The 40,487-nt window shown below is 59.6% G+C and carries 39 protein-coding genes, 4 tRNA genes and 1 pseudogene; 14 read left to right on the forward strand and 30 right to left on the reverse strand.

Annotated elements, in window-relative coordinates:
- Positions 1–68 precede the first annotated feature (68 nt).
- The 4 genes from PMI21_RS13540 to PMI21_RS13525 form a co-directional block, all read right to left on the reverse strand.
- Positions 69–848: an ABC transporter permease gene (locus tag PMI21_RS13540; RefSeq protein WP_007938676.1), complete on the reverse strand. Its 780-nt coding sequence runs from the start codon at positions 846–848 to the stop codon at positions 69–71.
- On the reverse strand, positions 845–1,777 hold the full coding sequence (locus PMI21_RS13535; protein ID WP_007938677.1) for an ABC transporter ATP-binding protein: 933 nt from the start codon (positions 1,775–1,777) through the stop codon (positions 845–847). The genes PMI21_RS13540 and PMI21_RS13535 overlap by 4 nt, the downstream gene beginning before the upstream one ends.
- 133 nt (positions 1,778–1,910) lie before the next feature.
- A complete protein-coding gene (locus PMI21_RS13530) occupies positions 1,911–2,534 on the reverse strand; it encodes a glutathione S-transferase family protein (RefSeq protein ID WP_007938680.1) in 624 nt (207 codons plus the stop codon).
- Positions 2,535–2,578: 44 nt separating this feature from the next.
- Positions 2,579–3,238, reverse strand: coding sequence for a transglutaminase-like domain-containing protein (locus tag PMI21_RS13525; protein ID WP_007938682.1), 660 nt, complete (start codon positions 3,236–3,238; stop codon positions 2,579–2,581).
- A 249-nt stretch (positions 3,239–3,487) separates the two neighbouring features.
- Between PMI21_RS13525 and PMI21_RS13520 the strand changes: the two genes are divergently transcribed.
- Both PMI21_RS13520 and PMI21_RS13515 read left to right on the forward strand, forming a co-directional pair.
- Positions 3,488–5,944, forward strand: coding sequence for an acyl-CoA dehydrogenase (locus PMI21_RS13520; protein WP_007938684.1), 2,457 nt, complete (start codon positions 3,488–3,490; stop codon positions 5,942–5,944).
- A gap of 106 nt (positions 5,945–6,050) precedes the next feature.
- Positions 6,051–6,458, forward strand: a complete 408-nt coding sequence (locus PMI21_RS13515; protein ID WP_007938686.1) for a PA2817 family protein — start codon at positions 6,051–6,053, stop codon at positions 6,456–6,458.
- Positions 6,459–6,534: 76 nt separating this feature from the next.
- Here PMI21_RS13515 and PMI21_RS13510 read toward each other — a convergent pair whose 3' ends face one another.
- Positions 6,535–7,533 (reverse strand): LysR family transcriptional regulator, encoded by a 999-nt coding sequence (locus tag PMI21_RS13510; RefSeq protein WP_007938695.1) that lies wholly within the window; start codon positions 7,531–7,533, stop codon positions 6,535–6,537.
- A gap of 90 nt (positions 7,534–7,623) precedes the next feature.
- On the opposite strand from PMI21_RS13510, the gene PMI21_RS13505 reads away from it, so the two are divergent.
- The 6 genes from PMI21_RS13505 to PMI21_RS13480 all read left to right on the forward strand — a co-directional run bounded on the left by PMI21_RS13505 (position 7,624) and on the right by PMI21_RS13480 (position 12,683).
- Positions 7,624–8,250: a hypothetical protein gene (locus tag PMI21_RS13505; RefSeq protein ID WP_007938697.1), complete on the forward strand. Its 627-nt coding sequence runs from the start codon at positions 7,624–7,626 to the stop codon at positions 8,248–8,250.
- A 92-nt stretch (positions 8,251–8,342) separates the two neighbouring features.
- Positions 8,343–9,113, forward strand: coding sequence for a 2OG-Fe(II) oxygenase (locus PMI21_RS13500; protein WP_007938700.1), 771 nt, complete (start codon positions 8,343–8,345; stop codon positions 9,111–9,113).
- A 1-nt stretch (position 9,114) separates the two neighbouring features.
- Positions 9,115–9,753, forward strand: coding sequence for a LysE family translocator (locus PMI21_RS13495; protein WP_007938702.1), 639 nt, complete (start codon positions 9,115–9,117; stop codon positions 9,751–9,753).
- A 570-nt stretch (positions 9,754–10,323) separates the two neighbouring features.
- Complete coding sequence (locus PMI21_RS13490) at positions 10,324–11,553, forward strand: type II and III secretion system protein family protein (protein ID WP_007938704.1); 1,230 nt, start codon at positions 10,324–10,326, stop codon at positions 11,551–11,553.
- Positions 11,554–11,675: 122 nt separating this feature from the next.
- Positions 11,676–12,389: a tetratricopeptide repeat protein gene (locus tag PMI21_RS13485; protein WP_007938706.1), complete on the forward strand. Its 714-nt coding sequence runs from the start codon at positions 11,676–11,678 to the stop codon at positions 12,387–12,389.
- A gap of 18 nt (positions 12,390–12,407) precedes the next feature.
- A complete protein-coding gene (locus tag PMI21_RS13480; protein ID WP_007938709.1) occupies positions 12,408–12,683 on the forward strand; it encodes a DUF3613 domain-containing protein in 276 nt (91 codons plus the stop codon).
- A gap of 540 nt (positions 12,684–13,223) precedes the next feature.
- Here PMI21_RS13480 and PMI21_RS13475 read toward each other — a convergent pair.
- The 11 genes from PMI21_RS13475 to PMI21_RS13425 form a co-directional block, all read right to left on the reverse strand.
- Positions 13,224–14,189 carry a type II secretion system F family protein gene (locus PMI21_RS13475; protein ID WP_007938711.1) on the reverse strand — a complete coding sequence of 322 codons (966 nt, stop codon included), beginning with the start codon at positions 14,187–14,189 and terminating at the stop codon, positions 13,224–13,226.
- A 29-nt stretch (positions 14,190–14,218) separates the two neighbouring features.
- Positions 14,219–15,205, reverse strand: a complete 987-nt coding sequence (locus PMI21_RS13470) for a type II secretion system F family protein (RefSeq protein ID WP_007938713.1) — start codon at positions 15,203–15,205, stop codon at positions 14,219–14,221.
- Positions 15,202–16,644 carry a CpaF family protein gene (locus tag PMI21_RS13465; RefSeq protein ID WP_007938716.1) on the reverse strand — a complete coding sequence of 481 codons (1,443 nt, stop codon included), beginning with the start codon at positions 16,642–16,644 and terminating at the stop codon, positions 15,202–15,204. Before PMI21_RS13465 ends, PMI21_RS13470 begins: the two co-directional genes overlap by 4 nt.
- A 3-nt stretch (positions 16,645–16,647) precedes the next feature.
- The gene (locus tag PMI21_RS13460; protein ID WP_007938718.1) at positions 16,648–17,868 is read right to left on the reverse strand and encodes an AAA family ATPase; all 1,221 of its coding nucleotides are present in this window, start codon (positions 17,866–17,868) and stop codon (positions 16,648–16,650) included.
- Complete coding sequence (locus PMI21_RS13455; protein ID WP_007938720.1) at positions 17,862–18,356, reverse strand: TadE family protein; 495 nt, start codon at positions 18,354–18,356, stop codon at positions 17,862–17,864. The genes PMI21_RS13460 and PMI21_RS13455 overlap by 7 nt, the downstream gene beginning before the upstream one ends.
- Entirely contained in the window at positions 18,356–18,835 is a 480-nt protein-coding gene (locus PMI21_RS13450) for a TadE/TadG family type IV pilus assembly protein (protein ID WP_007938722.1), read from the reverse strand. The genes PMI21_RS13455 and PMI21_RS13450 overlap by 1 nt, the downstream gene beginning before the upstream one ends.
- Positions 18,836–18,843: 8 nt before the next feature.
- Complete coding sequence (locus PMI21_RS13445) at positions 18,844–20,175, reverse strand: TadE/TadG family type IV pilus assembly protein (RefSeq protein ID WP_007938724.1); 1,332 nt, start codon at positions 20,173–20,175, stop codon at positions 18,844–18,846.
- A 74-nt stretch (positions 20,176–20,249) separates the two neighbouring features.
- Positions 20,250–21,056 carry a Flp pilus assembly protein CpaB gene (gene cpaB, locus PMI21_RS13440; protein WP_007938726.1) on the reverse strand — a complete coding sequence of 269 codons (807 nt, stop codon included), beginning with the start codon at positions 21,054–21,056 and terminating at the stop codon, positions 20,250–20,252.
- Positions 21,057–21,071: 15 nt separating this feature from the next.
- Positions 21,072–22,400 (reverse strand): hypothetical protein, encoded by a 1,329-nt coding sequence (locus tag PMI21_RS13435; protein WP_007938729.1) that lies wholly within the window; start codon positions 22,398–22,400, stop codon positions 21,072–21,074.
- Between the two features lie 2 nt (positions 22,401–22,402).
- On the reverse strand, positions 22,403–22,933 hold the full coding sequence (locus PMI21_RS13430) for an A24 family peptidase (RefSeq protein WP_007938731.1): 531 nt from the start codon (positions 22,931–22,933) through the stop codon (positions 22,403–22,405).
- A gap of 28 nt (positions 22,934–22,961) precedes the next feature.
- Complete coding sequence (locus PMI21_RS13425; RefSeq protein WP_007938733.1) at positions 22,962–23,159, reverse strand: Flp family type IVb pilin; 198 nt, start codon at positions 23,157–23,159, stop codon at positions 22,962–22,964.
- A gap of 412 nt (positions 23,160–23,571) precedes the next feature.
- On the opposite strand from PMI21_RS13425, the gene PMI21_RS13420 reads away from it, so the two are divergent.
- Positions 23,572–24,435, forward strand: a complete 864-nt coding sequence (locus PMI21_RS13420) for a helix-turn-helix transcriptional regulator (RefSeq protein WP_007938735.1) — start codon at positions 23,572–23,574, stop codon at positions 24,433–24,435.
- Between the two features lie 57 nt (positions 24,436–24,492).
- On the opposite strand, the gene PMI21_RS13415 is transcribed toward PMI21_RS13420, so the two are convergent.
- The 4 genes from PMI21_RS13415 to PMI21_RS13400 all read right to left on the reverse strand — a co-directional run bounded on the left by PMI21_RS13415 (position 24,493) and on the right by PMI21_RS13400 (position 24,905).
- Positions 24,493–24,568, reverse strand: a tRNA-Gly gene (locus tag PMI21_RS13415).
- Between the two features lie 3 nt (positions 24,569–24,571).
- Positions 24,572–24,647: transfer RNA gene (locus PMI21_RS13410), tRNA-Glu, on the reverse strand.
- 104 nt (positions 24,648–24,751) lie between these two features.
- A tRNA-Gly gene (locus PMI21_RS13405) sits at positions 24,752–24,827 on the reverse strand.
- A 2-nt stretch (positions 24,828–24,829) separates the two neighbouring features.
- Positions 24,830–24,905: transfer RNA gene (locus PMI21_RS13400), tRNA-Glu, on the reverse strand.
- A gap of 393 nt (positions 24,906–25,298) precedes the next feature.
- Between PMI21_RS13400 and PMI21_RS13395 the strand changes: the two genes are divergently transcribed.
- Entirely contained in the window at positions 25,299–26,057 is a 759-nt protein-coding gene (locus PMI21_RS13395; protein ID WP_033064012.1) for a hypothetical protein, read from the forward strand.
- 110 nt (positions 26,058–26,167) lie between these two features.
- Here the strand turns inward: PMI21_RS13395 and PMI21_RS30190 are convergent, their stop codons facing one another.
- From PMI21_RS30190 to PMI21_RS13380, 4 genes and pseudogenes are all read right to left on the reverse strand, one after another.
- Positions 26,168–27,049 carry a methyl-accepting chemotaxis protein gene (locus PMI21_RS30190; RefSeq protein WP_443200766.1) on the reverse strand — a complete coding sequence of 294 codons (882 nt, stop codon included), beginning with the start codon at positions 27,047–27,049 and terminating at the stop codon, positions 26,168–26,170.
- Positions 27,029–28,132: pseudogene (locus tag PMI21_RS30195) on the reverse strand (HAMP domain-containing protein); the annotation flags it as partial. The gene PMI21_RS30190 and the pseudogene PMI21_RS30195, both read right to left, overlap by 21 nt.
- Before the next feature lie 108 nt (positions 28,133–28,240).
- The gene (locus tag PMI21_RS13385) at positions 28,241–29,632 is read right to left on the reverse strand and encodes an aminotransferase-like domain-containing protein (protein WP_007938738.1); all 1,392 of its coding nucleotides are present in this window, start codon (positions 29,630–29,632) and stop codon (positions 28,241–28,243) included.
- Between the two features lie 322 nt (positions 29,633–29,954).
- On the reverse strand, positions 29,955–30,716 hold the full coding sequence (locus tag PMI21_RS13380; RefSeq protein ID WP_007938739.1) for an SDR family oxidoreductase: 762 nt from the start codon (positions 30,714–30,716) through the stop codon (positions 29,955–29,957).
- 235 nt (positions 30,717–30,951) lie between these two features.
- Here PMI21_RS13380 and PMI21_RS13375 point away from each other — a divergent pair, with 235 nt between their 5' ends.
- Positions 30,952–31,956 carry an NADP-dependent oxidoreductase gene (locus PMI21_RS13375; RefSeq protein ID WP_007938740.1) on the forward strand — a complete coding sequence of 335 codons (1,005 nt, stop codon included), beginning with the start codon at positions 30,952–30,954 and terminating at the stop codon, positions 31,954–31,956.
- Between the two features lie 71 nt (positions 31,957–32,027).
- On the opposite strand, the gene pyrF is transcribed toward PMI21_RS13375, so the two are convergent.
- A complete protein-coding gene (gene pyrF, locus PMI21_RS13370; protein WP_007938741.1) occupies positions 32,028–32,726 on the reverse strand; it encodes an orotidine-5'-phosphate decarboxylase in 699 nt (232 codons plus the stop codon).
- A gap of 292 nt (positions 32,727–33,018) precedes the next feature.
- Between pyrF and PMI21_RS13365 the strand changes: the two genes are divergently transcribed.
- From PMI21_RS13365 to xopAW, 3 genes are all read left to right on the forward strand, one after another.
- Positions 33,019–33,777, forward strand: coding sequence for a response regulator (locus PMI21_RS13365; protein ID WP_008070269.1), 759 nt, complete (start codon positions 33,019–33,021; stop codon positions 33,775–33,777).
- Positions 33,777–34,826 (forward strand): sensor histidine kinase, encoded by a 1,050-nt coding sequence (locus tag PMI21_RS13360; RefSeq protein ID WP_007938744.1) that lies wholly within the window; start codon positions 33,777–33,779, stop codon positions 34,824–34,826. The genes PMI21_RS13365 and PMI21_RS13360 overlap by 1 nt, the downstream gene beginning before the upstream one ends.
- Before the next feature lie 153 nt (positions 34,827–34,979).
- Positions 34,980–35,831, forward strand: a complete 852-nt coding sequence (xopAW, locus tag PMI21_RS13355; protein WP_007938745.1) for a XopAW family type III secretion system calcium-binding effector — start codon at positions 34,980–34,982, stop codon at positions 35,829–35,831.
- 109 nt (positions 35,832–35,940) lie between these two features.
- Here the strand turns inward: xopAW and PMI21_RS13350 are convergent, their stop codons facing one another.
- The 5 genes from PMI21_RS13350 to PMI21_RS13330 all read right to left on the reverse strand — a co-directional run bounded on the left by PMI21_RS13350 (position 35,941) and on the right by PMI21_RS13330 (position 40,248).
- The gene (locus PMI21_RS13350; RefSeq protein WP_007938746.1) at positions 35,941–36,996 is read right to left on the reverse strand and encodes an AI-2E family transporter; all 1,056 of its coding nucleotides are present in this window, start codon (positions 36,994–36,996) and stop codon (positions 35,941–35,943) included.
- 69 nt (positions 36,997–37,065) lie between these two features.
- The gene (locus tag PMI21_RS13345; RefSeq protein ID WP_007938747.1) at positions 37,066–37,872 is read right to left on the reverse strand and encodes a DUF4892 domain-containing protein; all 807 of its coding nucleotides are present in this window, start codon (positions 37,870–37,872) and stop codon (positions 37,066–37,068) included.
- A gap of 8 nt (positions 37,873–37,880) precedes the next feature.
- Positions 37,881–38,540, reverse strand: coding sequence for a glutathione S-transferase family protein (locus PMI21_RS13340; protein ID WP_007938748.1), 660 nt, complete (start codon positions 38,538–38,540; stop codon positions 37,881–37,883).
- A gap of 50 nt (positions 38,541–38,590) precedes the next feature.
- On the reverse strand, positions 38,591–39,445 hold the full coding sequence (locus PMI21_RS13335) for an alpha/beta hydrolase (protein ID WP_007938749.1): 855 nt from the start codon (positions 39,443–39,445) through the stop codon (positions 38,591–38,593).
- A complete protein-coding gene (locus PMI21_RS13330) occupies positions 39,442–40,248 on the reverse strand; it encodes an alpha/beta fold hydrolase (protein ID WP_007938750.1) in 807 nt (268 codons plus the stop codon). Before PMI21_RS13330 ends, PMI21_RS13335 begins: the two co-directional genes overlap by 4 nt.
- Positions 40,249–40,487: the final 239 nt, after the last annotated feature.

Here is a 40,487-nt window from a genome sequence, read left to right on the forward strand (position 1 = left end):
GCTGTAAGAGCGGAACCCTAAGCCGCCGTTACCGCAGCAATGGATATGTACACCCCCGGTGACCAGCGTCAGGTACGCATCCCACGCCCACTCACCAGCAGCCGCGCACAACCGATGTACAGCACAACAGTCGCTACCAGCATGAAGGCGATCGCCACGCTGATCTTGATGTCCGATACGCCGAGGATGCCGTAACGGAAGGCGTTGACCATGTGCAGCACCGGGTTCGCCAGCGACACGGTCTGCCAGAATGGCGGCAGCAGGCTGATCGAGTAGAACACCCCGCCCAGGTACGTCAGTGGTGTCAGCACGAACGTCGGGATGATCGAGATGTCATCGAAGTTGCGCGCAAATACCGCGTTGATGAAGCCCAGCAGCGAGAAGATCGTCGCCGTCAGCAGCACCACCAGAACGGTCACGCCCAGGTGATGCACCTGTAGCGTGGTGAAGAACAGCGACAGCAACGTCACGATGATCCCGACCATCAACCCGCGCAGCACGCCGCCCAAGGTGTAGCCGATCAGAATCGTATGCGGTGACACCGGCGACACCATCAACTCTTCGATGGAGCGCTGGAACTTGCTGCCAAAGAAACTCGACACCACGTTGCCGTAGGAGTTGGTGATCACCGACATCATGATCAGCCCCGGCACGATGTACTCCATGTAGGTGAAGCCACCCATGCCGCCGATCTGCCGACCAATCAGATTGCCGAAGATCACGAAGTACAGAACCATGGTGATGGCCGGCGGCAGCAAGGTCTGCGGCCAGATCCGGGTGAAGCGCTTGACCTCACGGTAAACGATGGTATTGAGGGCGACGAGGTTGGGTTGCAGCTCGGAACTCATACCGCCACCTTCGACAGATTTTTCTCCACCAGGGACACGAACAACTCCTCGAGGCGATTGGTTTTGTTACGCAGGCTCAACACTTCGATGTTCTGCTGCGCCAATTGGGTGAACAGCGCGGTAATGCCCATGGCCTTGTCGACCTGGACTTCCAGGGTATGACTGTCGATCAGTTTGGCCGGGTAACCGAGCAGCTGCGGTGCCACTTGCAAGGTGTTCTTCAGATCCAGCAGGAACGTCTCGACATGCAGTTGGCTGAGCAGCTGCTTCATGCTGGTGTTCTCGACAATGGTGCCGTGGTCGATGATGCCGATGTTGCGGCACAACTGCTCAGCCTCTTCCAGGTAGTGGGTGGTGAGGATGATGGTGATGCCTTTCTTGTTCAGTTCGGTGAGGAAGGTCCACATCGAGCGACGCAATTCGATGTCCACCCCCGCCGTCGGTTCGTCGAGGATCAGCAGGCGTGGCTCGTGAACCAGCGCCCGGGCGATCATCAGTCGGCGCTTCATGCCGCCGGACAAGGAGCGTGACGGCACATCGCGCTTGTCCCACAAACCCAGTTGGGTCAGGTACTGCTCGGCGCGTTCCTTGGCGATTTTCGCCGGGATGCCGTAGTAACCGGCCTGGGTCACGACAATGTCGAACGTCTTTTCGAACTGGTTGAAGTTGAATTCCTGGGGCACCACGCCGATCGAGCGTTTGAGCGCCGCGGGATTTTTGTCCAGGTCGTGACCGAAGATATTCACCGTTCCGCTGGTCTTGTTCACCAGGGTCGAGAGAATGCCGATGGTCGTGGATTTGCCGGCGCCGTTCGGGCCGAGCAAGGCGAAAAAGTCACCTTCGGCGACGTCCAGATCGATACCACTCAAGGCCTGGAAACCGTTGCCGTAGGTTTTGGTTAGCTGCCGGATGGACAGAGCGGAACTCATATCGGATTTACGCACCAAGAAGGGAAGAAAGGAATAAATAAGGGCAGGCGGCGAGCAATGCAACCGCGGCGCACGAGCGCAATGGTGCTTGTCGCTGCCCCACAAGTACAGTCAAGTGTGTCGATAGTGAGTATTAAGTCAACGCGGTCATGACGGCCTTGCGATACGCCGGACGCTGTTTCAACCGTGCGTACCAGGCTTCGAGATGTGGCAGCGGCGCGCGCTCGACCGGCATCTCGAACCAGGCATAAATGAAGCTGCCCAAAGGAATGTCGCCCATGCCGATCTCATCGCCCGACAGGTAGGGTTTAGCCGCCAGCGCTTGATCGGCCATCGACAGCAGATCGTCGCACTCCTTGATCGCAGCCTTGATGGCCGACCAGTCCTGCTGTTCTTGCGGGGTGCGCAACACGCCCCAGAACACCGTGCGAAACGGCGCGGCAAAACTTGAGGTGGTCCAGTCCATCCACTTTTCCGCCGAGGCACGGGCTTGCAGGTCCGTCGGATACCAGGCAGTGCCGCTGGCATGGCGGGCCATCAGGTAACGCACGATGGTGTTGGATTCCCACAGCACGAAGCCGTCGTCTTCGATCACCGGCACGCGACCGTTGGGATTCATCGCCCGGTACTCAGGCGTGTCGACCACGCCAAAGGCACCGCCGGCATCAATGGCTTCATAGGCCAGGCCCAGCTCTTCGGCGGCCCACAACGGCTTTCTGACATTCGACGAATTTTTCCGACCCCAGATCTTCAGCATGACCGCTCCTTGTTGGATGAATGCGCAGGGCAGCATACGCCGGATCAGGCGCGACTCAAATCGCTCTGCATGTCACCCAGTTGCAGCGGCAGCCGCTCGCCGAACAGATGTGGATAGCACTTTTCCAGGTGTTGGAAAAAGAACGCTTCAGGCACATCGGTGAACTGGCCGTGATCGACCAGATATTCCATTAGTTGCTCGCCGTCACGGTTGAAGGGATGGAACACGCTGTCGTTGATCCCGTCGAACTCCAGCGGCGCGACATTGAACAGCTCGCACAGTTGTTGATTGAAAGCCGGTGTGGCTTTGACCCAACGCTCGTTCAAATAAAGCTCGGTGTAGCCGTGCATGGCGAACACATCGCTCTTGAGCAGTTCGAGCAGACGCGGCGTCGACAGGTGATTACGCACATCCGCCAGACCGATACGCGCCGGGATCCCGCAATGCCGGGCGCAACCTGCCAGCAGCGTGGCTTTGGGCACGCAATAACTCTCCCCCGCCGCCAGCGCATAGCTACCGCGCAAAGTCTGCGGATCACGGCTGAAGGTGTAGGGGTTGTAGCGCACGGCCTCGCGCACTGCGTAATAGAGATTGATCGCCTGATCCAGCGGATCGCGCCGGGCGCCCCGGTGTTTTTCGGCGAACGCCACCACCGAGGGATGGTCACTGTCGATGAAGCGGCCGGGGCTCAGATACGCGTGCATGGCAGCAATCTCCTGGGGGAAGCCACGAGTCTAGCGATACCTTCAGCACAGAGATAACGACGTTTCGGCCAAATATCAGCGCTTGCCCGCCCTGTTGACGAAAGCGTTCAACAACCCTCCATCGAAATTGCTTACGAAGTCCGGCCGCTGCTTCCTACGAACTCTACCCGATCGCTCCGACCACCCACTTTTATGGATGCCGTCTAAGCTCTGAGAGTGGTTTTGCCCCTGGCTTCAGGAGAATTAATTATGCTGCTGTTGTGGATACTGGTTCTGGTGGTCGGGATTGCCTGGCTGGCACATCGCCGCACCGCGCCTCTGCCCGCGTTGGGCATCATCGCTGTCTATCTGCTGGCGATGGGCATCTTCAGACATGCGAGCCATGCCCCCGTCTGGCTGCTGCTGATTTTCTGGGTGATGCTTGCGGCTGTGGCCGCCTTCCTGTTACTGCCGGACCTGCGCCGAAAACTGTTCACGGCGCCCATTTTCAACTGGTTTCAAAAAAACCTGCCGCCGATGTCGCAAACCGAGCGTGAAGCCATTGAAGCCGGCACGGTCTGGTGGGACGGCGAGCTGTTCAGCGGTCGTCCGGACTGGAACAAGCTGCTGGCCTATCCAAAAGCGCAGCTGAGCGAAGAGGAACAGGCGTTTATCGATGGCCCGACCGAAGAGCTCTGCGCGATGGTCACCGATTGGCAGATCAACCAGTTGATGGACCTGCCGCCAAAGGCCTGGGATCACATCAAGCAGCATGGCTTTTTTGCCCTCATCATCCCCAAGGAATACGGTGGTAAAGGCTTCTCGGCTTATGCGCACTCCCAGATCGCGATGAAACTGGCAACCCGCAGCGGTGACCTGGCCTCCACCGTCATGGTGCCCAACTCCCTTGGCCCGGCGGAACTGTTGCTGCATTACGGCACCGACGAACAACGCAATCATTACCTGCCACGGCTGGCCCGCGGCGACGATATCCCCTGCTTTGCCCTGACAGGCCCGATGGCGGGCTCCAACGTCGGGGGCATGACTGACACCGGAGTGATATGCAAAGGTGAATGGGAAGGCCAGGAAACCCTCGGCCTGCGCCTGAACTGGGAAAAACGCTACATCACCCTGGGCCCGGTGGCGACCTTGATCGGCCTGGCCTTCAAGGCCTATGACCCGGATCATCTACTGGGCGATAAAGTCGACCTGGGGATCAGTCTCGCATTGATTCCAACCCAGACCCCCGGTGTAGAAATCGGTCGCCGTCACCTGCCGCTGGGCGCCGCCTTCATGAACGGGCCGAACGCCGGCAAGGATGTGTTCATACCGCTGGAATTCATCATCGGCGGTCAGGAGATGCTCGGCGAAGGCTGGATGATGCTGATGAACTGCCTGTCGGTCGGGCGCTCCATTTCGTTGCCTGCCATCGGTACCGCCGCGGGCAAGTTCAGCAGCCTGGTAACGGGCCAATATGCGCAGGTTCGCGAGCAATTCAACGCACCGCTGTCAGCCTTCGAAGGGATTCAGGAAGCACTGGCGCGGATCGGCGGCAGTACCTGGCTGATGGACAGCGCGCGGATGCTCACCGCCAACGCGGTCGACCTCGGCGAAAAGCCGTCGGTGCCCTCCGCCATCATCAAATACCACCTCTCCGAGCGCGGTCGCGAGTGCGTCAGTCACGCCATGGATGTTCACGGCGGCAAAGCCATCATCATGGGCCCGAACAACTACCTGGCGCGTAGCTGGCAAGGTGCACCCATTTCCGTCACGGTCGAAGGTGCGAACATCCTGACACGCAACCTGATGATCTTCGGCCAGGGTGCTATTCGCTGCCATCCGTTCGTGCTCAAGGAAATGGCCCTTGTCCACCGCGAAGACAAACAACGGGCGCTGATCGAATTCGACGCCCTGCTGCTCAAACACATTGGTTTTGCCGTGAGCAACGCCGCCAGCGCCCTGGTGCTGAACCTTGGCTTCGGGCATTTCGAACACATGCCCGGGGACAAGCTCAGCCAAGGCTACGTGCGCGCCCTCAACCGTCAGGCCGCGGCTTTTGCCATGTTGGCAGACCAATGCATGATGCTGCTGGGCGGCGAACTGAAACGCCGCGAACGCTTGTCCGCACGTCTGGGCGATGTGCTCAGCTACCTGTACCTGGCCTCCGCTGCGCTCAAGCGTTATCACGATCTCGACTCGCCGGAGCATATGCGTCCGCTCTTCGCCTGGGCCATGGAAGAGAGCCTCGGCCAATCCGAACGTGCGCTGGACGAACTGCTGACCAATTTCCCGAACAAGGTACTCGGCTGCCTGCTGCGGGTGTTGGTGTTCCCGTTCGGTCGCCGGCACAGAGGCCCGTCGGACAGGCTGGCGGCCAAAGTCGCCGCAGTCCTCGGCCGGGCCAAGGGCGATCCAACCCTTGAGGAGTTACTGGCGGGCTGCTATCGCCCGCAATCGACAGAGGATCCGGTCGGCGCCCTGCAGCACGCCTGCGACTTGCTGAACGCCGCCAAACCGCTACAGAAAAAACTCAACACGGCGCTGAGAAGTCGCCAGGTCAAACCCACTGTCGGGGAGTCTGTCATCGATGCCGCACTGGAGGCTGGCGTCTTGCAACCGGCTGAAGCCGAGGCCTTGCGCGAGGTGGAAGTGGCGCGGCGCAAGGTGATCGACGTCGATGATTTCGACAAACAGGTGCTGGTGCTGGGCAAGGGCAAGGTCCGCTGATCCGGAGGAGCATGTGTCTCCACCAACGTGGGGCTCTTTACCCTGTGAAAAAGGAGCGCGGGAGCTTTATACTCCTGCGCCCGTTTTGCTCTTGAGGACTTATCTCGTGTCCAATGTCGTTGCCGATCATCTCGTCTTGCTCGACCACCTGCGCAGTATCCTGGTCGCCGTAGGTGAGGCCGAACAGGTTCCCGAAGAAAGCCATGCCTTGTTCCTGGAGCGCTTCGACGAACTGCGTGCGTTGCTGCCGGTCGATCCGATCGAAAGCCAATACCTGGGCCAGGACATCCTGTGCCAGATCATCACCCGCTATCCGCAAATCGCCCACCTGGTGCCGCGCGATCTGCTGTGGTACTTCGCCGGTGACTGCCTGCATTACATGCCCGATGATGAAATCGACCTGTACCAGGCGCTGGAAGAACGTCGCTTCGAAGCCGAACAGAACGATGAACCGTTCGACTGGAATCAGGAAAAACAGCTGCTGGCGATGTCGAACCAGGACAGCAAGCACTGATCTGCGATCAGTAACGCAAAAGGCCCGCATGGTTATTCATGCGGGCCTTTTTTGTTGGCCGGATCCGGATGAAAGATCAAAGCAACCCATCACTCTCCGGCAACTCATACGCCGCCGCACCCTTGCCCAACGCGCTTGGCTTACCCGGCTTGCTCAAGGTCGGCTCCTTCTCCAGGCATTCCACCAGATAGTCGATGAACACCCGTAACTTGGGCGGCAGATAGCGGGTGGGCGAATGCAGCAGCCAGGCGCCTCCGTGGTAGGACGCCAGAAAGGTCCAGTCCGGCAATACCTGCACAATCAGCCCCTGTTCCAGCGCATAACGGGCGGTGAAGTACGGCAGGCTACCGATCCCGATGTGTTGCAATACCGCGCCCAATCGCACGCCCGTGTGATTGGCGGCGTAACGTCCGCGCACGCCGACGGTCACGGCTTTACTGCCTTTCTTGAACTTCCAGCGCGCATCGCTCGGGGTTTCGCCCAGATAGATGCAGCTGTGATTGAGCAAGTCGTGGGGATGAGTCGGTGTGCCGCGCTCGGCCAGGTACTGCGGCGTGGCGCAGAGCAAATGGTCGATGGTCAGCAATTGGCGCCCCACCAGCCCCGCAGGGGGCCGATCGGTAATACGGATGGCCAGGTCGACGTTGTCATCGATCAAATCCACCTGACGGTCCTCGAGCAACAACTCCACATCCACTTTGGGATAACGCCGCAGAAATTCCGGCATATGCGGATGAATCACGAATCGCCCCACAGCCTTGGGCACGCTGACGCGCACCAGCCCTTCCGCTTCCTGGGTGAACTGACCGCTGATTTCCATCACCGACTTCGCCGCGCTGACCATCTCCTGGCAGCGCTTGAACACCTCTTCGCCTCCGTCGCTGAGGCGTAGCTTGCGCGTGGTTCGTTGCAGCAAACGCGTGGCGAGCGCCTTCTCCAGCCGCGAAATGCTGCGACTCACCGCCGAGGGTGAAGACCCCAACTGACGCGCCGCTTCGGAGAAACTGCCGGTCTCGACAACCTTGACGAAAATCGCCATTTCACCGAGCAGCGGCAGAGGAAGATTTATGCTCACAGCGCAACAGTCCTTTGATGGTTGAACGGATTATCACGCAATTCCACGGTTCATATAATAAAAATAGAAACTTTAATAAGGGCATGGAATATGACGCTTCGCCTCTTTTTCCATAGTGATGACCTCAAGGCTAATGTGGAAGTCCTGGATTGCACGCCCTATGAGAACGAGTTCGCCGTGGTGCTGCGCGCCACTCTGTTTCACCCCCAGGGCGGCGGGCAACCCTGTGATACCGGCTGGATCGGCGAAAGCCAGGTGCTGCGCGTGGTTCAGGAGCAGGACCGGATCATCCATTTCGTCGACCACCCGGTAAAACTCGGCATGACCCAGATTCGGGTCGACGAGCAACGTCGCCAGTTCAATACGCGCATGCATTCGGCGGGGCATCTGATTGGTCACTTCGTCCAGGCCTTGGGCTGGATGCCGATCAAGGCTCATCACTGGCCGGATGAAGGACGTGTGCAATTCAAACCGGGCGATGGCGCGCAGGAGGTTGACGCCCAGACGATTCAGTACGGCATCAAGCAATGGATCACCCACGATCTGCCGCGCTTGACGTCGTTGCGCGAAGGCGCCCGTGAGATCGGTTTCGGTGAGCTGCCCGCCTACGGCTGCGGCGGCACCCATGTACGTAGCCTGAAGGATTTGGGCAGGGTCACGATCGCTTCCCTTTCGCAGAAAAAGGGAACGTTGTCAGTCCACTACCACGTGGATTGAGCCTGTGGGCGATGTCGACCCCGTCATCGCCTGACGCCGGGGGAGCCTGCGTTCGCGGGCTCTGTTGACTATCTGATAGATGGACCTAAGACATGATGCTTGACGTCGAGCGTCTCGATGAGACGTGCATACAAAAACTGGCCAACGAAGAAGTCCTCGCCATCCGCGTCAGAGGCTTGTTGCCTCGGCCACTGGCGATCAAGATCGGCGACAAGATCCTCGCCCCCGGCTTCGAAGGCTATATCAACGCACCGAGCATCGGTCGCATTGGCATGGCGTTTTACGAAGCGGAAAACCAGCCACTGCTGATCGAAGACTATTTCGAGCGCGCCACCAGCAACATCGCCGAATTGCGCAGCCGTTGTGCGCCTTACTCCTCGCCTGTCGACACCCTGCGCTGCATGCTCGATGAGTCCTGGCCGGCGGGGGCGCACCTGGAGAATCTCTATGGCCGCAAGATGTATGTGGGGCTATCGCGCGTGGTCAAACCCGGGGTGTGCTTCCTCGCGCATCACGACATTTTCGCCAAGGACGCCCCGGACAGCTTCCAGGCCAGAAGCCTGGAAGCGCAGTTCGCCTGCAATGTTTACCTGAACATGCCGACCGAGGGCGGCGCCTTGCAGATGTGGGACCACGATATTTCCCCGGACCAGTTCGACGAGATGCGTGGCGACAGTTACGGCATCGATCCGGCCTTGCTCGGCCCTCCGACCCTGGAGATTCGCCCTGAGCCGGGTGATTTCATCATGTTCAATTCACGCCGCATGCACTCGGTGACGCCGGGTGTGGACGATCCGCGATTGAGCCTTTCTTTCTTTGTCGGCTACCGCGGCAATGCTTCCCCCCTGACTTTCTGGAGTTGAGATGTTTTCGAATTACCTGGGCGAGTTTCTGGCGCTGGCAACCATCCATTTTCTGGCCGTGGTCGCACCCGGGCCGGACTTCGCCGTAACCATCCGCCAAAGCGTGCGCTTCGGGCGTTTAGTAGGCATCTGCACGGCACTGGGCATCGGCGCGGGCATTTCCGTGCATGTGCTGTACACCTTGCTCGGCGTCGGCGCGTTGATGCACACCACGCCTTGGCTACTGACGGTGGCCAAGGTGATCGGGGGGGCCTACATTTTGTACCTCGGTGTGAGCCTGTTGCGCAGCAAACCCAAAGCAGCGATTGAAGGCGATAACGCGGCAGCAGGGTCAACTGAGCAGCAGACCCTGTTCAAGGCCTTCAGCACAGGGTTTCTGACCAATGCCACCAACCCCAAGGCAACGCTGTTCTTCCTGGCGATCTTCACCACCCTCATCAGCGCCACGACACCACTGCAGATTCAGGCGCTGTACGGGTTGTGGATGTGTTTCGTGAACGCCTTGTGGTTCGTGATCGTGGCCCTGTTCTTTTCCAGTGCCCGGGTGCGACTGCTGTTCATGCGCATGGGGCATTGGTTCGAAAGAACCATGGGGGTGATCCTCATTCTGTTCGCCGGACGCCTGATTCTGTCCATGTAAGTCATGCTGCCTTGGTCGCCTCGTCGAACCGCACTTTTTGCGGCTCCCACGCCAGCAACACGGCTATCTCCGCACTCTGCCCTGAAAGTTTTGTTTTAAATCATGGCGCTTTGCTTTGTTTGAACTACCTTCAAACAAGAAGAAGTCATAACGGTTTGAATTTTGACGTTAGGTTCAGAGATCAGATAGCGAATTGGCAAAAGGAGTTACCTCACTATGATCCTGACAGGCGTTTTCCGGCGCAGAGCTGTGGTTGCCGGTTGCTTTTTAGGGGAGTCAGGTTGGCGGGAAGTGCCGCCTATAACCGCGATGGTTGTCGAACCTGAGCCTTTCGCTCGGGTCGGCAGCCCAGGTATCTGGATCACTAAAAGCCGTTTTAGAAGGTTGCTCGCTGTTCATTCGGATCAGCGTATTGCACCTGCTTGCGTGTAGCACCAAGGAATATTGCCGGGGGCATTAATCGTTAGTGGTGAGTGCTCTGGCGAGGTTGAGGGTCGACTCAGGCCCCCTGTAGTGATCCGAGGCAACCCGTTTGCCTTGTAGATGGCCTATTCAGCGAGGATGCACTTAATGAGCTATCGTACCGTGCCCGCTTTCAAGCGAATTATCCATGGCCTGTTCTGGATGGGCCTCAGCGTGGACGCGGCTCAGGCCGCGGCGGCCAACTGTTCGCAAATGGACAGTATGCCGACAACGTTCGAGGTCGGTCAGGGGCTTCAGAGTGAACTGCGCACACCGGTTCCGGTGACGCAACTGGCCGTGGGTGACCCGAAAATTGCCGATGTGCAACCCAGCGGCAAAAACCCCAACGCCTTCCTGCTCACTGGTCTGACACCGGGAGCCACCAGCCTGATGGTCTGGACCTCCTGTTCGAAAGAACCGCGCCAAAGCATGGTGTTCGTCAAGGGCCGAGCCACCGCGGCGCTGACCAGCGTGTCGACCGGACCTACCGAAGACCCGCTGTTGCCGAGCCAGGTGCAAACCGATATTCGCTTCGTTGAAGTCAGCCGGACCAAACTCAAGGAAGCTTCAGCGTCTATTTTCGGCACCCGCGGCAACTTCCTGTTTGGCTCGCCGAGAACCTTGCCCACCATCGGCGGCATCGTTACGCCGTCATTGCCGGTGAACAACGATAATTTCAACCTCTCTTTTGCGACCGGCAATACCCTGGTGGCGATCAACGCGCTGGAAGGCAGCGGTTTCGCCTATACCCTGGCGCGGCCAAGCCTGGTGGCGCTCAGCGGGCAAAGTGCGAGCTTCCTGGCCGGCGGTGAAGTACCGATTCCGGTTCCCAGTTCGAGCAGCAATAACATCTCCATCGAGTACAAGGAGTTCGGTATCCGCCTGACCCTGACGCCAACCATCATCGAGAAAAACCGTATTGCCCTGAAGGTGGCGCCGGAAGTCAGTGAACTGGACTTCACCAACGCCGTGAGCATCGCCGGCACGGTAGTTCCGGCACTGACCATACGCCGTACCGACACCAGCATCTCCCTGGCCGACGGCGAAAGCTTCGTCATCAGCGGCCTGATCAGTACTCGCAACAATTCCCAAGTGAACAAATTCCCGGGGCTGGGCGATATCCCGATTCTGGGTGCGTTTTTTCGTGATAACACCATCAACCGTGAAGAGCGCGAACTGCTGATGATCGTCACCCCGCATCTGGTCCAGCCCCTGGCGGCCAATGCACAACTGCCGTCATTGCCTGGCGAACAGCTACGTAATTACGACCCGAACTTCTACCGCATGTTCTTCCTTGAAAATGGCGATTTCGACAGTCGTAGCGGGCTTTCGCAATGAGCCGGAGCCAGACGCTGAACCGGGCTTTCGCCCTCACTCTTAACGGTGACCTTGAGCGCTTGGCGGGCCAGCTGTATTGCCATTGGCCAGGCGTTCAACGTGTTGTAGCCAGAGGACACTCGATGAAAGCAGTCATTGCAATAACGGCGACTTTGATGCTCGCAGGTTGTGCCACCAATGGCCTGTCTTCGCGACCGGCTGTCTGTGCCAAGCCCAGTTCAGAGCAAGAGCTGGCCCTGAATCTGGCCGACAACATGGTCAATGAGGGCCGTTTGTATGCCAGCCTGGCGAACCTGGAAGGTTTGCCCGATGACCTGGTCCAGGCTCGCCTGCGCAAGGCTCGGGTGCTGCGCTTGATGGGGCGTAAAGATGCGGAGCCGTTGTATCAAAGCTTGCTCGGCACCTGTCTGGCCCCTGAAGGGGAACATGGCCTGGGCCAGTTGGCTGCGGCCAAAAATGATAACGCCACCGCTGCCACTCACCTTGAGCGAGCGGTGAAGATGTCCCCCACCGACGACAAGATGCGCAATGACCTGGGGGTCGTCTACCTCAATCAGCGACGGATCCCTGAAGCACGCTTCGAGTTCATGACGGCCATGGAGCTCAAGCAGGCGGATTCACTGGCGGCACTCAACATGGTGACGCTGCTGATTTATCAGGATAACTGGAAGGCGGCTGCGGAACTCGCGAACCGCGCCAGCTTGAGCCCCCAGCAAGTCGCAGAGGCTCAAAACCGCGCGGAAAAACTCAAGGCCTCTGCCAAAAAAGCGGTGGCTTCGGAGGGGAATCGCAAGGCTGAGGTAGCCGATGCCTCAACCAGTGCTGCGATCAAGTAGAACGTATGAGGAGTCGAGATGAATACCAAAAGGCTGTTGATTGTGTGCATGGCTTGCCTGTCCACCAGTGCCTGGGCTATTGAGCCGGGTCCCTCCTCGGCGCCGCAAAAGGGCACCGAACAGTGGATGCAGCTACAGATTCGTGGTGTGGTTGCCTCCCCTTTTCGACAAACTGCATCGGTCACTGAGCGTGACCTGTCCTTCCAGCGCTGGCTGAACAGCTTCACCCATCCGATTCCGGAATTCTTTGACCAGGATGCGGCGGGGAAAATGACCACCGGCAGTAACAACTGAGGCACGTCAATGGATGCTCAACCTCTGGCATAGTCCAGAGTAGCCTGGCTGCAAAGCCGGGCTTGATGACGTCTGCAGGAAAGTATTGGTATCTACACATTTTCAGTTCTGACCGAATCCCCTCGTAGGAGCGCAATGCTATTCACTTAAGGAATTTCAGCCGCGACGCATTCTTTGTAGCAGCTGCCAAAGCCTGCGTTCGGACGCATCAGTCGTGAGTCCGGCTGCCGTGGTGTACCTGATGCACCGCAATGGCTGATTTTACGACTGCTTCGTCCGAATGCGGCCCGAGCCGAACGCAGGCTTCGTCAGTTGCTACAGATCGCATTACGGCTTAAGTGAACAGCATTGTCCGTAGGAGCGAGCGGTGCGGCGATCCGACTTGCCCGCGAAGAGGCCGTCATATCCGCCATATATGATGGCAGACAGATCGCTTTCGCGGGCAAGCCTTGCTCCTACGCGAGATGTGTAGATCTATGGAAGGGAAAGTACAGATCAGGATCAGGTGGCAAGGCCATCGTACTCGACAGCCCCGCCCGTTTACCTACCGAATGCTCTGAGTACGCCGATCACGGCAGGGCCGATGGCGACCAGGAAGAAGCTCGGCCATAGGCAGAAAATCAGAGGGAATATCAGTTTGGTACCGACTTTCGCCCCCATTTCTTCGGCGGCTTGCGTACGCCGGTCACGGAATTCATCAGCATAGATGCGCAGGGTATCGGCCACGCTGGTACCAAAGCGAATACTCTGCGCCAACAGGCTGACCAATCCTTGTACGTCTTCCAGGCCGGTGCGCACGGCCAGCTGTTTCAGCGCCTCGGTACTGGGAATGCCGGCGCGGATTTGCGCGTTGACCAGCGCCAGTTCCTCAGCCAGTTCAACTTGACTGACCGACATCTCTTCAGCCACCCGTTCAATGGTCGTGGGCAGGGCCAGGCCCGACTCCACGCACACCACCATCAGATCCAGTGCGTCCGGAAACGCGGCACGCAGCCGACCTTGTAGCATTTGCTTGCGCTTGCCGACATACAGCGCTGGCACCAGCCATCCGAAACCAGCCACCATGGCCACCAACAGCAGCCCCATCTTCAGTGAAACCTTGGGAATCATCGGCAACAGCAGCAACGCAATGCCGACCAACACCAGGGGTAACAGCAAGCGCACCGCCCAGTACATCTGCACCGCCGAAGAGGATCGGTACCCCGCATGCATCAACAGTGTCTGGGTGACGGACGCCTGAGCCGATTCGGCCGAGGCAAAGCGCTGGCCGACCCGCTCCAGCAGCAGTTGCAGATTACTCGGAGCTTCCTGGCTGGCCGTGTTACCTAAATGACCACGCTTGATCAGCGCCAGACGGCGCTGCACCGGGTCCTGAAGCCCCAGCATAAGCAAGATTACCGCAACGACCGCAAGCACCGTACTGAGACCGACCGCGCTAAGGAACAACAGCCGCCCCATCTCCTCGTTCCCAGTGACCCGACTGAACAACCCGAGTAAAAAGTCCATGACCTGTACCTCCCGGTAGCGAATACTGCTTAAACCTCAATCCGGATGACTTTGCGTATCCAGAAAATCCCGATCAACATGGCGCAGAAGGCCCCAATGATCAGCTTGTGGCCTGTGGGATCATTGACCAGCACAGGTATGTAGTTGGGGCTTGTGAACATCATCACGATCGCCAGCACGAAAGGAATCGCCACCAGCACCCAGGCCGACATGCGCCCTTCCGCCGACAGGGTTTTGATCTTGCGCTGAAAGCGGAAGCGTCCCCGGATCAACCGACTCAATCGCTCCAACACTTCCGTCAGATTGCCACCAGTCTCGCGATGGATAAGGATCGAGGTCACCAGCATCATCACCGTCATGCTGGGCACACGCTCCAGTAGGCCGAGCATGGCTCGGCGTACATCATTGCCATAGTTGATATCAGCGAAAGTCAGGCCGAACTCTTGAGCGACCGGCCCCTTGTGCTCCTCAGCGACCAGGCGCAGGGTTTCGTTGAAAGGGTGCCCCGCGCGCAAGGCCCGGCATATGGCATCCAGCGCATCCGGCAGGCCCTCCTCAAACGCAGCGAAACGTTTGCCGCGGTCACGAGAGATTTTCAACAGGGGTAACCAGAACGCCCCGAGGCTCGCCAGCAACGCCATCCACCAGACTGACGAGACCATCCAGATCAAAATACCCGCCCAGGCACCCAGTACCAGCCCAAGCAGTAATACCCGGTAGGCCCGGAATTCGTGCCCGGACTGCTCAATCATTTGCGTTAATGTCTCCATAAAAGGCAGCTGCTCAAGCCTGGCCTCCAGTGGCGACAGACGCGTCAGGTATTTCTGCCGCAGCACCGTCTGCATGTTGGGCAAATTGTTGGCTTTTTCCAGCACATGCAAACGGCCGCGTATGCGCTTACGCATCTTGCCGGCCTCGCCGAACACTGGCACCACCACGCCCTGGGACAAGAGGAACACGGCAATAAACACCATGCCGAGGAACATCAGAATGAATTCACCAGGAATATGGCTCATGACTGCCGTCCCTCCATCCACTCAGGCCTGAACATCGTCAGCGGCAACTCGATGCCGCGCTTGGCCAATACATCGCGGAAGGACGGAATCATGCCGCTGGGGAGATAGTCGCCGAGCACTTCGCCATTTTCGCCCATGCCTTGGCGCGCAAAGGAGAAAATTTCGGTCATGGTGATGATCTCGCCCTCCATGCCGTTGATCTCTTGCACGCTGACCAGTCGGCGCTTGCCGTCCTCCTGACGTTCCAGCTGGATCACCACATCGATGGCCGACGCGATCTGCTGCCGCATGGCCTTGATCGGGAAAGTCGCCCCGCTCATCGACACCATGTTCTCGACTCGCCCCAGCGCATCACGCGCGGTGTTGGCGTGGATCGTGGTCAAGGAACCGTCGTGACCGGTGTTCATGGCCGTCAGCATGTCCAGCGCCTCAGCGCCGCGCACTTCGCCGATCACAATGCGGTCCGGGCGCATCCGCAAACTGTTGCGCACCAACTCCCGCTGACTCACCTCGCCACGCCCCTCGATGTTCGAAGGCCGGGTTTCCAGACGCACCACATGGGGTTGCTGCAATTGCAGCTCGGCCGAGTCTTCGATGGTGACGATCCGTTCGTTGTGCGGGATGAAACTGGACAGCACATTGAGCATGGTGGTCTTGCCGCTGCCGGTACCGCCGGAAATCAACACGTTCAAGCGCCCGCGGACAATTGCCTTGAGCAGCAGCGCAATGGCCGGGGTCAATGTCCCAACCTGGATCAGGCTGTCGGTATTGAGCAAGTCCACCGCAAAACGGCGAATCGACATGCTCGGGCCGTCGATGGCCAGCGGCGGGATAATCGCGTTGACCCGCGAACCGTCCTTGAGCCGGGCGTCCACCAGAGGTGAAGATTCGTCGATACGCCGACCCAGGCTGGACACGATGCGATCGATGATATTCAGCAAATGCTGGTTATCGCGAAAGCGCACATCGGTCCTTTGCAGTTTGCCAAAGCGCTCGACGTAAACCGAGGCATGGCCGTTGACCAGGATGTCGGACACGCTGTGATCGGCCAGCAACGGTTCCAGGGGCCCCAGGCCGAGCACCTCGTCGGTGATCTGCTTGATAATGAGCTGGCGGCTGGAGGTACTCACCGGCGCCGAATGCTCGTCGAGCAGGCGCTGGCAAATATCGCGAATCTGCCGCGTGGCCTCGGCCTGTTCAAGGGCGTCCAGCAAGGACAGGTCCATGACCTTGAGTAATTGCTGGTAGATTTTATCCCGCCACTCGGCCTCCACCGGGGTGACCTGGCTTCTGGTTTCGTAAAGAACGTCCGGTGTTGCACGCTCCCACGCCATTATTTCCTCTGCCGGATCCAGCAGGTCATCGCCCAGCTGAGCAGCTGACGATGCAGCGGTTTTACCGGACTGTTTGCGCAAGCGGTTACGAAAGTCGCTGATCATGGGTCATCCCCCGAAAAAACGGTTGAAGGCGCGTTTGAGTAAGCCTTTGTTTCCGGCCACCTGTTGACCGACCAGGTCCTCGGTCATGTCGCGCAGTGCAGCAGTGATCGCTGCCCTCGGCGCATGCAGCCCCAACGGCACGCCAGTGTTCTGACTCTGGCTGACCAGGTTGAAGTCGTTGGGTAATTTCGACAGATTCGTGCAGCGCAGTGCCTCGCCGATATCCTTGACGCTGATCGCGCCCGCCTTATCAAAGCGGTTGACCACTATCTGCAATTGATCGCTGCGCACGCCCAGGTCATCGCGAAGAACCCGCACCAGGGAGCTGGCATCGCGCAGATGACTGACGCTCTGCTGCACCACCACGTACACCCGATCCACCTGTTCCAGCACCGAGCCGGTGAGGTGGTCGATTTGCCGCGGCAGGTCGATCACCACCCAGTCATAGCTGGCGCGGGCCAATTGCAAAAGGGCGTCAAGTTGCTCGGGTTGGGCATCCTGCGGCAGACACAGCTCACCGGCCCGACCACCCAGTACATGCAAAGTCGGGCTGAAGTGGCTGCAAAAACCGCGCAACGCGACGCTGTCCATGCCATCGATCTGATGCAACACCTCGAGATGGCTGTGCGTCTGCGCCACGTCCAGGTAATGCGTCACGCTGCCGAATTGCAGGTCCATGTCCAGCAGCAGGGTGCTGCCGCCCTTGACGCTGAGCTGTTGAGCCAGATTGCAGGCCAGCAAGGTTCCGCCGGAGCCACCCTTGGCGCTCATCACGGCGATCAATTTCCCTTCTACTCCGCTGCCGGTGCGAACCTCCATGACCAGGCGATTCAAGGCGGCAACCAGTTCAGTCTCGGCTATGGGCTCCGGCAGCACGTCCCGCGCGCCGGCCTGCATCGCCAGGCGCATGCCTTCCTGTTCGCTCAGCAGACCGCACACCAACATCGGCGGACGCTCATGGGCCGGACGCTGCAACAGCGCCGCCAGTTCCTCACGCCACAGGTGGCTGACGCGCAACAGCAACAGATCGGGCATGCGGTCCAAGCCGTAGAGCGGGTCGACATGCCCATTGCTCACCAGGCGAGTGCTCACCTCCAGGCAAGGCATGCGCTGGCAGACGCTCTGCAGATCGCGCAAAGCGGTGGCATCACGACTGCTGATCAGCAACCGCAGCCCGGTCTTGCCGGTCGAGCTGGAAAGCGGGGTGTCCTTGGTATTCAGCATGGTGTGATCTCCCCGGAATCGGAATGACGCCCGAGGCTTTCGCGTGGCAAGGTTGCCTTGAATGCAGGCAAGGTAATGGGCACGCCGAACCCGGGAATAAACAGATTGAAAACGAAGCCTTGCAGACTCAACTGGACATAACGGATGGCACGAAAACCAGTGGCGCTGACCAGGTCGCCGGGACTGGCCACCACAGCACCGTTAACATCCAGATAGGTCAGCGTCAGGTTGGTGGTGGCCAGACTCGTGATCAGCTGGCTCGTACCGGCGTCGGTCGCAGCGTTGAAGATCGCCCGCCGCAACACCACCGGATCGCTGATGTTGCACACCGCTGCCAGGCGCGCACCACGCCGCGCGGCTTCATCCAGCGCATTGACCGTGAAGTACAGGCGGCCCATTTCCACCACGCCGAACAACAGCGTGAATACCAGCATGCCAATGATGGCGAACTCCACGACATAAGTGCCGCGCATGCGTTTGCGATTCATCACAGTGCCCTCATGACAGTAGTGGCGACCAGCGGAATGCTCAGCGCAATCTGATTACCAAAAAATCCCGGAATCGAGCCGGCACAATTGCCACTGCCAATCACCGGGCAGAAGTTGTAAGTGATGGTGACTCGCACATGGTCGATGCCCACCGCGGCGACCGCGACGTTCGCGGTCGTCAACCCTGACACCACCGCGGTCCCGGTATTTGCAGGCACACCATAAACCGCGACGTTTTTCGTCTGGGTCAGCAGCGTATTGCTCAGAGAGACCGCGCCGAGCGTCGAGTTCCAAGCCTGGCTGGCGACGAAACGGTCGGCATCACGGCTGGCCTGCAGCAGGACGTTGTACTGGTAGAGCATGCGGCCGAACTCGCCGAGGCTCAGCAACAACAGGAGCAACAAGGGCAGGAAGAGGGTGAACTCCACCATTGCCACGCCTTGTTGGCGCTGCGGATGTTTAAACGAGTGAAGTCCCATGACGCCTCCTACGAGTCTGTGCTCGGAGTGCCAGTGCCGCTGCCAATGTAGGTTTTGTAGAGCTGAATGATCTGCGGGCCGGAATCGGTGGACGGCGAGGGGCCGGCCACGTTGTCGCCTTCGCACTCCTTCACAAACTGGCCGAAGATCTGCGATTCCGTGCCGCCGTTACTCATTGGCTGCACCACGAAATAGCAGCCAAAACCCAGGACGGGAACCGAGGTGGTGCCGCTCAGTTTCCCGGAGCAGTCGCCCACCACGATCTTCAGCATCCGGCGCTCGAACACGCCATTGCTCTGACAGCCACTGCCGGACCCGGCCACACACGCGGCAGTGCTCGCACGCCAGTCGTTGTAGTCAAATATTGCGTTGCCGCCCGCTGTGAGATTACCGTTGCTCGATGTGACGGTTTGCCCCTGGTACTTCGGGACTGTGCCGTCGTAAGTGATCGCAGGGTTGCTGGACGTGGTCACCAGGTCTGGCGGATAGTTCGAGGCACTGACCGGGCCGTTATAGATGCCAAAGCGCGTATTAAATCCTTGAGAGGTAGGGCCGACCTTGTTGCCAGGGGCGGTCTGGACGTTTTGCCCCACATTGCGGCAAACCGTGCCACCTCCGGCCAGGTCATCCCTGACTGTACTGCCGCCCGAGCCAAAGTCGAGCAACTGGAAGTTGCCTGGACCAATGGGGGACGAATTGCCGGCAGCTGTCTTCAGGACCTGCAAATCACCAAACTGGAAGCCCCAGAACATGCCGGCGGCCGGGTTGTATTTGGTCGGGTCGCCACAGACCATCAAAGGAGAGAGATCACAGGGGCTGGCAGGGCTGGGGCCGGCAGTGGCGATCGCCGCCACTGCTTTGGTCCCCAAGGCGCCGAATGCCTGGGCGAAGTTCCAGAAAAAACCAGTCAGGCTATAGCTCGGTACCGATACCCGAACGTATTTGGCATTTGCCGGCCCAGGATAGGAGAACGGGCCATAGACGCTGCTGGAAAGCGCCACCACTGCAAATGCGCCTGGGTTGCCGGCGACAGCCGTGGCCAACTCGTTGTTGCCCGCGGCATTGGCATTTTGCACCAGCGTATTGAGCGCGGCAGTGCGTGTCGCGCTGGCCATGTTGGCAGCACCTTCCACCTGAAGCAGGGTTTTGGCGCCACTCAGGGCGGCGGCGTCCACCGCATTCTGCAGGCGCGTCTTGTTCAGCAACATGTGTCCGCCGTCCAGCGCCAACGCCGCCATCATCGCCATCGCCGCCAACGCGATTACCATCAATACGCTCACCGATCCTTCCTGGCGCCTTGGCGTCGCAGTGAACGGCCGCTGAATACGAAGATTCATCATCAAGCCCTCTTTGCCGATACTGATCCGGATCGGCTCCGCCAATACCTTGGTGCCCAGGCACCCCTACCGCCCTGTCAACGAACTTTCACTACACTGGTCTGGATCCCGCGGATGATGGTGACAGCCCCGCCACCCTCGCCACGTTGCACCACGCGTTTTTGCACCGGGGCGGCGGCCACAACCATGGGGGCCGCAGCAACAGGCGCGGCGGTCACGATTTTTTTCTCGGAGTTCAGCGGATTGCGCAGGGTTAGTTGCAGTTTCCCTTCCGTTTGCGCCGTGACCAGGGTTTCAGCCTCTGCAGTCGTCATCTCCAGCGTCACTGCACGCACCACCACCGGTTGGGTCTTGTCGGTACCCGCCGTCTGGTCCACCGCCAACACTCGCAAGTTCTCGAGGATGGTCCTGGACACGGCGCTGTTACTGCCGGCATTCGTGGTTTTGGTCGCCAGTACATCGACCCGGTTACCTGGCAGAAGGAATCCACCGACACCGACCACATCGTCCACGCGTACCGATATGGCACGTTTGTCTGTGGCAATCAGAGAGGCCAGAGTACTGCCGCCCAAGTGCTCGCTCAGACGTGCACCGCGCATGACGTCGCCACGCAAGATGTCAAACGTTGCGATCTTGCCCACGGCCTTGTCGCTGGAATCGAGAGCATCGTCCGGAATCGTGTCCATGGGCATGCGCACGGTGGTGACCTGTTGGGCCTCGACCATCTGCCCGAATGGAATTTCTACCGTGGCGACCACCACGCTTCGAAGGTGGTCATCCGGGGTGGCATTGAGCCGGGCGCTCAGCCAGGAGTCGGCCATCCATGCAGCACCAAGGCCCATGACCAGGGAAACGCCTATCAGGGGAAGAGTACGAGAGCTCATGTCAGTATCTCCGTATCAAGAAAAGTCGAGCTGGACGAAGTAGTTGTGCCAGGCCCATTCCAGCTCCTGCGGCGACAGGTTCCCGGAACCGCCCTGGTAACGCTGACGATCGAGGGCCATGTTCAGGAGATCGCGGGGATGGCAAGGCACCAGGGGCATGCCTTCACTTGCATAAAGCCTTTGCAGTACATAACGCAGCAGCAGCGGGTCAAAAGGAATGCCCAAACGCTCGCTTTCCTGACGCCAGATCTTTTCGTACTCCTCAGGCTTCAGGTAACCGAACTGCAGCTTGTAGCCAATCCGGCGAAGGAAGGCCTCATCGGCCAGCTCCAGGGGATTGAGGTTGGTGGAGAACACCAGAATCAGATCGAACGGCAGCTCGCAATGCCGGCCGCCGCCCAAGTTGAGGAAGTCGCGTTTCTCCTCCATCGGTACGATCCAGCGATTCAACAGCTCGGCAGGTGCCATGCGTTGGCGCCCCATGTCATCGATGATGAACAGGCCATTACTGGCCTTGAGCTGCAAGGCGGCCTGGTACTGACGGGTGAAGGGGTCATAGCGAACGTCCAGCTGTTCCATGCTCAACTCACCGCCCGTAATGACGATCGGGCGTTTGCAGCGCAGCAGTCGACGGTCGATCCCTTCGTTGAGCATCAAATTGTTTGGTTGAGTGTCGTCATCCAGGCGCTGATGCACCTGCGGGTCATAGATCTCGATCACCGACTCGTTGATGACGATGGCATGCGGCACCCAGATGGCCTCGGCGAACAGACGAATCAGCCGACTGCTGACATAGGTCTTGCCGGTACCCGCGGGGCCATAAATCATGATCGCGCGCCCGGAGTTCAGCGCCACGCCCAACTGATCGAGCATCCCCTCCGTGAGCACGACGCCAGTAAGGGCCTTGTGCATATCGCTCGCGCTGATGCGACCGTGGTGAATGGTCTGGATTTTGATCAGGGAACGGTAGGTACTCACCGGGAAAGGCGCCGCGCCGATATAACCGCTGCGCGACAAGGCATCGCGGGCGGCACTGCGGCCGCGTTCGGTCAGGCTATAACGCAGCATCTGCCCACCCGTCTGGCCCATCTGGCCAAGCACTTCGATACGACCATCCTTGCGCAGGAACGCCAGGACTTCTTCAAGTACAGCACCGGTCAGCGCCAGGCGCTCCACCAGCCGCGACATGTCGAGCACGCCGGCGTCATATAAATGCTTACATACCAACTCGCCGAGGAAACTGTCGGTCAGACCGGTTTCCCGGATTGTGCACGGCTGAGGAGCCAGTCGTTGCACCGCTTCCCGCTCATTGGGGAAGGCATCAATATCAACCATGACGTGCATGACTAATCTCCCAACCCGCTGGCAACGAGTTGCCAGTAGATGCTGCCTAGAGTGCCGAGCAAAATTGCAACAGCGTAAGGAAAGGGCTTGCCGGCCGCCTCGTCCGCACTCGGCGCCAAGTAAGCCCGAGCCTTGAGAATCAGCCAATAACGCCCCAGGGTCTGCAACATCTGACCGTGCACCAGCACAATCAGCAAACCGCACAGGGCGCCGAATACCAGACTGTATAGGGCGGCCCACAATGCGGAATAGACCGGTAGGAAGCTGCCAACCATGGCCATCAACTTGACGTCGCCGGCGGCCATGCCACCCACGGCATACATGGGCAGAAACAGCGCAAAACAGATCAGGATGCCCAACAGGCTGTCACCCAACCCGCTTACTCCACCTGAATAAGTCTGGCCGACTAATCCCAGAGCCAGGCCTACCAGGATCAGCAGGTTGGGAATGCGGTGGCGACGAATATCGCTCACCACCGCTATGCCCAGCAGCCCTATCAGCACACCAGTTGCCACCAGCTGCTCCATGGACATTTCAGCATCTCCCTCTCGGAAATTATCGTTACACGCAAGCAGCACCACCACCAACGGCATTGCACAGCGCCGTGATTCGGGTATGTACGTTTGTTCCGAGATCGGTGAATGCGGCGGCAACAGCAGCCGTAATCAACCCACCCGCCACTGCGTATTCCACAATGGTCAGGCCATCTTCGTCTTTGACGAATTTCAGAACCGAAGTCTTGATTGCTTGAATGATCATTTTGCCCACCTCACTCGAATGTTGTTTTTTCCGGAAGGCAGTACGTTCTGCACTGCCTGATGCAACCCTAGTCAGGGGCAAGGCATGGGCGTTAGGAAGATTTTGCACATCACTAGGACTTTTTTGCGGGTGCGGCCAAATACGGTCATTGGCCTTTGCAGAAGTAGCAGGAGGGGTAAAACAAGGGATGATTCGCGATTACCACTGACTTCGATTTACAAGCGACGAGCGGCTGATACCTGGTTCATAGACGACACACCAACAGCCAGTTGCCTGGGACTGATTTCCAGGCAACGCATAGAGCCGATAGAACTAAAATTCGTCTTTCTTATCAGTATTTAATCTGCAAAGTGATAGCACGTTAGCAATACTACTCAGCGAAGAGGGGCCCGTAGAACCGCAGAGTAGAGACATGACGTCCAACATGACCAGAAGGCCATCGCTGCTATGGTTCGATCTGACTCACGATCGTTCCACGAAGGAACTCATCGCGCAGTTCGAGGACACTTGCGACTGCAAACTGGCGAAAAACTCCGTGCTGCCCCACGGAGAACAGGCGGACATGATCTGCATCCATTTCGATCGCCCCGACACCCCCGGCTTGAGGTTGTTGCTGGAGATCAAACGCACCACCCCCACCATCCCGATCACCATGTTCACCGTGCAGCACTCAGAAGAACTGGCCGTCTGGGCCATGCGCTCCAGTGTCTGGGAATACATGGTGCTCCCGCTCACCACCGCCGAGAGGAAGCGCTACCTGACGGCACTGATGCAGCTCTGCGAGTTGCGCCGCAATGCCGGTCAGGACAAGACATTGCTGATCGACCACTCGCCCACTCTGCCAGATAGCATCCGCCTGACCTCCGGGCACCAAAAACATCAGGCGCTGAGCAACATCATGCTGTACATCGACCAGCACTTTCGGGACAGCATCGATCAGAGGGATTTGGCCAAGCGCTGCGGCATGACGACTTTTCGCTTCAGTCGCCTGTTCAAGGAAGCCAATGGCGTCGGCTTCACCGATTACATCCTGGACAAGCGCATGAGTTTCGCCAAACAACTGCTCGACAATAGCCAGATGCCGATTACCAGCATCGGCTATGAGGCCGGCTTCAAGGATCCTTCCTACTTCGCCCGCGCCTTCAAACAGTTCGTCAACTGCACGCCCAGCGAATACCGTTTGGCCAGCCAACTTAGAGCGGTAGCAGCGCAACCGCCACTGGAAGATACAACCATTGAAGCACTCGAAAGCCTGGTGCAGAGCCTTGGAAGTTAGGGAGGTTTTTTACGCGCATAAAAAAACGCCGCTCAATGAGCGGCGTTTTTTTGAATTTGGAGCGGGAAACGAGACTCGAACTCGCGACCCCGACCTTGGCAAGGTCGTGCTCTACCAACTGAGCTATTCCCGCAAATGGCGTCCCCTAGGGGACTCGAACCCCTGTTACCGCCGTGAAAGGGCGGTGTCCTAGGCCACTAGACGAAGGGGACACGCTGCCCGGAACACATGGTGTGTGTTTCGGTGCCCAGACCCGCATCCGAAGACTTGGTTCTGGTTTCACTCAGCCTTGCCCGAAAGCAACGCTGTTTAAAATTGGAGCGGGAAACGAGACTCGAACTCGCGACCCCGACCTTGGCAAGGTCGTGCTCTACCAACTGAGCTATTCCCGCATTGGCGTCCCCTAGGGGACTCGAACCCCTGTTACCGCCGTGAAAGGGCGGTGTCCTAGGCCACTAGACGAAGGGGACACACGTACAACATTCACTCCCTACCGCGTTTCGCTGTGTGCTTTACGCTGTAAGTGGCGCGCATTCTATGGATGGATTGAGGGGTCGTCAACCCCCAGATATAAATTTATTTAAATCAATGACTTCGCCCTGCTTTTGGCAGCGATTCAGGCTTTTGTGTCGCCTGACCTTTGACGCCTATATTCTGGCATCCACCAAGACGCTATAGTCCCTGCCTGGATGATGGCAATGTGCACCTCGCACGCTATTTACTTATAGAAGCAGCATTGCGGCCGATATAAGCAGAGCTATAGCCGATTCACTCGTCGAGCGGCCCTATGCGCCCATATGCCAAGCCACTACACTCGACTCGCACGCGAACCCCATAAAGAGGTCTTACCGGTGACACCACTCATGATCACCCTGCTAGTCGTAGCCGGGATCGCACTATTGATCGCCATTGGCTACATGAACCATGTGGTGGAAAACAATAAGCTGGAAAAAGCCCGCACCAAGGTTGAACTCAACGACCGCCTGCGTCGCTGCGGCGAAATCACCGAGACCTTTCCCGGCCAGTTCATGACACCCGCACTCAAGCTGCTGTTGACCCGCCTGGAACTGAACGTCTGCCAGCGCCTGCTCAACCTGGAAAAATCCAGTGCCACGCTAAAGGCGCGGATTACCGAGCTGAGTGCCCTGGTTGCCCAAGGTGAATCGATCCCGGTCAACAACCCGCCGGCACCGATCCAGACCGAAGCCAAGGCCAAAGACGTGCGCTTCCTGCTGGAAGCCATTCATGGCCAGATCACCCGCGCCGCACAGGACGGTTTCCTGCCAGCCAACGAAGCCAAGCGCTGGATCCGTGAAGTTCGGCACATCCTGGTCCTGCTGCACATCGAATTCTTCAACAACCTCGGCCAGCATTCCCTGCAACAAAACCAGCCAGGCCAGGCCCGCCTGGCCTTCGAACGCGGCGTGCAGTACCTGCGCAAACAACCGGAGCCCCAGGTCTACAGCGAACAACTCGAGTACCTGGAAAAACTCCTGGCCCGCGCCAACGACCAGGTCATGGACAAGATCGCCCCGGTTGAAGGCGAAGTGAACCAACTGACTGAAGGGCTCAAAGACGTCGAGGCTGATGCCGACTGGAAGAAGAAAGTGATCTACGACTGATCATGCAAATGCTGAAAAGCCACCGGGTCAGGTGGCTTTTTTTTGCGTTGGGATTGATGGCCGCCAGAATCAATGGATCATCCGGACGCAGCCCGAGCCTTCGGCAGCTGCTACAGCTTGAAATGCCCCACCATCCCCCTCAACTCACTGCCCAACTGCGCCAGTTCAATACTCGACGCCGCATTGCCCTGCATCGCCAATGAAGACTGATCCGCACTGGCGCGAATGCTCGTGACACTGCGATTGATCTCCTCGGCCACCGAGCTCTGCTCCTCTGCAGCCGCCGCAATCTGCTGGTTCATCTGCTGAATCAGCGACACCGCCGCCGCAATACTCCCCAACGCACTTTCGGTCTGCAACGCATCGCTTACCGCCAGCTTCACCAACTCGCCACTGCTCTGAATCTGCTGCACTGACGACTGCGCCGCCGAGCGCAAGGCACTGACCAGACGTTCGATTTCCTCGGTCGATTGCTGGGTTCGCCTGGCCAGCGCCCGAACCTCATCGGCCACCACCGCAAAGCCCCTGCCCTGCTCGCCGGCGCGCGCCGCCTCGATGGCCGCATTGAGCGCCAGCAGGTTGGTCTGCTCGGCAACGCTTTTGATCACGCTGAGCACCGTGCCGATGTTCTGGATTTCTGCACTGAGGCTTTCGATGCTGGAGCTGGCCGAGGTGGCCGAGTCCGCCAGTTGCTCGATCCGCGCCATGCTCTGACGCACCACCTGCTGCCCGCTTTCGACCTTGCCGTCGGCAGTCTGCGCCGCCAGGGCGGCCTCCTCCGCATTACGTGCGACGTCGTGCACCGTGGCGGTCATCTGGTTCATCGCGGTGGCGACCTGCTCGGTTTCTTCCTTCTGACTGCTGACTTCAAGGTTGGTCTGCTCGGTCACCGCCGACAGCGATTGCGCAGAGCTTGCCAGCTGTTCGATACCGGCCTGCAAACCACTGACGATGCTGCTGAGCCCCGCGCCCATTTGCTGCATGGCTTGCATCAACTGGCCGATCTCGTCTCGACGGGTCACGTCGATTGTCGCGCTCAAATCTCCCGCGGCGATCTGCTGGGCGACACGGATTACGCTACGCAGCGGTGCGACGATCAACCGGGTAATCACCCACGCGGCAATCAGCCCGACCAGCAAGGCCAGAGCCGAGGAGCCGATGATCAACAGCGAGTTCTTTTTCAGCTCTGCCTGCATCGACCGGTCTTCGGCTACGTAGGCCTGATCCACCCGCTCCACCACTTGCGCGGCGCGCTGGTGGAGTTGCTCGGAGACGGTCTTTTCCTGCGCCAACAGGCCGGTGTACTCGGCGAGCTTTTCAGTGAAACTGCCGATATGACCGGACACTTCATTGAGGACCGTCTGGTAGCCCTCATCCTTGACCGTGGCTTTCAACTGCTCGGCCTGGGCCAGCGCCTGATCGGCCTGCTCGATCTTGCCCTGCCCTGCACTGTCGTCGCCCTTACGGCTCTGATCCAGGCGTACGCGCGCTTCGTTCATCGCCTGCAACATCAGCCGCGAGACCTGGCTGACCTGATTCGCCTGCTCGATGAATTGCGCGCCGTCCTTGCCCTCGGACTCCTTCAAGGCATAGGCGCCATCATCGCTAAGCCCGGACTGCAGCACATCCAGGTTATTGGCCACGCTGGACACCGACCAACTGGCCATTTCCAGCGCCAGGTCCTTGGCCTGACTCAGCGAGACGAACTCGTCAAAAGCCTTGCGATAGGCCCCCAGAGACTGTTCGACGTCATTCATGACCGGCACGTTGGCCGCGGACTGAGCCTTGAGCTCGGTCGCCAGCGCGATCAACGCGTCCACCCCCGCGTGCAAGGCATCCACGGTTTTCGGGTCGCCGCGCAAGGCGTACTCCTGCTCAAGCAGACGCACCTTGAGCAAACCGCTGTTGAGCGACGACATCTGCTTGAGCCCGTCGAAGCGATGACTGATGGTTTGCAGGGACCATACGCCGATAGCCGCCACCAGGGCTGTCAACAGCAGCACCAGTACAAACCCGACTCCCAGTTTTTTCGCCATACCGAGGTTGGCAAAACGTCCTTGCACGGCCGAAATCATTGCGCTTAGTCCCCTGCCATTGTCTGTGGATGCAGATTCGCAACGGGCTTGTGTCAACACAAGTCTCTGGCGTCGGAATAATGGCCAAAAGCTACGCCAGCGTCGTTTTCAGAACGCTTGAGGTCGATCCCGAGCGGTAGCCTGAAAAAATGCCCGAGCGCGAGGATCACAGGCATAGGCGACGTTGATGCGCTGCCAATCATGGGCCTGGCCGGTGGGGCTGAATGCCGTTGCGCATGACAGCAGGATGCCGAAGCGTCGCGCCTGAATCCGCACCTGAACGGCGTCGGACTTGCGCGATCGCGCCCAGATGAACAGGCCACCTGCGGGTTTGCCGAAAACCTCCCATTCCGCGTCTTCGAGCACCTGCAAGGCCGCGTCCCTGTCAGTGCTTAAACGCTGGCGCTGACGCTGCACCAATTTGCGATAGGCACCACTGGCCAATAAAGAAGCCAGCACCGATTCGCAAAACCGTGAAGCGCCCATGCTGCTGATCATCTTGACCTCGGCCAGTCGCGAAATGACGTCGGCCCCCGCCACGACAAAGCCGACCCGCAACGAACTGCTGAGGGTTTTGGAGTAGCTGCCGACGTAGATCACGTTGTCATCGATACCCAATGCCGCAAGACGCGTACCGGGACCGCGGTGCAAATCCGCATAGACGTCGTCTTCGATCACCAGTACGCCATGGTTTCTGGCCAGCTGCAGCACCTGCCGAGCCACGCCCAAGGTCAAACTGCTGCCGGTGGGGTTGTGATAAAAGCTGTTGATGAACAAGCCACGGGGTTTGTATTTCAGCAACAGTGTCTGGAGTGCTTCGGTGTCGGGTCCGTGAGGCGTTCGTGGGACTTCGATCATGCTGACCCCGTGCAGCCTGAGCAGATCGAACAGCATCGAATAACCGGGGTTCTCCACCACCACGCAATCGCCCGGTTTGAACAACGTGCGCACGATCAGGTCGAGCCCATGACTGGCACCTGCCGTGGTGAGGATTCGACTTTCATCCACCGCGATATCCAGCTGTTTCAGCCGCTTGAGGATCTGTTGACGCAGGGCAAGCAGGCCCAGCGGTGTGCTGTAGTTGAACAAACCGGCCATGTCGGTGCGGCTGACCTGGCGTATGGCATAGCTCAGGTCGTCAGTCTCGCGCCAGCTTTCGGGTAATCCGCCGCAACCCAGCTTCAGATCGCCCACGACGCCACTCTGCTGCTCCTCAACCCCCTCGAACCAGGAAAAATCCCGTTGCCCGTGAGCGTCCAGCGTCGTTGCCGCGACAAAGAAACCCGCCCCGCTACGCGTCGCCAGCACACCTTGAGCCACTAACCGTTCACAGGCCTCGACAACACTGGATTGGCTGAGCAGATTGATCCGCGCGATTTGCCGCACGGAAGGCAAACGCGTCCCCGGCGGCACCTCGCCACGATGGAGCCAGTCGGCCATCGCGTCGACGATTTGCTGCACGACCGGCACCAATGCCTGTCGATCGATTCTCAACTCCATGAGCAAGCAAACTCCTGTCTGTTTTGCGCAAAACAGTTAATCACAGGAGCGCTCGACAGGATGTGCGACAAAACCGCCAAAACCGTCGGTTCTAACCATTTGAAACACAATGCCCGATGTTTTCACGGAACCTGGTGCCGAACGATAAAAAACGCGAGGAGTAGCAGCTGGCGAAGCCTGCGTTCGGACGAAGCAGTCGTAAAATCAGCGATTGCGGTGTGTCAGGCAGGCCGCGGCCACTGGACTCACGACTGCTGCGCAGCCGAACGCAGCCTCGCAGGCTCGGCAGCTGCTACAAAGCGTTGCGTCGCGATCTGAAGCATTAAAACGCCGTGACGCCACCATCCACCGCCAGCGAATGACCGGTGGTGAACGCTGCGCCGTCGCTGCACAGATACAGCACCGCGCTGGCAATCTCCTCGACCTTGCCGATACGTCCGACCGGGTGCATGGCATTGGCGAATTCGCCCTTCTTCGGGTCCGCTTCATAGGCACGACGGAACATGTCGGTATCGATCACCGCCGGGCACACCGCATTCACGCGAATCTTTTTCTTGGCGTATTCGATGGCCGCTGACTTGGTCAGGCCGATCACCGCATGTTTCGAGGCAGCGTAGATGCTCATCTTCGGCGCAGCCCCCAGGCCGGCGACCGAAGCGGTGTTGACGATCGCGCCACCGCCCTGGGCCAACAGCAACGGCAACTGGTACTTCATGCACAGCCAGACGCCTTTGACGTTGACGCCCATGATCGCGTCGAACTCATCGAGCGTGCCCTCGGCCAGTTTGCCTTTCTCGATTTCGATGCCGGCATTGTTGAAGGCATAGTCGAGACGGCCGTAGGCATTCACTACCTCGTCCATCAGATTTTTTACATCGCTTTCCACAGTGACATTGCAGCGCACGAAGGTCGCTTCACCGCCGGCGGCGCGAATCAGCGCCACAGTGCCTTCACCACCGGCCGCGTCCAGATCGGCCACCACCACTTTCAAACCTTCGGCGGCAAACGCCAAAGCGGTTGCGCGGCCAATCCCATTGGCCGCGCCCGTCACAACGGCGACCTGGCCGGAAAACGTCATGCTCATTGTTATGTCCTCGAAGGCAAGAATGTGGGGATCGCGAGTTCCCAGTCTAGCCACAGGGGCCTAGGGCCCGGCAGCATTATCAGAAGGCCGGTTGGGCGCCCATGAGTGGCAGTGATAGAACGGGCTCCGTGATTATCACTGCACTGGATCGACGTGCATTCGCAGCGTCAGCCGACCTTGCAGCATCGCCTATGAAGGTCTATCAACAAGGCTTCATTCATCTTGAGTGCCTGTCATGACTACCCAGACCAATCGCCAGTTCCTGCTCGCCAAACGTCCCGTGGGGCCGGCTACCCGCGAGACTTTCACCTATCAGCAAGTACCGGTCGGCGAACCGGCGGCGGGTCAGATCCTGGTCAAGAACGAATACCTGTCCCTGGACCCGGCCATGCGTGGCTGGATGAACGAGGGCAAGTCCTACATTCCGCCGGTCGGTATCGGCGAAGTCATGCGTGCACTGGGTGTAGGCAAAGTCATTGCCTCGAACAATCCGGGCTTTGCCGTGGGTGACTACGTCAACGGTGCCCTGGGCGTGCAGGATTACTTTCTCGGCGAGCCGCGAGGTTTCTACAAAGTCGATCCGAAACTGGCGCCGCTGCCGCGGTATTTATCCGCGCTGGGTATGACCGGAATGACCGCCTACTTCGCCCTGCTCGATGTCGGCGCGCCGAAAGCCGGTGACACGGTGGTGCTGTCGGGCGCGGCCGGTGCGGTGGGCAGCATTGCCGGGCAAATCGCCAAGATCAAAGGTTGCCGGGTGGTTGGCATTGCCGGCGGCGCGGACAAGTGCAAGTTCCTGATCGATGAGCTGGGGTTCGACGGCGCCATCGACTACAAACACGAAGACGTCACCGCCGGCCTCAAGCGTGAATGCCCGAAAGGCGTCGACGTGTATTTCGATAACGTCGGCGGCGATATTCTCGATGCCGTGCTGAGCCGCCTGAACATGAAGGCACGGGTGGTGATTTGCGGCGCCATCAGCCAGTACAACAACAAGGAAGCGGTCAAAGGCCCGGCCAACTACCTGGCATTGCTGGTCAATCGCGCGCGGATGGAAGGCTTCGTGGTGATGGATTACGCCGCGCAGTTCGCCGCTGCCGGGCAGGAAATGGCTGGCTGGATGGCCAAGGGGCAGCTCAAGAGCAAGGAAGACATTGTCGAAGGACTGGAAACATTCCCGGAGACGCTGATGAAGTTGTTCAGCGGCGAGAATTTCGGGAAGTTGGTGTTGAAGGTTTAACCCGGTATCTGAAAGGACCACAAAACCAATGTGGGAGCGCCGCACCGCCGCTCCCACAGGGTCCGCGGCGCTTAAGCGATTTCTGCGACGACCGCCGCCAACGCCTTGGCCGGATCCGCCGCCTGGCTGATCGGACGGCCGATCACCAGGTAGTCGGAACCGGCATCCAGCGCCTGACGCGGAGTCAGGATACGGCGCTGATCGTCCTGGGCACTGCCCGCCGGACGAATCCCCGGGGTCACCAGTTGCAGCGACGGGTGAGCGGCTTTCAGGGCCTGGGCTTCCTGGGCCGAGCAGACCAGACCGTCCATCCCGGCTTTTTCCGCCAGCGCGGCCAGGCGCAGCACCTGCTCCTGCGGCTCGATGTCCAGGCCGATCCCCGCCAGATCCTCACGTTCCATGCTGGTCAACACGGTCACGCCAATCAACAACGGTTTCGGGCCACTGCGCTGATCGAGCACTTCACGGCAGGCGGCCATCATGCGCAGGCCGCCGGAGCAGTGCACATTGACCATCCACACGCCCATTTCCGCAGCCGCCTTGACGGCCATGGCGGTGGTGTTCGGAATGTCGTGGAACTTGAGGTCCAGGAACACTTCGAAACCCTTGTCGCGCAAGGTGCCGACGATTTCCGAAGCGCAACTGGTAAACAGTTCTTTACCGACTTTGACCCGGCACAGCTTCGGGTCCAGTTGATCGGCCAGCTTCAGTGCGGCGTCACGAGTGGGGAAATCCAGGGCGACGATAATAGGCGTCTGGCAGGCGGACATGAGTGGGCTCTCAGGCAAGTCGAAATCGGCGCGCATTGTAGCGGAACCAGCGCCGCTGCGGGACCCGATGATCGGTAATTCGTCGTCGCGGCTCAGGCAAGACTAGCTGCTGCGGCAATTGTGTCGAACCCGATACACACACGACACGCCCACAACACCCTTCAACGCTACCCTCGTCAGCCGCAACAAGTCCTACAGCACTTCCCGCCTCACGGCCGGACGCCTATGCTGAAGCCACAACCTCGCAGCCTATCTTTGTGGTTGGCAGCCTACCTGGCAGATGAACGCACGCATGCACAACTCCCCAGCACCTCTGAACGACGATCAAAAAGCGCCGGCCGATGACAAACGCTGGAGCATTCGCGCCCTGATCGTCGACGATGACGTCCCGATCCGCGAACTGATGATCGACTACCTGGCCCGGTTCAATATCCACGCCAGCGGCGTCACCGATGGCGCCGCCATGCGTCAGGCGCTGCAAGCCGAACATTTCGATGTGGTGGTACTCGATCTGATGCTGCCGGGCGAAGACGGTTTGTCACTGTGCCGCTGGCTGCGCGCCGAATCGGACATCCCGATCCTGATGCTCACCGCCCGCTGCGAACCCACCGACCGGATCATCGGCCTGGAACTGGGCGCCGACGACTACATGGCCAAGCCGTTCGAGCCGCGGGAACTGGTCGCGCGGATTCAGACCATTCTGCGTCGGGTGCGTGACGACCGTACTGAACAGCGTGCGAATATTCGTTTCGACAACTGGCGATTGAACAGCGTATTGCGCCAGTTGATCGCCGCCGATGGCCTGGTGGTGCCGCTGTCCAACGCCGAATTCCGCTTGCTTTGGGTGTTCATCGAACGTCCGCGTCGGGTGCTCAGCCGCGAACAACTGCTGGACGCGGCGCGCGGTCGCTCGATCGAAGCGTTTGATCGCAGCATCGATCTGCTGGTGTCGCGCCTGCGCCAGAAACTGGGCGACGACCCGAAAGCCCCGCAGTTGATCAAGACCGTTCGCGGTGAGGGTTATCTGTTCGACGCACGAGACATCGGCTGATGCGTGCGCGCTTCGATACGCTGTTCGGCCGCCTGTTCGGCGTGCTGCTGGTGGCTATCGTACTGGCGCATTTGTTAGCTTTTTTATGGTTCAAACATTACGGGCCGCCCCCGCCTCCCCCGCCGCCGGGGTTTTCCGAGCACTTTGACGGCCCTCCCCCACCGATGGACCCGCGTTTCGGCAATCGACCACCGCGGCCGTGGTTCGGTGGGCCGCTGGTGCCGCTGACCTTTCAGTTTGTCTCGCTGATCATCGCCGCCTGGTACGGCGCCAAGCTCTTGACCCGCCCGATTCAGCGCCTGAGCGACGCCGCCGAGCGCCTGAGTGAAAATCTCGACAGTCCGCCACTGGATGAGTCCGGCCCACGGGAAGCGCGGCAAGCGGCGCACACCTTCAACCTGATGCAGAAACGCATTCTTGAACAAATACAGCAACGCTCGCGCATGCTCGGCGCGGTGTCCCATGACCTGCGCACACCGCTGTCGCGGCTCAAGCTGAGACTGGAACAGATCGACGACGAGAAGCTGCAAGGCCAGATGCGTCAGGACCTGGACGACATGATCGGCATGCTCGATTCCACCCTCACCTACCTGCACGAACAGCGCACCAGCGAGGCGCCACAATGGATGGACGTGCAGGCGCTGGTGGAGTCCCTGAGCGAAAACGCCCAGGACCAGGGCGCCAACGTCCAGGCCAGCGGCCATTGCGCCCCGCTACAGGTTCAACCGATGGCTTTGCGCTCGTGCATCAACAACCTGCTGGACAACGCCTTGCGTTATGCCGGTGACGCGCTGATCACGCTTGAGGACAGTCGCGAACAACTGGTGATCCGGGTCATCGACCATGGCCCAGGTATCGCGACGGATAAACGTGAAGCAGTGTTTGAACCGTTCTTTCGCCTGGAAGGTTCGCGTAATCGCAACTCTGGCGGCGTCGGCCTGGGCATGACCATCGCCCGGGAAGCCGCGGAACGTTTGGGCGGGCAGTTGAGCCTGGAAGAAACGCCCGGCGGTGGTCTGACCGCCGTCATCCGCCTGCCTCGCGTCTAAGCCACACATCCATTCAATGTGGGAGCGTAGGCTGGCCTGATATCCGTGTTTGTGTACCGGACGGTACAAATCCCACATACCCACGACAACTTGCCCCTTGAGGCTGCATAAACCGGTGTACCCACCGGCTTCCCATTCCAAGGAGTGAGCACAATGATCGGTAGTGTCAGCAGCTACACGAGCTACACCAGCACCAGCAGTACCGCCACCAACAGCGCCCGCAGCCAGCAATTCCAGAAAGAACTGCTCGCCAAACTCGACAGCAACAGCGACGGCGCGGTGGATCAGGATGAGCTCAAGAGCGCCCTGTCGCAGAAAACCGACGATGGTCTGCTGGTCAGCCTGAGCAAGAACTTCAGCGACCTGGACAGCGACGAAAGCGGCAGCCTGAGCAGCGAAGAAATGGCCGCGATGGCCCCTCCACCGCCACCGCCAAACGATCAGGCGCCGAACACCGAACTGGCCGATGCGCTGATCAGCGCGCTGGACACAGACGGCGACGGCGCCATCAGCAGCGATGAGCTGAGCAATGGCCTGACCAGCGCCGGCAGCACGGCCGACAGCTCGGAGATCTTCTCGGCCCTGGACAAGAATGAAGACGGCACCGTCAGCCAGGACGAACTCGCCGCCAGCCTGACCCCGCCGCCACCGCCACCTCAGCAGATGTCCAGCGAAGAGCTGTTCAGCCAACTCGATACCGACAGCGATGGCAGTGTCACGGCCACGGAACTGAGCAGCGCGTTGCAGGCAAGCGACAGCACTTCGTCAACCTCCACCGACACCAGCGCCGCGTTGCTCAAAGTACTCGATAGCGACAGCAGCGGTGGCGTCAGCAGCGATGAACTGAAAGCCGTCCTGCAAGCCGGCCGCGAGCAGAACTCCGACAGCTCGACCAATCAGTTCAACGTGACCGAAGCCCTGAACAAAATGATCGCCAACCTGAGCAAGCAGTATTCGCTCGACAACGTGGCGACCGTGGGCAAACACCTGAACGTGGCCACTTAAGTCAAACAGCATCGCGAGCAGGCTCGCTCCTACATGGGTTTGTGTCGGCCACAAAATGAGTGTGGGAGCGAGCCAGCTCGCGATGTGGCCCTAAGCCCCGGCAAAAAACTCAGGGCCGACGATCTTCAACCCGAGCCTGGCTCTTGCTCCAATCGGTCAACAGGCTGTAAGCCACGGCCAACAACGTCGGGCCGATGAACAGACCGATAAACCCGAACGCAATCAATCCGCCAAACACCCCGAGCAGCACAATCACCAACGGCAAATTCCCGCCTCGGCTGATCAGGTACGGCTTAAGCACGTTGTCGACCCCGCTGATAATGAACGTGCCCCAGATCCCGAGGAACACCGCCATTCCGTACTCACCCTTCCAGGCCAGCCAAGCCGTGGCCGGAATCCACACCAACGGCGGCCCCATCGGAATCAGGCTCAGCAAAAACGTCACGATCCCCAGTACCAGCGCCCCAGGCACACCGGCAATCAGGAAGCCGATCAACGCCAGCACCGCCTGCGCCGCTGCAGTGCCGATCACCCCGTTAACCACCCGCTGCACGGTGCCCGCCACCAGTTCGATGTAATACCCGGCGCGGTCACCAATCAGCCGCTCCAGCAACCCATGGACAAACACCGCCAAACGCGGCCCGTCCCGGTAGAAAAAGAACACAAACACGATACTCAGCGTCAACTCGAGGATCCCGCCGCCAATCTGCGCGCTGCGCGCCAGCAACCAGTTACCGACCTGCCCCAGATAAGGCTTGATCGCCAGCATCATCGCCGCGCCTTGCTGATCGATGCTGTTCCAGATCCCCACCAACCGCTCGCCGACCAGGGGAATACCGCCCAGCCAGGCTGGCGCTTCAGGCAAACCATCGACCTGCACATCCTTGATGAACGCGGTGGCATCGCGCACGTGATCCGCCAGGTTGAACCCCAGCCACACCAGCGGCGCCGCCACCAGCAGCATCCAGCCGAGTGTCAGCAACAGCGCCGCCAGGGATTCACGACCATTGAGCCAACGGGTCAACAGACGCATCAACGGCCAACTGGCAAACGCCAGCACCGCGCCCCAGAACAGCGCCGACCAGAACGGCGCCATCACCCATAAACTCGCGCCAAACAGCACCAGGAGCAGGATCTGCACCAACAGCCGATCGTTATTGACCATGTAAGATCCCGAAAAAAGTCAGTCCGCAAAGAGTAGGCGAACGCGCAGAACGCGTTCGCCGAATGAAGCTTATCGCAACAGTTCGAAGTGCAGGCCAGAGCCTTCGACGCTGCCGGTTTCCATCCGCGCCGTGCGCACGCCCTGGCCGATCAGCGCCTGGCGCCAGGCTTCGGCACTGGGCCCGGAAACGCTGACCCGCAGCGTAGTGTCCAGGTTCAGGCCGCGGGAAATCAAACGCAGCCAGGTATCGTCAGGGTCGCCGTCGAGTTTGGGAAAATCGAGTTTCCCGGTGCTTTTGAGCTGGCGCAGCAACGTCGCGGACGTCGGCAGCAAATCACCCAGCGGTGCCGAGGCCTCGAACTGTTCGACGTGCAGATAAGCCCTGCGATTACCGCGAGTGATGCTGTAAAGCGCCACCAGCGTGTTGTCTTTAGGGGCCGCCAGATGCAGTAGCAAATAAGCCTGCTGATTATCGGCGCCATATAACTTGGCGTTGCCGAAGACTTCATTGGCCCACAGGCTGCTTTCGCCACAATCCCGGGCCTGACACCAGAACAACAGCTCGGCGCCCTGTTTCTGCAAGGCTTCGCGGGCAGCAGTGAAGGCATCGGTGGAGGAATGCTCCGGTGGCAATTCGTAGGTGACCGAGGTGGTTTGACCGCGAGCCGTGACCTGGCCGTCGAAACGCAATTGGCCGCTGATCTTGCGGATCGAACCCAGCGGGTAAATCCGCTCGAGTTCCACCGTCGGGCGATAGTCGACGATCTGCGCATCGGTCATGCGCGGCACGATCGGCAGGTCCTGGCTGCCCGGGATGTCAGCGGCCAATAACCAGGGACTGAAACTGCACAGCGCCAGCAGAGTGAGTGAACGCATGGCCAGGCTCATCGGATCAACATGGCCTGGGCACCCTTGATGACACTGGCATCATCGATGCGCTCCGGCACCCGCAAACCGCGCTGCACCGCAGGGCGCGCTTCAAGGGTGGCTATCCAGCGCTGCAAGGACGGCAAGCCGTCCACCGAGACACCGGACCAGTCGTGGCCGCGGACCCACGGAAAGGTCGCGATGTCGGCAATGCTGTACTCGCCCGCCAGAAACTCCACCGCTTGCAAACGCGTGTCGAGCACTTCATACAAGCGTCGGGTTTCATGTTGATAGCGATCGATGGCGCCCTGGAGCTTTTCCGGGAAGTAGCGGAAAAACACGTTGGCCTGGCCCTGCATCGGGCCGATGCCGCCCATCTGGAACATTAGCCATTGCAACACCACCGAGCGCCCTTTCGGATCCTGGGGCAGCAGTTTGCCGGTCATCTCGGCGAGGTAAATCAGAATCGCGCCGGACTCGAACACGGCGAAATCGCCATTGGCGCGGTCGACAATCGCCGGAATCCGGCCATTGGGATTGATCTTGAGGAAGTCCGGGGACTTCTGTTCCTTTTTGTCGAAACTCAAGGCATGCACCGTGTAGGGCAGGCCGAGTTCCTCGAGCACGATAGAGACCTTGTGGCCATTCGGGGTCGCAGCGGTGTACAGATCTATCATGGTTGTCTCCCATTTCAACCCGCCCAGCCTCGACAGTTGCCCGACGCAAGTCAAGGAACGGCGAAGAACCGATTGAAACAGTCTGCGACAAGACCGGCACCGGGTTCGTCATTGAGGTGCAAGTGATGGCCGCCAGGCAACTGTTCATGGCTAAAGGGTAGACGTTCCAGCAACTCGGGATGTTTGGCGAGCATACCGTCAGCCGCAACCACCAAGTGTGCAGGACAACTGACGCGCTGGACGAAAGCCATCGCCTGCTCAGTGGTCAGACGCAGCGGCGACGGCAGCGTCAGGCGGCTGTCGGTGCGCCAGGTATAACCGCCCGGCACCGGCATCAAGCCGCGCTGGGCCAGCAGTTCGGCGGCTTCGCGACTGACTGCCACCAGGCCTTTCATGCGCGCTTCGATGGCCCGGTCGAGGGTGTTGTAGACCGGTTTGCGTTTTTCTCGCAGATCCAGCTGCGCTTGCAGGGCCATGCCCATGCGCTCGGCGGCATTTTCGCCTTTGTCTGTAGGAGGAATGATGCCGTCGATCAACGCCAGGTGAGTCACCCGCTCCGGTAACGACCCGGCCAGCACCAGCGAGACGATCGCCCCCAGGGAATGCCCCAGCAGCGCAAAACGTTTCCAACCCAACTGCTCGGCCACTTGCAGCACGTCGTGGGCGTAGTCCCACAGCGCGTAACCGGCACCGTTCGGCCGATGCCCCGAGTGACCGTGCCCGGCCATGTCCAGCGCGATGATGCGCAAGCCTTTGAGCTTGGGCGCCAGCCGGGCAAAGCTGTTGGCGTTGTCCAGCCAGCCGTGCAAGGCAATCACCGGCAAGCCGTCCTCGGGACCGAACAGGTGCGCCGCCAATTCGATATGCGGCAGGCTCAGGCGAACTTCTTCGACGACGCTGTTCATGCGCAATCCTGTTGGCGGCGACTGTCCCAGCGACTGAACAGGTTCTTCAGCAGCGTGGCCGTGTCTTGTGGACGTTCTAGGGGAAACATGTGACCGCCGGGCAGGGTCAAGGACTCGCCCAGCGGCATGCGCCCGACGGATCGGGCGTGATGACGCATCACCACGCGGCTCTTGTGCCCACGAACCACTGCCAGCGGCACTTTCAATTGCCGCGCGCGGCCAGGGCTGGTGTGCGGTACGCCACGGTAGATGCTGATTTCCGTGGCTGGGTCGAAACGCAGGCGCAGCTTGTCGCCGACCTTTTGCAAACCATGTTGAAGATAGGCTTCGAAGCATTCCGGGTCGAAGCCGCGAAACAGCGTTTTACCGGCGAAATACAGGCGGGCCGCGTCCAGATCGGCGAACTCTTCCCGTCGTCCCAACGTGCGACCGGCCGGGGTCAGGCGATCGATAAAACCGAAGCGTTTGGCGGCACGGATCACCCATTGATCGGTGCGGGTCAGCACCGGCGAATCGAGCATGACCACGCCGCGATACAACTCAGGGCAACGCAACGCGGCGTGAAGGTGCAGCACGCCGCCGAAAGAGTGGCCGACGCCCCAGACCGGTTCCGGCTGCTGCTTGAGGTGATGAATCAGCTCATCCACCAGATTGTTCCAGTTGTCGTCCGCCGGAAAGCGCGGGTCATGGGCGTGCTGCTCCAGATGCGCCACCCGGTACTCCGGCGCCAGCGCCGCAAACAACTTGCTGTAGGTCCCCGAAGGAAAGCCATTGGCGTGGGCGAAAAATATCTGTTGCGACATACCGGCAGATCCATGTGCAAAAAACAGGCGTTGATTGTCCGTAAGACCGTGTCCTGCAGCAATGACCGTAACTGACAGGAATGATGACAGTCGGGTCAAAGCTATAGGGATGCAGAAGAATAGACCGCCCCTTTGTAGCAGCTGCCGAAGGCTGCGTTCGGCTGCGCAGCAGTCGTCAAACCAGCACTTGCGGTGCGTCAGACAGACTGCGTCAACCGGATTCACGACGGCTTCGCCGC

Origin of the sequence: Pseudomonas sp. GM18 (assembly GCF_000282195.1) — a bacterium.
Lineage (GTDB): Bacteria > Pseudomonadota > Gammaproteobacteria > Pseudomonadales > Pseudomonadaceae > Aquipseudomonas.

Excerpts from the sequence above, each read along its gene's own strand:
- PMI21_RS13540 (WP_007938676.1), bottom strand. The coding sequence starts at position 848 with ATGAGTTCCGAGCTGCAACCCAACCTCGTCGCCCTCAATACCATCGTT.
- PMI21_RS13535 (WP_007938677.1), bottom strand. The coding sequence starts at position 1,777 with ATGAGTTCCGCTCTGTCCATCCGGCAGCTAACCAAAACCTACGGCAAC.
- PMI21_RS13530 (WP_007938680.1), bottom strand. The coding sequence starts at position 2,534 with ATGCTGAAGATCTGGGGTCGGAAAAATTCGTCGAATGTCAGAAAGCCG.
- PMI21_RS13525 (WP_007938682.1), bottom strand. The coding sequence starts at position 3,238 with ATGCACGCGTATCTGAGCCCCGGCCGCTTCATCGACAGTGACCATCCC.
- PMI21_RS13520 (WP_007938684.1), top strand. The coding sequence starts at position 3,488 with ATGCTGCTGTTGTGGATACTGGTTCTGGTGGTCGGGATTGCCTGGCTG.
- PMI21_RS13505 (WP_007938697.1), top strand. The coding sequence starts at position 7,624 with ATGACGCTTCGCCTCTTTTTCCATAGTGATGACCTCAAGGCTAATGTG.
- PMI21_RS13500 (WP_007938700.1), top strand. The coding sequence starts at position 8,343 with ATGATGCTTGACGTCGAGCGTCTCGATGAGACGTGCATACAAAAACTG.
- PMI21_RS13495 (WP_007938702.1), top strand. The coding sequence starts at position 9,115 with ATGTTTTCGAATTACCTGGGCGAGTTTCTGGCGCTGGCAACCATCCAT.
- PMI21_RS13490 (WP_007938704.1), top strand. The coding sequence starts at position 10,324 with ATGAGCTATCGTACCGTGCCCGCTTTCAAGCGAATTATCCATGGCCTG.
- PMI21_RS13485 (WP_007938706.1), top strand. The coding sequence starts at position 11,676 with ATGAAAGCAGTCATTGCAATAACGGCGACTTTGATGCTCGCAGGTTGT.
- PMI21_RS13480 (WP_007938709.1), top strand. The coding sequence starts at position 12,408 with ATGAATACCAAAAGGCTGTTGATTGTGTGCATGGCTTGCCTGTCCACC.
- PMI21_RS13475 (WP_007938711.1), bottom strand. The coding sequence starts at position 14,189 with ATGGACTTTTTACTCGGGTTGTTCAGTCGGGTCACTGGGAACGAGGAG.
- PMI21_RS13470 (WP_007938713.1), bottom strand. The coding sequence starts at position 15,205 with ATGAGCCATATTCCTGGTGAATTCATTCTGATGTTCCTCGGCATGGTG.
- PMI21_RS13465 (WP_007938716.1), bottom strand. The coding sequence starts at position 16,644 with ATGATCAGCGACTTTCGTAACCGCTTGCGCAAACAGTCCGGTAAAACC.
- PMI21_RS13460 (WP_007938718.1), bottom strand. The coding sequence starts at position 17,868 with ATGCTGAATACCAAGGACACCCCGCTTTCCAGCTCGACCGGCAAGACC.
- PMI21_RS13455 (WP_007938720.1), bottom strand. The coding sequence starts at position 18,356 with ATGAATCGCAAACGCATGCGCGGCACTTATGTCGTGGAGTTCGCCATC.
- PMI21_RS13450 (WP_007938722.1), bottom strand. The coding sequence starts at position 18,835 with ATGGGACTTCACTCGTTTAAACATCCGCAGCGCCAACAAGGCGTGGCA.
- PMI21_RS13445 (WP_007938724.1), bottom strand. The coding sequence starts at position 20,175 with ATGATGAATCTTCGTATTCAGCGGCCGTTCACTGCGACGCCAAGGCGC.
- cpaB (WP_007938726.1), bottom strand. The coding sequence starts at position 21,056 with ATGAGCTCTCGTACTCTTCCCCTGATAGGCGTTTCCCTGGTCATGGGC.
- PMI21_RS13435 (WP_007938729.1), bottom strand. The coding sequence starts at position 22,400 with ATGCACGTCATGGTTGATATTGATGCCTTCCCCAATGAGCGGGAAGCG.
- PMI21_RS13430 (WP_007938731.1), bottom strand. The coding sequence starts at position 22,933 with ATGTCCATGGAGCAGCTGGTGGCAACTGGTGTGCTGATAGGGCTGCTG.
- PMI21_RS13425 (WP_007938733.1), bottom strand. The coding sequence starts at position 23,159 with ATGATCATTCAAGCAATCAAGACTTCGGTTCTGAAATTCGTCAAAGAC.
- PMI21_RS13420 (WP_007938735.1), top strand. The coding sequence starts at position 23,572 with ATGACGTCCAACATGACCAGAAGGCCATCGCTGCTATGGTTCGATCTG.
- PMI21_RS13395 (WP_033064012.1), top strand. The coding sequence starts at position 25,299 with ATGATCACCCTGCTAGTCGTAGCCGGGATCGCACTATTGATCGCCATT.
- PMI21_RS30190 (WP_443200766.1), bottom strand. The coding sequence starts at position 27,049 with ATGCAAGCCATGCAGCAAATGGGCGCGGGGCTCAGCAGCATCGTCAGT.
- PMI21_RS13385 (WP_007938738.1), bottom strand. The coding sequence starts at position 29,632 with ATGGAGTTGAGAATCGATCGACAGGCATTGGTGCCGGTCGTGCAGCAA.
- PMI21_RS13380 (WP_007938739.1), bottom strand. The coding sequence starts at position 30,716 with ATGAGCATGACGTTTTCCGGCCAGGTCGCCGTTGTGACGGGCGCGGCC.
- PMI21_RS13375 (WP_007938740.1), top strand. The coding sequence starts at position 30,952 with ATGACTACCCAGACCAATCGCCAGTTCCTGCTCGCCAAACGTCCCGTG.
- pyrF (WP_007938741.1), bottom strand. The coding sequence starts at position 32,726 with ATGTCCGCCTGCCAGACGCCTATTATCGTCGCCCTGGATTTCCCCACT.
- PMI21_RS13365 (WP_008070269.1), top strand. The coding sequence starts at position 33,019 with ATGCACAACTCCCCAGCACCTCTGAACGACGATCAAAAAGCGCCGGCC.
- PMI21_RS13360 (WP_007938744.1), top strand. The coding sequence starts at position 33,777 with ATGCGTGCGCGCTTCGATACGCTGTTCGGCCGCCTGTTCGGCGTGCTG.
- xopAW (WP_007938745.1), top strand. The coding sequence starts at position 34,980 with ATGATCGGTAGTGTCAGCAGCTACACGAGCTACACCAGCACCAGCAGT.
- PMI21_RS13350 (WP_007938746.1), bottom strand. The coding sequence starts at position 36,996 with ATGGTCAATAACGATCGGCTGTTGGTGCAGATCCTGCTCCTGGTGCTG.
- PMI21_RS13345 (WP_007938747.1), bottom strand. The coding sequence starts at position 37,872 with ATGCGTTCACTCACTCTGCTGGCGCTGTGCAGTTTCAGTCCCTGGTTA.
- PMI21_RS13340 (WP_007938748.1), bottom strand. The coding sequence starts at position 38,540 with ATGATAGATCTGTACACCGCTGCGACCCCGAATGGCCACAAGGTCTCT.
- PMI21_RS13335 (WP_007938749.1), bottom strand. The coding sequence starts at position 39,445 with ATGAACAGCGTCGTCGAAGAAGTTCGCCTGAGCCTGCCGCATATCGAA.
- PMI21_RS13330 (WP_007938750.1), bottom strand. The coding sequence starts at position 40,248 with ATGTCGCAACAGATATTTTTCGCCCACGCCAATGGCTTTCCTTCGGGG.